The 40,452-nt window shown below is 58.9% G+C and carries 35 protein-coding genes (1 of these 35 cut by a window edge); 12 read left to right on the forward strand and 23 right to left on the reverse strand.

Features of this window, described 5'->3' with window-relative positions; genetic code table 11:
• The 3 genes in view from ACI5FR_RS26385 to ACI5FR_RS26395 are tightly spaced (at most 15 nt apart) and all read right to left on the reverse strand, a layout consistent with a single transcriptional unit that may run on beyond the window.
• Positions 1 to 697, reverse strand: the 5' portion of a protein-coding gene (locus ACI5FR_RS26385; RefSeq protein WP_405460023.1) for an extracellular solute-binding protein. It extends 656 nt beyond the left edge of the window; only the first 697 of its 1,353 coding nucleotides appear in the window; its start codon is at positions 695 to 697; the stop codon falls past the left edge of the window.
• Positions 698 to 712: 15 nt separating this feature from the next.
• Positions 713 to 2,251 (reverse strand): ABC transporter substrate-binding protein, encoded by a 1,539-nt coding sequence (locus ACI5FR_RS26390; protein ID WP_405460025.1) that lies wholly within the window; start codon positions 2,249 to 2,251, stop codon positions 713 to 715.
• Entirely contained in the window at positions 2,248 to 2,844 is a 597-nt protein-coding gene (locus ACI5FR_RS26395) for an RNA polymerase sigma factor (RefSeq protein ID WP_405460027.1), read from the reverse strand. Before ACI5FR_RS26395 ends, ACI5FR_RS26390 begins: the two co-directional genes overlap by 4 nt.
• Positions 2,845 to 2,990: 146 nt before the next feature.
• On the opposite strand from ACI5FR_RS26395, the gene ACI5FR_RS26400 reads away from it, so the two are divergent.
• Positions 2,991 to 3,965, forward strand: a complete 975-nt coding sequence (locus tag ACI5FR_RS26400; RefSeq protein WP_405460030.1) for an MraY family glycosyltransferase — start codon at positions 2,991 to 2,993, stop codon at positions 3,963 to 3,965.
• A gap of 367 nt (positions 3,966 to 4,332) precedes the next feature.
• On the opposite strand, the gene ACI5FR_RS26405 is transcribed toward ACI5FR_RS26400, so the two are convergent.
• The 3 genes from ACI5FR_RS26405 to ACI5FR_RS26415 all read right to left on the reverse strand — a co-directional run bounded on the left by ACI5FR_RS26405 (position 4,333) and on the right by ACI5FR_RS26415 (position 10,191).
• Positions 4,333 to 7,722, reverse strand: a complete 3,390-nt coding sequence (locus ACI5FR_RS26405; RefSeq protein WP_405460033.1) for an AAA family ATPase — start codon at positions 7,720 to 7,722, stop codon at positions 4,333 to 4,335.
• 34 nt (positions 7,723 to 7,756) lie between these two features.
• Positions 7,757 to 9,055: a metallophosphoesterase family protein gene (locus ACI5FR_RS26410; protein WP_405460035.1), complete on the reverse strand. Its 1,299-nt coding sequence runs from the start codon at positions 9,053 to 9,055 to the stop codon at positions 7,757 to 7,759.
• A 77-nt stretch (positions 9,056 to 9,132) separates the two neighbouring features.
• Entirely contained in the window at positions 9,133 to 10,191 is a 1,059-nt protein-coding gene (locus tag ACI5FR_RS26415; protein ID WP_405460037.1) for a MerR family transcriptional regulator, read from the reverse strand.
• A gap of 109 nt (positions 10,192 to 10,300) precedes the next feature.
• Between ACI5FR_RS26415 and ACI5FR_RS26420 the strand changes: the two genes are divergently transcribed.
• Positions 10,301 to 10,942, forward strand: a complete 642-nt coding sequence (locus ACI5FR_RS26420; protein ID WP_405460038.1) for an MOSC domain-containing protein — start codon at positions 10,301 to 10,303, stop codon at positions 10,940 to 10,942.
• Positions 10,943 to 11,015: 73 nt separating this feature from the next.
• Here ACI5FR_RS26420 and ACI5FR_RS26425 read toward each other — a convergent pair whose 3' ends face one another.
• A complete protein-coding gene (locus ACI5FR_RS26425) occupies positions 11,016 to 12,161 on the reverse strand; it encodes a glycosyltransferase family 4 protein (protein WP_405460039.1) in 1,146 nt (381 codons plus the stop codon).
• A 95-nt stretch (positions 12,162 to 12,256) separates the two neighbouring features.
• On the opposite strand from ACI5FR_RS26425, the gene ACI5FR_RS26430 reads away from it, so the two are divergent.
• Positions 12,257 to 13,432: a GGDEF domain-containing protein gene (locus ACI5FR_RS26430; protein ID WP_405460042.1), complete on the forward strand. Its 1,176-nt coding sequence runs from the start codon at positions 12,257 to 12,259 to the stop codon at positions 13,430 to 13,432.
• Between the two features lie 7 nt (positions 13,433 to 13,439).
• On the forward strand, positions 13,440 to 13,892 hold the full coding sequence (locus ACI5FR_RS26435; RefSeq protein WP_405460045.1) for a GNAT family N-acetyltransferase: 453 nt from the start codon (positions 13,440 to 13,442) through the stop codon (positions 13,890 to 13,892).
• Between the two features lie 8 nt (positions 13,893 to 13,900).
• On the opposite strand, the gene ACI5FR_RS26440 is transcribed toward ACI5FR_RS26435, so the two are convergent.
• Positions 13,901 to 14,746, reverse strand: a complete 846-nt coding sequence (locus tag ACI5FR_RS26440) for a helix-turn-helix transcriptional regulator (RefSeq protein ID WP_405460046.1) — start codon at positions 14,744 to 14,746, stop codon at positions 13,901 to 13,903.
• A 130-nt stretch (positions 14,747 to 14,876) separates the two neighbouring features.
• Between ACI5FR_RS26440 and ACI5FR_RS26445 the strand changes: the two genes are divergently transcribed.
• Positions 14,877 to 15,887 carry a Gfo/Idh/MocA family protein gene (locus ACI5FR_RS26445; protein ID WP_405460048.1) on the forward strand — a complete coding sequence of 337 codons (1,011 nt, stop codon included), beginning with the start codon at positions 14,877 to 14,879 and terminating at the stop codon, positions 15,885 to 15,887.
• A gap of 2 nt (positions 15,888 to 15,889) precedes the next feature.
• A complete protein-coding gene (locus ACI5FR_RS26450; RefSeq protein ID WP_405460050.1) occupies positions 15,890 to 16,822 on the forward strand; it encodes an aldo/keto reductase in 933 nt (310 codons plus the stop codon).
• A 238-nt stretch (positions 16,823 to 17,060) separates the two neighbouring features.
• Here the strand turns inward: ACI5FR_RS26450 and queC are convergent, their stop codons facing one another.
• Genes queC through ACI5FR_RS26465 form a run of 3 tightly spaced genes read right to left on the reverse strand, consistent with a single transcriptional unit; the run spans position 17,061 to position 18,452 of the window.
• A complete protein-coding gene (queC, locus tag ACI5FR_RS26455; RefSeq protein ID WP_405460052.1) occupies positions 17,061 to 17,768 on the reverse strand; it encodes a 7-cyano-7-deazaguanine synthase QueC in 708 nt (235 codons plus the stop codon).
• Positions 17,769 to 17,803: 35 nt separating this feature from the next.
• On the reverse strand, positions 17,804 to 18,205 hold the full coding sequence (locus ACI5FR_RS26460; protein WP_405460054.1) for a PIN domain-containing protein: 402 nt from the start codon (positions 18,203 to 18,205) through the stop codon (positions 17,804 to 17,806).
• Positions 18,189 to 18,452, reverse strand: coding sequence for a ribbon-helix-helix domain-containing protein (locus ACI5FR_RS26465; RefSeq protein ID WP_405460056.1), 264 nt, complete (start codon positions 18,450 to 18,452; stop codon positions 18,189 to 18,191). Before ACI5FR_RS26465 ends, ACI5FR_RS26460 begins: the two co-directional genes overlap by 17 nt.
• 149 nt (positions 18,453 to 18,601) lie before the next feature.
• Between ACI5FR_RS26465 and ACI5FR_RS26470 the strand changes: the two genes are divergently transcribed.
• Positions 18,602 to 20,050, forward strand: coding sequence for an RsmB/NOP family class I SAM-dependent RNA methyltransferase (locus tag ACI5FR_RS26470; protein ID WP_405460058.1), 1,449 nt, complete (start codon positions 18,602 to 18,604; stop codon positions 20,048 to 20,050).
• A 34-nt stretch (positions 20,051 to 20,084) separates the two neighbouring features.
• Here ACI5FR_RS26470 and ACI5FR_RS26475 read toward each other — a convergent pair whose 3' ends face one another.
• On the reverse strand, positions 20,085 to 21,068 hold the full coding sequence (locus ACI5FR_RS26475) for a C45 family autoproteolytic acyltransferase/hydrolase (RefSeq protein ID WP_405460060.1): 984 nt from the start codon (positions 21,066 to 21,068) through the stop codon (positions 20,085 to 20,087).
• Positions 21,069 to 21,224: 156 nt separating this feature from the next.
• Here ACI5FR_RS26475 and ACI5FR_RS26480 point away from each other — a divergent pair, with 156 nt between their 5' ends.
• Both ACI5FR_RS26480 and ACI5FR_RS26485 read left to right on the forward strand, forming a co-directional pair.
• Positions 21,225 to 22,082, forward strand: coding sequence for a creatininase family protein (locus tag ACI5FR_RS26480; RefSeq protein ID WP_405460062.1), 858 nt, complete (start codon positions 21,225 to 21,227; stop codon positions 22,080 to 22,082).
• Entirely contained in the window at positions 22,061 to 23,281 is a 1,221-nt protein-coding gene (locus ACI5FR_RS26485; RefSeq protein ID WP_405460064.1) for an acyltransferase domain-containing protein, read from the forward strand. Before ACI5FR_RS26480 ends, ACI5FR_RS26485 begins: the two co-directional genes overlap by 22 nt.
• 70 nt (positions 23,282 to 23,351) lie before the next feature.
• On the opposite strand, the gene ACI5FR_RS26490 is transcribed toward ACI5FR_RS26485, so the two are convergent.
• Positions 23,352 to 24,149 carry a helix-turn-helix domain-containing protein gene (locus ACI5FR_RS26490; RefSeq protein WP_405460065.1) on the reverse strand — a complete coding sequence of 266 codons (798 nt, stop codon included), beginning with the start codon at positions 24,147 to 24,149 and terminating at the stop codon, positions 23,352 to 23,354.
• Positions 24,150 to 24,668: 519 nt separating this feature from the next.
• Between ACI5FR_RS26490 and ACI5FR_RS26495 the strand changes: the two genes are divergently transcribed.
• On the forward strand, positions 24,669 to 25,202 hold the full coding sequence (locus ACI5FR_RS26495) for a 2'-5' RNA ligase family protein (RefSeq protein ID WP_405460067.1): 534 nt from the start codon (positions 24,669 to 24,671) through the stop codon (positions 25,200 to 25,202).
• Positions 25,203 to 25,239: 37 nt separating this feature from the next.
• Here ACI5FR_RS26495 and ACI5FR_RS26500 read toward each other — a convergent pair whose 3' ends face one another.
• The 4 genes from ACI5FR_RS26500 to ACI5FR_RS26515 all read right to left on the reverse strand — a co-directional run bounded on the left by ACI5FR_RS26500 (position 25,240) and on the right by ACI5FR_RS26515 (position 29,909).
• Positions 25,240 to 26,358, reverse strand: coding sequence for a hypothetical protein (locus ACI5FR_RS26500; RefSeq protein WP_405460069.1), 1,119 nt, complete (start codon positions 26,356 to 26,358; stop codon positions 25,240 to 25,242).
• Positions 26,359 to 26,759: 401 nt separating this feature from the next.
• Positions 26,760 to 27,554 carry a Cof-type HAD-IIB family hydrolase gene (locus tag ACI5FR_RS26505; protein WP_405460071.1) on the reverse strand — a complete coding sequence of 265 codons (795 nt, stop codon included), beginning with the start codon at positions 27,552 to 27,554 and terminating at the stop codon, positions 26,760 to 26,762.
• A 12-nt stretch (positions 27,555 to 27,566) separates the two neighbouring features.
• Complete coding sequence (locus ACI5FR_RS26510) at positions 27,567 to 28,328, reverse strand: pseudouridine synthase (protein ID WP_405460072.1); 762 nt, start codon at positions 28,326 to 28,328, stop codon at positions 27,567 to 27,569.
• Positions 28,329 to 29,909, reverse strand: coding sequence for an RsmB/NOP family class I SAM-dependent RNA methyltransferase (locus ACI5FR_RS26515; RefSeq protein WP_405460075.1), 1,581 nt, complete (start codon positions 29,907 to 29,909; stop codon positions 28,329 to 28,331).
• A 151-nt stretch (positions 29,910 to 30,060) separates the two neighbouring features.
• Here ACI5FR_RS26515 and ACI5FR_RS26520 point away from each other — a divergent pair, with 151 nt between their 5' ends.
• Positions 30,061 to 30,603: a thioredoxin family protein gene (locus ACI5FR_RS26520; RefSeq protein ID WP_405460076.1), complete on the forward strand. Its 543-nt coding sequence runs from the start codon at positions 30,061 to 30,063 to the stop codon at positions 30,601 to 30,603.
• Between the two features lie 192 nt (positions 30,604 to 30,795).
• Here the strand turns inward: ACI5FR_RS26520 and ACI5FR_RS26525 are convergent, their stop codons facing one another.
• The 3 genes from ACI5FR_RS26525 to ACI5FR_RS26535 all read right to left on the reverse strand — a co-directional run bounded on the left by ACI5FR_RS26525 (position 30,796) and on the right by ACI5FR_RS26535 (position 33,243).
• Complete coding sequence (locus tag ACI5FR_RS26525) at positions 30,796 to 31,212, reverse strand: DUF309 domain-containing protein (protein ID WP_405460091.1); 417 nt, start codon at positions 31,210 to 31,212, stop codon at positions 30,796 to 30,798.
• 27 nt (positions 31,213 to 31,239) lie between these two features.
• Complete coding sequence (yjbM, locus tag ACI5FR_RS26530; protein ID WP_405460078.1) at positions 31,240 to 32,040, reverse strand: GTP diphosphokinase; 801 nt, start codon at positions 32,038 to 32,040, stop codon at positions 31,240 to 31,242.
• A gap of 105 nt (positions 32,041 to 32,145) precedes the next feature.
• Positions 32,146 to 33,243 (reverse strand): quinone-dependent dihydroorotate dehydrogenase, encoded by a 1,098-nt coding sequence (locus tag ACI5FR_RS26535; protein WP_405460080.1) that lies wholly within the window; start codon positions 33,241 to 33,243, stop codon positions 32,146 to 32,148.
• A gap of 190 nt (positions 33,244 to 33,433) precedes the next feature.
• Between ACI5FR_RS26535 and ACI5FR_RS26540 the strand changes: the two genes are divergently transcribed.
• Positions 33,434 to 33,571, forward strand: a complete 138-nt coding sequence (locus ACI5FR_RS26540; RefSeq protein WP_405460082.1) for a hypothetical protein — start codon at positions 33,434 to 33,436, stop codon at positions 33,569 to 33,571.
• Between the two features lie 75 nt (positions 33,572 to 33,646).
• Here ACI5FR_RS26540 and ACI5FR_RS26545 read toward each other — a convergent pair whose 3' ends face one another.
• The 3 genes from ACI5FR_RS26545 to ACI5FR_RS26555 all read right to left on the reverse strand — a co-directional run.
• Entirely contained in the window at positions 33,647 to 35,230 is a 1,584-nt protein-coding gene (locus tag ACI5FR_RS26545; RefSeq protein ID WP_405460084.1) for a L,D-transpeptidase, read from the reverse strand.
• A gap of 153 nt (positions 35,231 to 35,383) precedes the next feature.
• Positions 35,384 to 36,922 carry a hypothetical protein gene (locus ACI5FR_RS26550; protein ID WP_405460085.1) on the reverse strand — a complete coding sequence of 513 codons (1,539 nt, stop codon included), beginning with the start codon at positions 36,920 to 36,922 and terminating at the stop codon, positions 35,384 to 35,386.
• Positions 36,919 to 40,452: hypothetical protein (locus ACI5FR_RS26555; RefSeq protein WP_405460086.1), on the reverse strand; the 3,534-nt coding region annotated here is incomplete at its 5' end. The genes ACI5FR_RS26550 and ACI5FR_RS26555, both read right to left, overlap by 4 nt.

The following is a 40,452-nucleotide window of genomic DNA, read 5'->3' on the forward strand; positions in this document are numbered from 1 at the left end:
TCGTCTGACCGTCCGCGCTGACATACGTCAGGCCGTTCGTCGCCGCTATGTCATTCACCCAATCGAAAGCGGTCCGGTATTTCTCGTGTATCCCATAGATTCGCTCGTCCACGTTTGGGTTTACCGGGAACCGGCGGGCCAGCAGCATCGTCTCCTCCCAAGTCATTTTGTCGTGCGGGTAGGGGATCTGGTACCGGTCGAATAAATCTTTGTTGTAATACAGCGCGGTGCTCGTGAACTGCGGAGCCAGTCCCAGCAGCTTGTTCTGTCCTTTGCTCTTCAGCAGATCGATCGCGGCCGGAGATATTTCATCGAGATCGAAACGACTTTTCTTAACGAAGGGAGTCAAATCCACCAGCTTGTTCGCCGCGGCGAGTTTTTCGTAATCCCAAACGTTCGTGAGCAGCAGGTCCGGCTTCAGCTCGTCGATCATTTTGGAGTAGACGTCAAGGATTGGGACACCCGGCTGGTACAGCGTGTTCATAGGAATAACCTCGACTTCCACGTCCGGAAACTTGACCGCGAAATAGTCGCCGTAAACCGACTGAAAATTTTGTTCGTCATAGTAAGGGATGCGGAGCGGCTTCTTAGTCTCCTCTGAAGGCGCTTGGCTGCAGCCGGCGCCCAGCAGAAGCAGGAGAGCGAGTGCGGCCCGAACCGGGGTGAACGGATCGATTCGACGGGATTGTATCGGCATGCGGCTCCCTCCTCTCTACTGGTTCTTGTTCTGCCAATTCGACCGGTCCAGCGCCTCCTGGCCTTTGGACTGGATCGCGTCGATCGTGGCGTTCATGGACTGCGTCCCTTGCGCGAACCGCTTCAGCTCGCCATTCACGATTCCATTCAGCTCTTGCGCGAATGCCGCAGGCAGAGTGGAGGGCCCGAGGAGAGCGGACATTTTCGGTTTGAGCGCGGTGAACGCCTCCATCCGCACGTCCTCCGGCTTCGTCTGAACCCGCTGTAACGAGCTCGGCGTTGAGCTGCCGAAAGCGGCAGCCGTATTTTTCCTCGCGATCGGTTCGCTGTGGATGAGCTTGATCAGCTCCCACGCGTCTCTAGGGTTCGAGGATTTCGCACTCACGACATACACCCCATCGACCCGATAGGACGAACCGTCTTCCGGATGCTGCGGATCAACCGGCTCCGTCACGAGGTCCCAGGTGAAATTGGCCAAGTTGAACCTCTTCTTCGCCTCCTGCAAGTCCCGAACCGTCATTTCATTCGCCAGCAGCATCGCCGCGTTCCCTAAGAAAAATTCGTTGCGCTTGTACCACTCTATATTGTTGCTGGACAACCCCGCCAAACTTTGCTGGGTCTGGTTCAGCCACCCCCGCGACAGTCCGTCGCCGATCGTCGCCCAGATATCTCGGAAAGCAGGAGCATTCGCGAGCAGCGTCTTGCCCTCCGCATCGACCAACTGAATCCGCTTGGTCAGAGCGATCTGTTGGGCCAAATTGTAAGCATCGTTGAAAGTGGGAACGAAGCCGTATACCCGCTGGTCGGATCTCGCATCGGCCGGGAACCGAGCCGCGAGCCGCAGGACATCGTCCCAGCTCATATGATCGGTCGGCAGCGGCACTCCGTAGCGGTCGAATAAATCTTTGTTGTAGTAGATCGCCTGCGAGTACATCGTCGGATACAGCCCGTACAGCTTGCCGCCCCCGGCCTCGCGCAGCAGGTCGATCACCCCCGGCCGGAAAGCCGCCAAGTCATAGCGTTCCTTCTGAATGAATGTCTCGAGCGGATACAGCTTGCCGTCGGCCGCCATCTCCTTGTAGATCGACAAGGGCACGTACAGCACGTCAAGCTGTTCCTTTTCCATCAAGTCATAATACGCTTTCTTCAGATCGGACTGCTGGGACAGGCCCAGGCTCATCGTTTCCACGGCGGCGATCTGCATGTTCGGATACTTGATCAGGAACGCATTGCCGTATTGCCTCATAAAGGTGTCCCGGTGAAACGTTAATAGTTTGAGCGTACGCTCCGTAGTCGTATCGATCGTCTCCGTCAGGACGGGCTCCTCTTGCTTCAGCCAGCGCAACAGCGGCTCCCGCTGCACGAACAGCAACGCGAAGACTGCGATTGCCGCCAGAGCGGCGAACCACAAGCGAGGCCTTCTTCCGTGCGATTGTTCTTCCATCGCGATTCGCGCCTCCACTTTACGTCTTAACGAGCCCGGAATCCCGTTCGGATGAAGGGGGAAGCTCCGCAGCTCTTTTTCCCAATTCCTTGTGCCTCTCGCACGGTTCATCGGCTGTTCCTCCCTCCCGGATCCGTCGTGCCCGGTCTTGAACCGGCCAACCCCTCGATGTCCGCATTCTTCATAGCCAGATGGACTTTTTGGCGGGCGCGGTGGAGCCTGGACTTGATCGTGCTAAGCGGCAGCTGCAGCAGATCCGCGATCTCCGGCATCGACAGCTGATGGTGGGCATGCAGCACGAGCACTTCGCGCAATTTATCCGGAAGGTCGAGCACCGTTTTCCAAATTTCTCCATGATCCATACGGCTGATCACTTCTTTTTCCGGAGATGGCACCGTTTCTCTTCTCACAACCGCTGCCACCAGCAGCACTTTGCGCTTCCAGGCCGATTTCCAATGGTCCTTGACGACGTTCCTCGTAATCGTGAGCAGCCACGTTTTGACCGACGACTCTCCGCGATAGGAATACAGATTCCGATACACTTTCACAAACACGTCCTGGAACACGTCATCCGCTATGTCGAACCGTTCGGTCAGGAAGAAGGCATAGTTCCATACATCCCGTCCGAACGCGGTCATGAGGTCCTGCAGAACCGCATCCTTGTCCGTCGTGTCGGATAACGCGCTTAAATATTCGAAGCCCACGTGGTTCACCTCAGCTTATTAGACGACGCTGCTCCCAATTCGTTCCATCGTACCGGGAAAATTCTAGCAAAATGCTCTACCAATCGACAAGGATTGGATTTACGCTTATACTAGATTTGGAAAACTATCATACCAAGGCTGGAGATGTGATTCCGATTTTATACGCCCTTTCCTTTTTAGTGTCGTTTCTCATCGTCTATTTCTTGATTCCTCCGCTTGCGAAGCTTGCGTTCCGCCTCGATTTCGTGGACAAGCCCAGACAAGGCGTGGAACGTAAAATACACCGCGCGCCCATTCCTCTGACCGCCAGCTATGCGATCTACGCGGGATTCGGGGCGGCCTACTTGCTCTTCACCGGCGCCTTCACTTGGCAAACGGCGGCGATTCTGGCCGGGGGCCTGCTGCTGCTCGTGATCGGGACGATTGACGATTGGTACAAAACGCAGGGGCGGGACTTCCCCGCCCTGCCCAAAATGATCGTGCAAGTGTCGGCCGCCGTACTCGTCTACGCTTCCGGCATTACGTTCGAAGGGTTTTACAATCCGCTCAGCGGCGAGTTCGTCGGTCTGCCGGTCGTGCTGGAGTTCCTGCTCACGATCCTGTGGATTTTCGGGGTTACTACGGTGATTAACTTCTCCGACGGGATGGACGGCTTGGCCGGCGGGTTGTCGGCGATCTCCGCGGTGACGCTGTTCGTCGTGGCGCTGGCGAAGGGTCAAGGCAATTCGGCGATCATGGCGATCATCCTGGTCGGCGTGGCGGTGGCTTACCTGCGCTACAACAAGCCTCCGGCCAAAATCTTCATGGGCGACGCCGGCGCGACGTTCCTCGGCTTCATCCTCGCGGTGATCGCGCTGGACGGGGCATTCAAGCAAGCGACCGTACTATCGCTGTTCATCCCGATCCTGGCGCTCGGCGTACCGATCTTCGACAATTTGTTCGTCGTGGCGAGAAGGTTCATGCAGGGCAAGCCGATCTACCAAGCCGACGCGAGCCAAGCGCACTACCGGCTGCTGCGGATGGGACTGAACCCGAAGCAGGTCGTCGCCGTGCTCTGCCTCGTGAGCGTGTGCTTCAGTTTGTCTTCGATCATTCTGCTGCTGCTGCAGGATAAGTTTTAGGGGTTGTGATGGGGAAGGTCGCGTAGGCGGCCTTTTTTTTGTTGGGTTGGTGCGCTGGGAGTTGGGGGACGGGCGCCACTCCTGAACCCGAGTGCGTGCGATCGTCAGCGGTAGTGATGGGGTGGGGGGAGTTGTTAGCCAAAGTTTACAATTTGTAAGGCCAAGATTACTCTTTTCCGTCGATTTCTCGGGAATCGAGCATTTAGTAAACCCATCTTTCGCTAATAGCAAGGCGCGCCTTATTATTAAGCCAAGATGGGTTTACTATAAGGGGAAATTGAGGGGAAGCGGCTGATACTTGTATATCCCGGTTTACTATCTGTAAAGTTTGATTAACTACGGTCTGCGAGCCAGGATACGTTGTTGGCTATACGTCGACCACTTGCAGGTCTTGAATTTCTTCCCGGGCCGCTTCCACAATGTGCGGATGACACGTGAAGTACAGTACTTGGTGCTCAGCCGAGACGTCCTTCATGAGGCGGAACACTTGCCGAAGCCGCCGAGGGTCGAAATTGACGAACACATCGTCCATGATGAGCGGCAGCGCGGCGGTCTCCCGGTAGGCGGAAGCGAAGGCGAGCCGCATCGCCAGGTATAGCTGCTCCGCCGTTCCACGGCTGAGGGAGGAAGAATCCAGCGTGCGTCCGTTCCGGTCGGACACGTATAGCCGCTTCTCCCCCATCGGGGCCGTGACCCGGGTATACGCTCCCCCCGTCACCCGCTCGAAGTAGGAGGAAGCGAGCTGCAGCACTTCCGGCTGCCGCTCGGTCTCGTAGCGCTCGCGTGCGGTGCGGAACAGTGCGGATGCCAACGCCAGCGTGGCCCAGCGCCGCGCCTGGCGCTGCACCTCGGCCGCGGACGATTGAACGCGAAGCAGGCGGTCGGCGTGCTCCTCGCCGGACTCCAGCTTTTCCATCTCGCCCAGCAGCCTGCCCCTACGGTCATGCAGCCGCTTTATCTCCTCTTCCAGCTGCTTCGCGGCAGATTCGTGTCGGTTGGATTCTTCTTCCAGCAGGTCGGACACCCCTGTCTGCAGCGTCTGTCCGGCCTCCTCCAGCCGTGTATTCCCGACAATTGCGGTTAAGATCGAGCGGTGCTCGCGCTGTTCGATCAGCAGCGCATCCCGCTCCTCCTGCTGCTTCACGTGCAGCAGGAATTGGTCCAGCGTCTCCGCCTGCGCCTGGCGCCACAGCTCGGCAATCCGCGATGCCTCGCGGTCGCGATCGTGGGCGGCGACACTAATGTCGCTCTCGAGTGCGGTCCATTCCCGCTCCGCCTGTTGGCGGCGCTGCTCCAGCAAGCGCTCTTCGTCGGCGGCGGCTTGCAGCTGCTTCAGCGACAGCAGCCAGTCGGATTGCGGCTGCAAGGGCGTATGCCCCAGCTGGTCATGCAACTGTGTCGCTTGCTCCTCGAAAGTCTGCATCGAGGACTGTAAATTAGCCTCCTGGTGGACGGCCAGTGCGAGCCGTTTGTGCAGCTCCGTGCCCTGCTCGATTGCACGGAACACTTCCTCGGCACCTTCCGGCGACAGTCCGGCCGGCAGGCCAAGCTGCTCCAACCAGCGGTCTCCTTCCTCGTCGACCACAGCGAGTTGATCCTCCGCCGCCTGCCATCGCGAATAGGCGGCCTCTCTCTGCTTCTTCTCGCTCTCCCACGTGCCACGGGCCTCCTCGCAAGATTGTTCGAGGTGGGCGAGCTCCTGCGCGGCGGTGAGCCATAGATCGGCTTCCCGCTCCAGCTGCTCGAGCCCCTCTTCGTCCAAGGTGGAAGACGCGTCGGGGTGGAACCCGTGCTGCGGAGCGTGAGCGTTACCTGGCGCCGACGGCGCGGTTGCGGCAGCCTCCCGCAGCCCCGCTGCCGCGGGGGCGGCCAGCAGCGCGGCGAGCCGCCGGCCGAGCCGGCCGCTCAGCTCCGCGCCGGCGCGCTCGAGCTGCTGCCGCTCGTGCGCGGCGGCAGCGGCGGCTTGCGCGGCCGCGCCGGAGGCGGCCGCTTCGCGGCGAGCGCGCGCGGCGGCGTAGCCCGCCGCCAGCGCCAGCGCCGCGAGGCCGCCGGCGGCGAGCGCCCGCGCGTCCGCCGCCCACAGCGCGGCAGGCGCCGTCGCGGCCAGCGCCGCGAGCCCCCACGCGGCGGCGCGCCAGGCGCCCGCGCCCGCGAGCGGCGCTCGCCCGCGGCGCGACGCGGGGCGCGACCGCTCGGCGCTGCGGCCCGGGCGCTCGGCGCCGCCAGGCGCGCTCGCGAGGGCGCGACCGCCGCTCGGCGCGTCGGCACCGCCGCCGCCAAGCGCGGGCTCGGCGCCGAGCCGCCGCCAGGCGTCGCGCAGCCGCGCCCACTCGGCGTGCTCGCGGCGCAGCTGCTGCAGCTGGTAGCGCAGCTCCGCCGCCGGCTGCTCGCGCCACGCCGCGAAGCGCCGCTCCGCCTCCTCGCGCTTCCGCGCGAGGCGGGCGTCCAGCGCCACCTGCTCGCGATGCGCAGCCGCTTCCCGGCGATCCGCCGCATCCAGCTCCGCCTGCAGCACCTCCCGCCTTCGGAGAAGCTGCAGGCGCTCGGCGGACCAGCCGCGCAACCGCTCCTTGGCCGCGACCGTGACCAGCACGGCGACAAGTCTCGCCGTGTCCCAGTCCGGCCCGAGCTGGGCGAGCTGCCGGGCGAATTGCTGCTCCAGCTGCTCCCGCTCCGCTCGGAGACGACTAACGGCAGCTTGCTGATCGCGATAGACGCCGGCCCGCTCCAGCAGCTCGTCCAGCAGCGGCTTCGCCTCCAAAAGCGCGCTATCCACCTGCAGATCCTCCCGAAGCTCGCGCTCCAGCTCCAGGCGTCGAGCCTCGAGCTTGCCGAGCAGGCCGACGCGCAGCTCCAGCTCGGAGGCCGCCCGCTCGTACCGGCTCCCCGCCTCTACAGGAAACGACTCCCGCTCCGGCAGCTCCGCCAGCCGCTCGCCAATGCGCTCCAGCCGGCGGAACGGCTCCTCGGCCTGAAGCAGCCGACGCGTCCACGCGGCAGCCTCCCGCGCAAGGCGCAGCTCCTCTTCGATCGCGGCCAGCCTCGCGTTCACCTCCGACAGCTCGTCGGCCAACCGGTTGTAGCCGGCGAGCTGCTCCCGGCTGCGCCGCAAGCCGGCCTCTTCATCCTCCCAGGCGCGGATCGCGTGCGCCAGCTCCTGGTTCTTGCCCCGCGGCCGGTACAGCCGCTCGGCTTCCTGGGCGAGCCGCCGCTCCACCGCGAGGACGGAACGGCCGCTCGTGCCCCAACCGGCGCTGTACAAGTAGCCGGACAGCTCGTCCGCCTGCAGCGTGCCGAGCTCCTGCAGCTCGGTCAGGCTGAACGCAAACAGGCTGCGGAACAGGTCGGCCGACAAGCCGCCCAGCAGCTCGTTCAGCCACGCCTCCGCCGCACCGGAGACGGCAAGGGCGCCGTCCTCCGGGCCGAGAAGGCGGACGCTCCCGGACGAAGCGCCGGACCGGCCGCGTCCGCCTTCGGCGCTGCCCGTGAAGCGGCGCTCGATGCGCACGGCCCTGCCCTGGCCGTCCGTCAGCGTCAACGCGCCGCCGTGCGCCCCGCCATGAAGCGGCTCGTGCCGCTCGGCTGCGCCGCTGCGCCCCGGCAAGCCGAACAGCATGGCGCGAAGAAAAGCCAGCAGCGTACTTTTGCCCGCTTCATTCGGCCCGTAGAAAAGCGTCATCGGCCCCTTCAGCTCATAACCCGCCGCATTCAATTTACCGAATCCCTCTATGTAAATCTCTCGCACTTCCGTCTTCATAAAGCTTTCCTCACTTCCGCCGAACTGTGCTTCCTCACGCGTCCCATCCCTCTTCCTCGGCGAGCAAGCCGAGGGCGAGCTGCTCGGCGGCGCGGAGCCAGTCGGCCCGCTCGTCCGCCAGCAGCTCGGCGAGCAGCCGCCCGGCCTTCGGATGGGCGAGCAGCGGCTCCAGCGACCGGGCGCAAAACGCCTCCAGCTCCCGCCCGTCCGCGAGGAGCCCGTCGGCGCTGCGCAGCAGGTCGCTCAAAAATCCGTCCTGCGCGAGTAGCAGCTCGCGGTCGAGCGCGAGGCCCGTCTGCAGCTGGACGGATTCGAGCCACGTCCATCCGGCCGCCGCATCGAGCTCGGCCCGGCGCGACGCCTCTTCCCGCAGCTCGCCCACCAGCTCCTGCAGCGAACTGCCGCTCTGAAGCACCCTGTGCAACGGCCCCCGGCCGACCAGCTGAAGACGGACGACAGCAGGTCGACCGTCCGCCAGAACCGCTGCCGAATCCAGTACGCGCTCCATCTCATCGCGCAGCTCTTGCTCGCTCGTCAACCCGTCTATGGAGACGGGTTCGACAATCCAGCGTACGGCGTCCGTCGGACGGAAGCTCAGGGACGTCGTCCCCGAATCCGATACGTCGACGACATAGCACCCTTTGGGCCCGGTCTCGCGAATGCTCCTGCCCTGAATGTTGCCGGGATACACGACCCAGGGCTCCGAGCGGAGCGTACGCCGGCTATGGATGTGCCCGAGCGCCCAATAATCGAGCCCGCTCCCGGTCAACTGCTGAAGCGTGCACGGCGCGTAATTGTCGTGTCCGGCATCGCCGTCGACATTCCCATGCAGCAGGCCGATCTGGTACTGACCCCCATTCGAGCCCCGCGTATAGCGGGCCGCGAGATTGTCCCGCACCGAGGCGTTCGGATAGGACATGCCCTGGATGCCGGCCAGCGCCCGTCCGTGCCGGTCTACCGCCTCGATCAGCTCCGGTGCGACCGAGGAGAAAAAATGAACCGAATCCGGCCAAGTGAGCCTTGCCTTCCTCCCGTCGTCCGGGTCGTGGTTGCCGTGAACGACGTAGAGCGGGATGCCCCTCTCCGCCAGACGCTCGGCCCCTTGCTGAAACCGCAGCTGCGCCCTTAAGGACCGGTCCGCGCCATCGTAGATGTCGCCGGCCAACACGACGAAATCGACCCGCTCCTCGATCGCAGTGGTCACTAAGTTCCGGAACGCCTGGAAGGTCGATTCCCGAATAACCTCCCGAATCGGCTCCGGCAGGGAGGACAACCCCTTGAACGGGCTGTCCAGATGCAAATCGGCCGCATGAAGAAATCGAAAAGCCCGCATGAAGTTCCCCCTCCCCGATCCCTTGTCCTTTTCCCCTTCATTGTATATCGCTTCGGCGATACGCACAAGCGTTCGCCTCAGGATCGCTTCACCGCCACGATGAGCTGCAGCAGCTCGTCGCCGAAAGCCTGCGCATAGGCGACATACCCATTCCCACGGAACCAGTCCAGTACGGCCGACTGGTACGCATATGTCCGGCTCTCCGCGGCACGCAACCGCGCCTCATCCCCTCGCCTCCGCCAGCGGTCGACGCACTCCGCACGGTGGCTTTCATCCCGGAATATAATGTCCGCGATGCACACTCTCCCATGGGGACGGAGGACGCGCGACATTTCTTGCAGCGCCAGCGGCCGCTGCTCGTCATTCAAGTGCTGCAGCGCGAAGCTGGAGACGACCCAATCGAAGGCAGCGTCAAAATAAGGCACCGCCATCATATTGCCCAGCTTCGTCTCGACAGCGGGATACTTCGCCTTGCAACGCTTCAGCATTTCCCCCGATTGGTCGACCGCGCACACATGAGCCCCTTTCGTCACCAGCCGACCCGCCAAATTGCCTGTCCCCGCCCCAAGGTCGAGTCCTCGTTCTCCAGGAGCCGCCTGAATCGCCGTCACTACATCTCCCAATACTTCCTCATACTGCTCCCCGCTTACCGGGTACCCTTCCTTGGAGAACAGCCGCTCATCGAACTTATCGGCCAAGCGATCGAAGTTCCAGCGGTCCGTCCATGTCCCGCGCGCCGCCTTCAATCGTTTCTCCCGCTCCGCCAATTGGATCAGGTCATCCAGGTCAAGCCCATCTCCCCGGCTGGATTGCTCCAGGAGTGCGTCCAGCCCGCTCAGCAGCTGTTTCAGCTCTGTCCACCTCTGGAACAGGCAGCTCCGCTGTGTATTCAAATAAGCCGCAATTTCATCCGCCGCCCCTTCGTCCAGCTCCTCCAGCAGCCGTTTGATCTCCTCAACCGGAATGTCGAGCTCGCGCAAAGCCCCGATCGTCTGCAGTCTCCATGCATCCGCCTCCGTATAGGACCGGTATTGGTTGAACGGTTGCCTATGCGGCTTAAGCAGTCCTTTTTCCTCATAAAATCGGATCGCCCTAGGCGTCATATTCAACCGATCCGCTATTTGCTGAATCGTCATCAAGCCGCATCCCTCCGGCTTTTATTATAAACGTTGACGCGAAGGGAAGGTATATAGGAAACTGGTGTATAATGGCTTCAGAATACAAAGACAACCAGGGAGGCTCGGGATGACGATCCAAATCGTTTCCATGCAGGTAGGCAAGCCTCAAGTCATGGCGTACAAGTCGGAGCGCATCATGACGGGCATTTTCAAAACGAAAGTAACTACCCCCGCACTGGACTTGACCTTAACCGGGTTCATCGGGGACGGGCAGGCGGATCTGAAGCACCATGGCGGTCCGGATAAAGCGATCTGTGTGTACGCGGAAGAACATTACCCACATTGGGAGCAGGAGCTCGGCGTTCTGCTGCCCTGCGGCGCATTCGGGGAAAATTTGACGATACGGGGACTGACGGAAGAAGAAGTATGTATCGGCGACGTGTTCGCCATCGGCGAGGTTCGGCTGCAAGTATCTCAGCCCCGGCAGCCCTGCCATAAGCTGGCCAAGCGCCACAACCGTCCGGATCTCGTTCTGCTCGTGCAGCAGACCGGATTTACCGGCTTTTACTTCCGGGTGCTCGAGCCCGGCCTGTTCGACAGCCGCCTCCCCTTCACGCTGGTGGAACGACATCCAGCCGGGATGACCGTCTCTCAAGCGAACCGGATCTATTACAGCAAAGGGGATCTCGTCGGCATCCGCACCCTTCACGCCATTCCGGAGCTGTCTGCCAGCTGGAAAGCCACTTTGGAGTCGAGGCTCGAAGTATGAGCCCGGCCGAGTAACCAAAAGGGCAAGCGCCGCCAAAGCGACTCTCGCCCTCTCCGTTTGTCGTGCCGCCTTCTTAAGACTCGCTTGCCAGCTGCTGAAATCCTTTCGACTCGTACACTTCCTTCAGTTGGCCGATAACCCGCTGCAGCGAGTACGTCTGTTTGGCCTTCATCCAGCCGGAGCGCGCCAGCTGGTACCGGTAAGTCGGATCGGCCATCACGAGCTCGAGCGCTTCGCTCAGCCGAATGGGATCGTTCGGCGGGACGAGCAACCCGTTGCGGCCATGCTCGATCTGTTCGGCGATCCCGCCGACGTCCGTCCCGACGAGCGCCAGGCAGCATAACGCTGCCTCCGCGAATACGGATCCGAATGCTTCCGCCCGGGAAGGGAGGACGAAGATGTCGAAGAACGGCATGAACTCCTCCGGGTGCAGCATATACCCATAGAAAATAATTTCCTCGTATATATTCAAATCGATCGCCATCTGCTCGAGCTCTTCCCGGATCGGACCGTCTCCGATCAAGTGAAGGACGAACGGCAGTCCCCGGCGCTTCAGCTCGGCGCAAGCCTGGAGCAGCGTGTCGATCCCTTTGGCCGGAACGAGCCGGCAGACGGTGATCAGCTGCGGGACGGCGTTCTCATGGGAGATCGGCCGGAACCGGCGTTCGTCGAAGCCGTTCGGGATAACCTTGATCCGTTCGCTATGCTTCATATAGGCGCCTACATAGCTTTTGAACGACCGCGATACGGTCAAGATCCCGTCCAGCTTATGCTCCAGCTCGCCGTACAGGGAGGTGAGGAAACGGTGCTCTGGCCCTCCCTCTGCGATTTTCCCGTTCAAGATCAACTCGCGCTCATAGCTGGAATGGATGGTCATCAAAACCGGAGTTTCCGGGAACAGCTGCTTCATCACCAGCGCCGCGATCGGATGATGGGCGTGGATGAGGTCGTAGCTTTTGCGGACGCGCATCCGGGTCCACCAGACGTAGTCTTTGAACGTTTGGATGTATTTGTCCACGATGGCGTTGCCGGCGAACGGCGTCCAATCGAAAGTGTCGAATTGGACCGGCTCCGTGCCCTTGGTCCGCACCCGCTTCGGAATGGAGAACAACTCCATCTCCCAGCCTATCTCTACGAAATGCTCGCAAATGTAAGGCACCATCGAGGAAACCCCGCCCGGCTGCTCCGGAGGGAAAAACAAAGCTTGCAAGATGTTCATGTGCATCGCTCCCGTTCTCGTAGTCTGCGCTGTGCGATCGGAATCTGCTATAATACGAATACAGTCCAGTCCAAACCAACGCCGGAGGCATGCTCTTGAACTTATCGGAACTGTTCGTAGGAACGTATGCGCAGGTCTACTCCTTATCCTGCATGCTGTTGATTCTCGTCATGATGTTCATGATGTCGTTAAGGCTGCTGTGGGATCGCAAACGAAAAGCTTACATGACGCTAACGGTCTCCCTCGTCGTCATCATGGTGCAGCATGTGCTGCTGATCGTGCTGGCGGTCCATCGGGAGCCTGCCGTTTCCTGGATCGGCTCGGCCGAGCAGCTGCTCAAGGTCGTGTCCTTCCTTATGCTCAACCGCGCTATTTATCAATTATATAATTCCACGAGAGCACGCGATACCCTTTATTTTTATTCGCTGCTGCTCGTCACTTTGCTCTTCGCCGCCGGGCAATTTCAGATTCCGAACTGGCTCGAGGGCACCGAGAAGCAAATCCGGCTGCTGCAGCATTTGGGGCTCGAGATTTATCTGTTCGTGCTCATTCTGCTGAGCCTGCTCATCTTGCCCCCGCGGATCGGTCAGGCGGTCAAGTTCCAGGCGGCGACGATCGCCTATTTGCTCTGTCATATCGCTTCGATTGTGAATCGCTATCTGATGGACGAGCCGCTCCTCTTTTTTAATCTGGTCGAATATTACGTGCCGCTCTTCTATTACTTTATTTTGTTCCTGTTCCTGTTCGACCGAATTGTCGAGCTCATGCACACGATCTACCGTTCTTCCATTACGGACGGCTTGACCGGTCTCTACAACCGCAAATTCCTCATCAAACGGATCTCCCAGTATACGGCGCGCGAGCTGCCGGTGTCCGTGCTGTTCTTCGATATCGACAATTTCAAAAAGCTGAACGACACCCGAGGCCACCAAGCCGGGGACGACGCCCTGAGACGCGTGGCCCAAGTGCTGCTAGAGGAGACGGAACAGATCGGCATCGTAGGCCGGTACGGCGGTGAAGAGATGGTCGTGCTCCTTACCGATTCGAAGGTGAAGGCCGGCGATCTGGCCGAGCATCTCCGGCAGCGGATCGAACAATCGGTCGGGGTGACGGTCAGTGTCGGCTACAGCAAGTTCCGCGGAGGCCAGACGACGGAGGATCTGCTGCGCGAGGCGGATACGGCGATGTACTCGGCCAAGACGACGGGCAAGAACAAAGTGGTGAAATATACGAAAAGCTTGACTAAAAATCAAAAAGGGTTGGAGGCATGATCTTTAGATGAACGATGTGGTTATTAGAGCCGTTAACAAGGAAGATATTCCTCAGCTTTTAGAGTTAATGATCGAATACATTGTAGATTTTTATCAAAAACCGAAACCAGCTGAAGAATCTCTCAACGGTTTGATCGAACATTTATTAGATTACCCTTCAAGCGGGATGCAATTTTGTGCGGAAAAGAATGGAAAGCTTCTCGGCTTTGCGACTTTGTATTTTACATTTAGCACCCTTCAAGTCAAACGGGCAGCCATACTAAACGATTTGTACGTTTCGTCCGAAGCCAGGGGACAAAAATTGGGCGAGAAATTGTTTCAGGCTTGCTTAGGCTTCATAAGAGAGAACCATTTTGCTTATATGACGTGGGAAACGGCGAAGGACAATATTGTGGCCCAGTCTTTGTATAAGAAAATGGGCGGTCATCAATCCCAATGGGTAACCTATGAGATTAGTTAGAAGGATAATCATCCCAACCGGTTCCAGAACAACGTCCGGAATTCGAGCGGGGTCATCCCCTCATGCTCTTGGAATTTGCGGTGGAAATAACTGATCGTGGCATACCCCGCCTGCTCCGCAACCCGGCTGACCGGCCAATCGGCTTTCTCCAGCAGCAGCTGCTTCGCCATCTGCATGCGGCATGTCGTCATGAAGGTCGAGGGCGTCATTTGGGTCGCTTTTTTGAACAGCTTGCAAAAATAGTACGGGCTCACTTGCGCCTCCGCTGCCCACTCCTCCAGGATGAACGGCTCGGCCGCCCGGCGGCGCATCAACGGCAGTATCTGATGGATGCGCTCCAGCGCCTCCGCACTCTTGCTCGCCGTGAGCGGGATCGATTGGTTGATGAACTCCGCCAGCACCCAGTAGACCAAGCCCGACAATCGCGTGACATGCGTAAAGTTGTGCGCCAGGCACTCCTGCATCAGCTCCTCGTGCGCCTCCTCCCAAGGCTTCACCTGCTTCAGCGTCCATAGCGGCGATACGTGAAACCCCCTCTCCGTCAGGAAGGCATGCAGCTCTGGTCCGTAGAAGTGAACCCACCGCACGCTCCACGGCTCCTCCCGGCTGCTGTAATATTTTTGCTCCCGGTTCGGATAGTAGAGGAACGCGTCCCCCCGCTGAAGCGTATGCACCTTCCCCCCGTACTCCAAAAAACCTTTGCCGCTCATGATGACGTGAATGCTATACGTTTGCCAAGTCCCTTCCGGCCGCTCCACCACATGATCCGGCTCCTCCCAATACCAGCCCACCGATTCCGGCAGCATCAAGTAGGGATGTCCGCTCCACGTCGGCAGCATCACATGCTGTCTCATTCACCCAACTCCAATGACAATATCGTGTTATCCAGACCAATAAAGTATTATTTTCATTTTAATATCGACAATCTATAATGGCAATATAGTCCTATCACAATACCAAATAATAAGAAGAGGTGAACCACGCTTGACACAAGAGAAGAAGCTCCGCTGGGGTATCGTCGGCTGCGCCGGCATCGCGATTCGGTCCGTTATTCCGGGTATTCAGAAATCGCTTACAGGCGAAGTCGCCGCGATCGCGAGCCGCGATGAGGAGAAATCGAAGGCAACGGCCGAGAAGCTTGGCATACCGGTCGCGTACGGCAGCTATGAAGCACTGCTTGCCGACGACTCGATCGATGCCGTCTACATTCCGCTGCCGAATCATTTGCACAAGGAATGGACCATCCGCGCCGCCGAGGCGGGCAAGCATGTGTTGTGCGAGAAGCCTTTCGCTCTGACTGCGGGCGAGGCCGAAGAGATGGTCGAGGCGGCTGCCAAAGCCGGCGTCCATCTGGCCGAAGCGTTCATGTACCGGCATCATCCCCGGTATGACCGGATCCGCGAGATTCTTGCATCTGGTGAGATCGGCACGATTCGCGGCATCCACGGGACATTCACGTTCAATTCCTCGGGCGCCTCGGAGAACGTGCGGTTCCACAAACAATGGGGCGGCGGCGCCCTGTACGACATCGGCGTCTACCCGATCTCGGCGGCGCGCTTCATCCTGGGCCGGGAGCCGGAAGCCGCCACGGTGCAGGCCATGTTCTCTCCGCGTCACGGCGACGTCGACATGATGGCCTCCGGCTTGGTGGAGTTCCCGGACAGCGTCGGGCTGACGTTCGACTGTGCGATGTGGGCTGCCTTCCGCAACACGCTGGAGATTCTCGGTACGGACGGCCGTATTTACTTGCCTTCCGCTTACATCCAACCGCCGGACCAGCCTTCCGTGTTCCAAGTGTTCACGAAAGACGGGCAGCGCGAGGAAACGCTGGAACCGGTCAATCATTACTCTTTGCAAGCGGACGATTTTGCCCGCACGGCCTGGGGCGAACAGCCAGCCCGCTTCGAGCCCGTCGATGCGGTTCACAATATGAGAATTTTGGACGCCTGCCTGCTGTCGGCTGAACAGCGGATTCGCGTCTCGATGGAGGGATAATCGTGAAATCATTCGCCATACCAGGGGTGAAGCTTCCGGTCACCCAGCTTATTATGGGCACGGACTACTACTCGCCCGACATTCAGGATCGCGTGAACGAGCTGCTCGACGCTTACGTCGGTATCGGCGGGAACACGCTCGATACCGGGCACATCTACGGCGGCGGCAAGAGCGAGCGCGCCATCGGCAATTGGATGGCCGCCCGCGGCAACCGCAGCGACATTCTCGTGCTCACGAAGGGCGCGCATCATAATGCAGCCGGTCCCCGCGTGAACAAGGCGGCGATCGATCAAGACTTGAGCGAGAGCCTCGAGCGGCTGCAGACGGACTACATCGACCTGTACGCGCTGCATCGGGACGACCCGGCCGTCGAGGTCGGCCCGATCGTAGAGGCGCTGAATGCGCACATCGAGGCCGGCCGGGTCCGCGCGATCGGCGGCTCGAACTGGAGCCATCAGCGGCTGCAGGAGGCGAACGACTACGCGGCGAAGCACGGCCTCGTCGGGTTCACCTTCAGCAGCCCGAACTTGAGCTTGGCCAAGGCGAAGGAGCCGTTCTGGGCCGGCTGCATCTCGGCGGATGCCGAGACTTGCGCCTGGCACGAGAAGACGCAGCTGCCGCTCTTGTCCTGGTCCTCGCAGGCGCGCGGCTTCTTCACCGGCCGGTTCACACCGGAAGACCGCTCGAACGCGGACCTCGTTCGCGTCTTCTACAGCGATGCCAACTGGGAGCGGTACCGCCGGGCGGAGCAGCTTGGCAAAGAGAAGGGCTTGACAACGATCCAGATCGCGCTCGCCTACGTGCTGAACCAGCCGTTCCCTTCGGCGGCCTTGATCGGCCCGCAGAACCAGCAGGAGATGGACTCGTGCCGGGAGGGCGCCTCCGTCCGGCTGACGCCGGAAGAGATGGCTTGGCTCGACTTGTCGGCCGAGTAATCGCTGCTGGCGGCCACCTGTATCTGCAGTTGGCTGCCAGCCGCAAAACAAATCCCCCAACCGCAAGCCTGTCTTGCCGGTTGGGGGATTTCCTTTTGTTTTGGGGGCCCGCGGGCGCCAGATAGTCGGCGGAACCGACTAATTCGGCGCGTGACCTGTGCGCTTGGCGGGAGTTAAGTGGTTTTTCACGCTAACTCCGGCCGCTCCCCGCCCGCCGCTGCGTCAACAAATTGACGGCTCAGCGCCCGACGTAGGGGATCGGATCCGTCAGACCCGCTTCGGCAAAGCCCTTGAGCCGCAGCCGGCAGCTGTCGCAATCGCCGCAAGCTTCGGCTTGTCCATTGTAGCAGGACGTTGTCAACTGGTACGGCACGCCCAATCGAGTCCCCTCCCGGATAATCTCCGCTTTGGACATTGAGATGAGGGGGGTCTCGATGGTGATGCCCCGCCCCTCCACGCCAACCTTGGTCGCGAGGGCGATCACTTCCTCGACCTTGGCGATAAACTCCGGCCGGCAGTCGGGATACCCGCTATAATCCAACGCGTTCACGCCTATATAGATCGCCTCCGCCCCCGTCACCTCGGCGAAAGAAGTCGCGATGGACAAAAACAGCAGGTTTCGTCCCGGCACATAGGTAACGGGAATGTCGCTTCCTGACTCCTCGTCGCCGCTTTTCGCCCCTTCATGGGCTTTCGGCACCGCGATGGAATCATCGGTCAGCGCACTCCCGCCGAACTCCCGCAAAAACCCAAGCTGCACGACCCGGTGCCGATGCTGGACCCTGTAATACTCCGCTACTTGACGGGCGTTATCCAGCTCGATCCGATGGCGCTGACCATAGTCGAACGTAATCGGATACAGCTCGTACCCCGCTTCCCTTGCAATTCCCATACACGTGGTGCTGTCGAGCCCCCCGCTTAAGATCACGACTGCTTTTGGACTCATCATAACCATCCCCTACTGGATGAACTAACTTCAAATTACTGCAATGGATTTTCGAACGTAACCCCTTCAATTACTTGTCCGGTCGGTCCGTCCTCAGATAAAATTACCGGAATCCGGTTCGTCAGAGCCACAGCCCAAATCTGTGCATCCCAAAAACTCATTCGATGCTCCTGAACAGCCCTAACGGCATGCTCCACTTCCTGGGTGTGTACAGGAACAATCGTAAGCAGCTGGCTGTAGATGGAGATAACACGCTGCAGCCACTGCAGATCACATCCCTTTCTAATCATAACGGAGGAAAATTCAGACAAATTCTGGGTGGATAAGCAAGCTTGATTGCGGTATTCATGTAAGACGTGAATGGCGCGGGTCTGCTTGACTTTATCTCCGGAGTCCCAAGCATATACTAAAATTTTCGTGTCAATTAGAACGCTCATGAGGGCCTCCGTATTTCTCAGTCCGCTCGGCATATTGCTCGTCTCTGTTCCATTTCAGATCCATGGGCGGAGCTTTTTTCATCTCGCTTAGCAGTTCCTCCCACAGCTCATCCTTCTTGACGGATTCCGTAATGTATTGCTCCAGACCTTCGCGGATCACTTCGGATTGCGGCACTCCTCTTTGTCTCGAAATTTCGTTCAAGCGACGGTTCATCTCTTCGGAAAGGTAGATTTGCTTCCGGATCATAAACATCACCTTCCATAAGTAATGTATACATTATACATATACATCAAATTCACGTCAAGGCTCAGCAGTCCGATCCGACTTTGTGCCACCAGGAGGCTGCGGTATAATGAAAGCACAAGAGCTCGTTATTGGAAAGGATACAGCCCCTTATGCCCTCTTCTCATAATCCCGACACCGTTACAATAAAACTGCCCGAGGCTTTCGTGACGCGGATGAGCGCTCAGCTGGGCGACGAGATCAATGAATTCCTGCACAGCTATGAAGCTCCTAGGACACAAGGCATGCGTCTCAATCCGCTGAAAATGCAGCCTCCTCAAAAGGAGCATCCCGTCTTCGGGGAACTGGAACGCCGATTCGGGCTGGAGCCGGTACCTTGGTGCCCGACAGGTTACTACTATAAAGACGACGCTCGGCCGGGCAAACTTCCTTATCACAGCGCAGGCGTGTATTACATGCAAGAGCCTTCGGCGATGTCCTCGGCGGAGCTCCTCGCTCCGGTGCCCGGCGACATCGTGTTGGACTTGGCTGCCGCTCCCGGGGGCAAATCGACCCAGCTGGCCGGCATGCTTCAGGGACAAGGCTTGCTCCTCGCGAATGAAATTCATCCGGCCCGCGCGAAAATCTTGAGTGAGAACATCGAGCGGTCCGGCATCCGCAATGCGGTCGTGACGAGCTCTACCCCGGATCAATTGGCTGCCCGGTTCCCCTCGTTCTTCGATAAAATCATGCTGGATACCCCCTGCTCGGGCGAAGGCATGTTCCGCAAAGACGAAGAAGCGCGCGGCGAATGGTCCCCGGAGCATGTCGAGATGTGCGCGACCCGGCAGCTCGATATTCTGGATTCGGCCGCGGTCATGCTGAAGCCGGGCGGCCTGCTCGCCTATTCCACGTGTACGTTCAACCGCGAGGAAAATGAAGACGTGCTCGAGGCGTTCACCTCGAAGCATCCGGACTATGCCGTCCTGCGGACGGAGCGCATATGGCCGCACCGGCAGCGCGGCGAGGGGCACTTCGTCGCGCTGCTGCACAGGCAGGGCGACACCGCTGCAGCGGGCGCATCGCTCAGCGCGAGCGGACGCAGCCGCGACCGCGAGACGCCGGCGCCCAAGCGCCGTGGCGGCACCGACGCGGGCGAGGCTGCTGCAGCGGCCGCCATGCGCGAGACGCGCGCGTTCCTTGCGCAGGCGCTGCCCGGCCTGGCGCTCGGCCCGGGCGAGCCGGTGCTGTTCGGCGAGCAGCTGTATTGGCTGCCGCACGCCGAAGGCTGTCCGTTCCGCGCGGCCGCGCTTGACGGGCTCCGCGTGCTCCGGCCCGGCCTTCACCTCGCCGCGGTCAAGAAGGGCCGGGTCGAACCGGCCCACGCATTGGCGCTCGCCTGCGCGCCGCAGGACGTACCCGCGCAGGCACGCGCGAACTACCGCGCAGACGACGCCACCGTCGCGGCGTACTTGCGCGGAGAGGCGCTGCCTGCGGCAGACGGGCTCGCCGGCGGCTGGTGCGTCGTCGCCGTCGACGGCTTCCCGCTCGGCTGGGGCAAGGCGAGCGATGGCCAGATCAAAAACCACTACCCCAAAGGCCTCCGCTGGATGGGGCACTAAGGCTTGGCAACGCCAACCGCTGAAACGCATCCACCTAAAACGTCAGCACAAAGTCCTCATACCCGTGAACATCCGGGTACCCATCCGCGATCTTCATCATCAACTGTCTGGGGTAGGCGATGTAGCTGATCTGGGTGCTCTTGCGTCGGATCGGGCAAGCCCCGTCCGCATACCCCAGGACGCGCTCCAGGGACTGAGCCGATAACGCTCCATCGGTGCGCTCGGCAAGAAGCGCAGCCACCTGGCCAAACCGCTGCACCGGCTCGTCCTTCGGCTGCGCCAACTCCCTAAGCTCCGGGTGAGTAAACGTATTGCTGCAATAAGCAGCCCCATCGACCGGCCCGAGAACTCGGCTGGCTTGCGGAGCTTTCTCGATCACGCAGGTGTTGCCGCTGCGGTCGTTCAGGACAATATTGTCCCCGACTCGGATCGTAGGCGTCGCCACGATTCGCTCGACCGCTTCCGCCGTGGTGGAACACGACTGCAGCACCTGGCGGCGCAGAAACGAGACAGGCAGCCCATCATAATGCTTCGGCACATCTTTCAAAAACACGACCGAATGGCCCAAAGCCAATCCATGAGCGTTCAGACCGCCCAAAGGGGACACCGTCCCGGCGCACGCAATTTGATAAAAAGGGAGCCCTCGATCCGGCAGGACTCGGAATACCGCTAGAAAGCAAAAGCCCGGGTAGTCCAAATTTTTGCCTAGCAACGGGCCGTCCGCCGAATGCGAAAACGAGACCGTTGTACAATAGTGGAAGTACTTCAAATTCACATACAACAGCCGTCCATAATCCACTTGAGCCCCATCGGCAATTCCATTCAACTCCTCTACGAACTCCGGCGCATGCCGCTCGATGTAAGCGAGAGACTGATACAGCTCCGCACTTCGTTCCACCACCGCTCGGTCATAGTCCCGCGTTTCGTATTTCACTAACCCGTCGATCAACGCTCTCAGTTGCACCCCATGCTGATAGCCGATCTCGTAGGGCGTCCCGCCGACGTGTACAAGAATCATTCCCCGACTCCCCTTCCCGTCCATCCCGCTTGAGCCAAAACTTATACCCTACATCCTACCATATCCATTCAACCTGTGCCCTCCAACTTGCAGGGATTTCCCCAAACACGTGGAATGTGTATGATATTCCACCAGACGCTCAAGGAGGTTCTCTCTATGCTATGGGAGCAGTTAAGCGCCCCCGCGTTCAAGCGCGCCCGTGAACAAGCCGCAGGCGTGTGCATCCTGCCCTTCGGGGTGATGGAGTCGCACGGGCCGCATATGCCGATCGGCACCGATATGATCGTCGCCCGCACCATTGCGGCGGAGGCCGCCAAGCGGGAGCCGGCGGTCGTCTTCCCCGACTACTACATCGGACAGCTGGCCGGCGCCCAGCATATTCCCGGCAACATATGCGTCAAGCACGATGTCCTGCTCAGTACGCTCGACGAAGTGTGCCGGGAGATCGGACGCAACGGCTTTACGAAGATCGTCATTCTGAATGCGCACGGCGGGAATCCGTTCCTGATCAAATATTTCATCCAGAGCACCCAACAGCATCCGCGGGACTATGTCGTCTACTCCGTCGACATTCAGCATGAGTTCATGCCGGCGATCCGACAGCTCCTCGCCTCGGCGGACGACGAACTGACCGAGACGGATCGCCAAGTGATGGCCGACTTGATCGCCTCCGGCTACGATACCGACCACGCGGGATTCCTCGAGACCGCGCTCATGCTAGGGATCCATCCGGAGCTCGTCGACATGGAGCGGATCCACGACGAGGACTTCCGCGACCAGAAGCGCTTGTCCGCCCTCGGCCGCGAAGGCATCTATACGGCGGTCGGGTGGTACGCCGGATTCCCCAACAATTACGCCGGCAATCCGACCGGCGCCAGCGAGCGGATCGGGCGCGGCATGCTGCGCTACCTCATCGACTGCATGGCCCGCAAGCTGCAGGTAATCAAGCAAGACACCCATGCCGTTACTTTGCAAAAGGAGTATTACTCAAGATGGCAACCGAACCAATACTAGCAACCGTTGCGGAAGCACTGGAGCTGCCCGCGGTTCCCGACAGCTGGTCCGTCCACTGGGAAGCGGCAACCGCCTCTTACCCCGGCGCAGGCACAATCGAATTTCTTCAGCCCGGTTTCATCCGGTCTGCCGGCGCCTACGCTCGTTTGCCTCAGGACAAGCTGGACTGTATCGTGCAAACGGCCGACCTGATCGTAAATGACGAGAACTGGGCCCGGTTGGCCTGGTTGTGGCACTACATCTTGTTCGTCGCGCGTGTCAAGGGCGAACCCGTCGGGGCATGGCCAATGCCGGCGAATCGCGGTCCTCTGGCCGCGGGCTTATTCCCGGCCGTCGTCCTGTTGTCCGGCACTCCGAGGCTGCAGGCCCTTCATGCCGAACGAGGCATCCCGGAAGCGATCGTAGCCGACACGATGTGGGACGTGAACAACAGCATGAACATTTTCGAGCGGCGCAACGGAAGGCCGGGAATGGGCATGAGATATATGGGCTGGCTCATGAACCATTACCGTGCCGAGCTGTATCGGCTAGGCCGGCTGCAGTTCGGTATCCGCATGTTCGGTCAGCACGTGCATGTGTATCGCCATACGGGGGACGGCCGGATCACCGCTCTCTCTGCCCCGGGCCTGATCTATAGACGCGACGGACTGATCGACGGAACGAACAATCGGTTCGACCTTGACCACCGATGGACCGCCATCCTGCAGGAGCACGATGGGCGCATTACGGGCCACCCGATCTCAGAGGACGGATACGCTTCCCGAGAGACCGTCACCCTCGATCTTGCCGAATGGCAGTGCATCCTCACGCCGGGCGACCCTGTCTATGATGTGCATATCCCAGCGGACGGCCGGCTGACAGCGGACTTGTATGAAGCTTCGTACGTGCAAGCAAGCCCGTTCTACAGCACGCACTACCCGGAATTGAAGTTCAAGGCGTACGTTTGCTCCTCGTGGCTGCTGGATCCTCAGCTGCGAACGCTGCTTCCGCGTTCGGCCAATATTGTGCAATTTCAATCCCAGTTCCATCTGTATCCGATCGGAGGCGGGGATGACAGCTTCTACAATTTTTTGTTCGACTGCAACGTATGCCCCGTCGAGCAGCTTCCGGAGCAGTCGTCGATGCAAAGGACGGTCAAGGATTATATGTTGAGAGGCGGCCAGATGCGAGCGATGGGCGGCTTCAAGCTGTTGCCCTAATCCAAGCGCGAGTGGCCTCACGAATAACAACAGGACCCGCCGGCAGCCCAATGCCTCCGGGTCCATTCGCTTAGAGTTTATTTAACTTACGATACTGAGAAGGGCTGATTCCCTTCTTCTTTTGAAAAATCCGGCTCAAGTAGAAGCCGTTCTCGTACCCGCACTGCTGCGCGATATGCTCCAGACTGAGCGACGTCTCCGTGAGGAGATGGGTTGCCCGGCGCAGCCGGAGCTCGGTTACGAAGTGCTGCGGGGTTTGACCGCAAAAGGACCGGAACCGTCGCGTCAGCTGCACCGGCGTCAGCTCCAGTTCTTCGGCCAAGGCGCGCATGCTGAACGGGGAGTAGGCGAGATCCCGCATCCGGATCATCGCATGCTGCATGACCGGGTCGTCGGTCCGGTCCTGGGCGGGCGCGTACCGCCTCTCCTCCCGTTCCACCGCCAGTTGAAGCAGCAGGTCGTTCAGCAAATGCTGGGTGGCCGCGAACCCGATCGGGCCCGGAACTTTCCGGCTCAGCAAACGGAACGTCGACCACAACCGGTGCGTATCTTCGACTTCCACCTTGCACCCGCGGATGAAATCGCTCATTCCCGCTTCATGCTGCTCGAATGCTTCACTCCAGTTGAAATGAAAAAAATGGAACGACAGAGATTCGATCACTTCACGGCCGAAGCCTACTCCCGGTGGGCACACGACCAATTCTCCCGCAGCCGCCACGCCAGTCTGATCCCCGATCCGATAGCGGAACTTCCCCTCTTCTACTGCGAAGATCGTCCAACTCTCGTAGATGTCGCTATCGAGCATGAATTCCGCTTTGCGATGCCAATACACATGGGAGACGAGCTCCGCGAACCGTTCGAACGGCATGTCCATCGCTCCTAAGAACGCTTGTTGTCCTACCATTGTACCACAGACGACACGCGGTCTGGGTACCCCATCCCTCCTATCCCATTCACGCCCTTGGCCGCACTCGCGCTCGAGTTCTTCAACTACCAACCCTCCATCCGCTCCTTATAGCCACTATCCCTTTCGCTCAGAACAGTACAATTTTGCCAACCGGATCACTTTTATGCCATTTACTCTGATACCGCCGCACACGCAATCGCGACCTCCCTTTGCCCTGTAGCCAGCCGTCCAACCTTATTGCTCTCGTTCCTGAGTGAAAGGGATAGTGCCTATAAGGCTCGAAAAGTTGATACCGGAGTAAGGGACTCCCAATCTCACATCATCTGAAAGGAAATAAAGATCAGCTGTTGAATTTGAGAAGTTAAGCTATTTCACAGGTTGATTAGAAACGGATCAGCTGGTTGTTCTAACGCATTCGGCCCAAACAGGTCAATTTTGCCTTACAAGATGCATGGCAAAAAGGGGATTGGGGAGAAGAAAATGCAGTATTTTATTGGGATTGTACCTCCAAGGGATTATAGGGAGAAAATCATCAGCTTTCAAAGAAATTGGAAAAGCAATGGTGTCGTTAACGCGGTTGAACCTCACATCACTTTGAAAGCACAAGGAGGATTAACACCAGACTTACGATGGCTGGATGATTTAGAAAACCTGTGTAAGGATTTTTCTCCATTTCGGATTACACTGACTGAGCCTCGATTTTTCGGCGATTATGTAGTGTATTTAAGCATGAAATCTCAAGAGTTGTATCAACTTCATAAAAAAATAGTGCAGCTAATTAATCCACCAAAAGAACTTATCAAGAAATATTTCGAACTTGAAGATTTCGTACCCCATCTAACGCTCGGCAAGACCTATTTTGGTATGAGTCCAGAGGAACTTAAAGAAATGGCACGAGAAGCCCAGAGATTTTTAATGCCCTATCCAACATTTTTTGTAGAACAAATAAGAGTTTATCAAGAAATGGAACCTTTTATATACGTACCCTATTTAGATATATCTTTGAAAAAATAGAGGGAGCGCCATTGGCGCCCCCCGACCTGAACCCCGCTTAATGCAGTTGTTCCGTAGAGTAGACGATCTCATCGATCGGCCGATTGTTCAACAGCATCGTAAGATGGACCTGGTCGAAGTCCCCTTCCTTATCCAGCTCCTGCATGAGCAGCGCCCCGATCTCCTCCCGGTCCTCCGAGCACTCGGAATCCCGGAACTCGATGTAGCCGGACACCCCGTTCTCGCTGAGATCGATCGTGGCCGTGCCGACGGGGAATCCACCATGGCGCTGCTGATAAATATCGTACATTTTGGCATCCCCGTCATCCCGTGCCAGCACCACCGTGTAGTCGTGCTCGCCGGCCGGGTAGTAGTCCTCGCTGTCCATGTCGTCTGCATCGTCCATCATTTCTTCTTCCAGCAGTTCTTCGTCCGCCATGTCGTCGCCGAGCAAATCTTCGTGGGCCAGCTCGATCGTTTCGAGGATTACGCCCTGGTGCATCATATCGAGCTGTATCGTATCGATCTCGTCCTCGTCGAAGTCGGCGACAATCAGTTCGACAACAGGCTCAATTTCGTCCTCCAGCGGCTCGTAGTTCCAGATCACTTCCCCCGTTACATCGGTGCCTCGAATGCTCAGGAACGCCTCCGCAATCCAATCGCCGTCCCGGTCGTAAATATGATACTCCACCCGGTTCCGGCTCTCGCCTACGAGGACAAGCTCATAGTAGCTCGGATCGCGCAGCATCTGCACGGTGTCGAGATCATCCGGATCGACATCAACGAGGTCCGCATCGTCCTCCTCATAGTCGTTGAGACCTCCAATGGGCGCGGCCCAATCCGTCTCGCTCGCGCCGGAGCCGAGGAATTCCTGGACATCCCCCATCTCCGAATCCGAAGCGATAATGTGGTCGTACGGGCTATAAGTGACGACCACCTCGCAATCGTGCGCCTGTACCGCCGCCACCAGCTGCTCCACATACCCTTGCAGGAAATCGACCGTCTCTTGGCGTTCGCTGCCTGTAAGCGTATCGCGGTCCAATTGAATGGAACCGGCGACGCGATGCCCTTCCCGGAACAAGAGCGCCATCGTGCCGACGTAGCGGCCGTCAACCATAATGTCGCATATTTCCCCGCTTGACGTTTTCAAATCCGGTCTTAGTGTAACATGGGCCATTTTCCATTCACCTCCAGCTGCATCGTTCGTTAACATTATTGATTAATCGCCCAAAATCTATGCAGCAGGGTATTTGTCCAAACGGAATCCGGGAGGGCGTAATACTATGAGGTATACCGAGTGGCCAGACAAACTCCCTATAGCGACGCATAACCCCCATCGACAACGGCTGGGGGTCGACACAAGCGGATTGGCTTGTCTGGCATCGGATATTCCACATAACAGGGAGGAATTTTCAATGTCCGCTGGCGTACTTGGCACAACAATGGGTATAATCCTGGTCCTGTTCATCTTGCTGGTCATCGTTCTTCGTTCTTGGTGCTTCTGATAATCCGACCGGGACTATGTATCATGCCAAAAAGGATTGACGGCTTCGCCGTCAATCCTTTTTGGTTCTTGCGCTAGAGGCACAACCTCCGAAGCGAGCGGTATACGCCGCCTTCGTTGTTCGACACGGTGACTTCATCGGCCGCCTGCTTCACTTCCTCCGGCGAGTTGTCCATCGCGATACCCCAGCCGGCGAACTGCAGCATTTCGATATCGTTATAATAATTGCCCATGGCGAGCACTTGCTCGCGGGGAATCCCTAGCGACCCGCATAAGGCTCGGAGCGCATGGCCCTTCGAAGCCTCCGCATGCATGACGTCTATGAAAAAGTCGCCGCTACGCAGCACGCGAAGACGGCTGCCGGCTTGGGACCAATCGGCCTCCACTTGATCCACCCGCTCCTTGTCCGGCGAATACACGGTAAACTTGACCGCAAGCTCCTCCATCCGGCTGACGTCCGCTACCCGGAAGGGCGTCATTTGGAATTTCCGATACATCTCCTCCAAATGCTCCGACAAATCCGTATCGATATGCAGATGGAACGCGGTGGAATAGTCATAATGCACCCGATGCTCCCGGCAATACCGGATGAACGCTTCCAGCTCCGCCGCCTCGAACGGAACCTGGTGTACTAGAGAGCGGTCCTCCGTTCGGATCGTCGCAGCCCCGTTGTGCGTAATAACCGCACCTTGCAGTCCGAGCTCCTCCATCACCGGAATCGCATTGCCCGGCCCTCGGCCCGTACATAGCACGATTTGCGCTCCGGCTTGATTCACTTGCCGGATCGTCTCGATCGTCGGAGCGGTCAGCTCGTGATCGTCGGTTAGTAATGTCCCGTCTACATCGAGCGCGATAAGCTTGTATTTCAACCTCAATTCCTCCTAAACCGTTGCTACTTTGCCTTCTTGATGGGCTTGGAGCGCCTCCAGCTCCTCGTGGGTCAGCTCGCGCGACTCGCCCGGCTGCAGGTGATCGTCCAGCAGCAGCGGCCCCATCGACATCCGCTTCAAGTACAGCACTTTCTTCCCGACAGCCTCGAACATGCGCTTCACTTGGTGAAATTTGCCTTCCATGATCGTAAGCTCGATCTTCGAGACCGGTTTGGAGCCTTCTTCGGATCGGCTGAGCACGACAAGCTCAGCCGGCATCGTTACGTACCCGTCATCCAGGCGGACACCTCGTGCGAACGCCTCGGCATCTGCGGCATCCACCAGACCGAGCACTTCGGCAAAATACATCTTCGGCACATGCTTGCGGGGAGAGAGCAGATTGTGAGCCAACTTGCCGTCGTTCGTCAGCAGGAGCAAGCCTTCCGTATCCTTGTCCAGCCGGCCGACCGGGAACGGCTCGAACTGCCGATGGTCCGGCTCCAACAAATCGATCACGGTGCGGTCCCGGGTATCCTCTGTAGCGGAGATGACGCCGGCGGGCTTATTCAGCATAATATAGATGAATTCTTTGTAGACGACCCTCTCCCCATTCACCTCTATAAGATCCTCATAAGGGTTCACCTGTTGGCCGCTGTCCGACACCGTCCGTCCATTTACGGTGATCCCCTTCGCTTTCACGAGCCGGCGCAGCTCGCTGCGCGAGCCATACCCCATATGGCCGAGCACCTTGTCCAGTCGTTGCGTCGTTTTCATCTATGTCCACCTCCATCCTGCCGGGTATTCGTTCTTGACGAGTCCGTCCTGCCACTTCGCCCACCCTAGCGGATAGCCGTCCAGGCAGACGAGCGCATAGCCTTTGGCGGGAACGGAAGCGTCCGCGCGGAGCACATCCCCCTCAGGCAGGTGAAGCGTCTCGCCTTTGAGATAACGGATCGCATCCGGAGACTCCGCCCGGAGCTCGATGACGCGGATGGATTGCTCCCGCGTCAGTCCCATGGCGAGCGCTTGCGACGGCTCGAACCGGTCCTTGCGAATCGTGCCGAGGAACCAGCCGGGGCGCATCACCCGCAGCCCGGCCAAGTCCGGCACGTCGTCCGGCGCCTCGTACACATAGTCGCCGGAGAAAGCGAGCGATTCGGCCGCAGGGGCCGACAGCCGCAGCTGCTCCGCCCAGAAGCGGGCGACGACCGCGGCGCGGTCCGACGACGAAGCCGCCGCGGTGGCCGCCCGCTCGGGCCCGCCGGCCGCTCGCCGCAGCGGCTTGCCCGGCCGAGCGGCCGGCTCGCGCCGGGCGGTCGCGTGCACCGCTGCGGCGCGGGAGGCGCCGCCCGTGGGCACGCTGGCCGCGGCGTCGCGGGCTGCATGCGCGGCAGGCGCCGCCTCCGCTGGCGCACCGGTGCGGGCGTCGCGAGCGAGCACAGCCACGTAGTGGCCCTCGCCGCGCAGCTTGTGCGGCCACAGCCGGGCCGTACCGCGCGTCGCCTCGGCGGCTCCCGCCGAGACGGCGAGCGGCGGCAGCCAGCCCGGCCGGCCGGGCTCGATTCCGTGCCGCGTGTCGATCGGCACGACCCGGAACTGCGGATGCGCGTCCAAGAAGCCGGCGATCGTCGCTTCGTTCTCCTCCGCGGAGAACGTGCACGTCGAATAGACGAGCCGGCCGCCCGGCCTCAGCATCCGCGCCGCGCTGCGGAGGATGTCGGCCTGCATGGAGGCGTACTTCGCCACCTCCCCCAGGCTCCACGCCTTCACCATCTCCGGCTCCTTGCGGAACATGCCTTCTCCGGAGCACGGGGCGTCCACAAGAATTTTATCGAAGTAGCCGGTGAACCGATCCGCCAGCCGTTCCGGCGTCTCGTTGCAGACGACCGCGTTGCGGACGCCGAGCAGCTCTACGTTCTTCACCACCGCCTTGATCCGGTCGGGGTGAATGTCGTTAGCTACGACTACGCCTTGCCCCTGCAGCTTGCCGGCGATCTGCGTCGTCTTGCCGCCCGGGGCAGCGCACAGGTCGAGCACCCGGTCGCCGGGCTGCACGTCGAGACAGGCGACCGGCGCCATCGCGCTCGGCTCCTGGATGTAGTACAAGCCGGCGTGGTAGTAAGGATGCTTGCCCGGACGGTCGCCCTCGCGGAGGTAGTACCCTTCTTCCGCCCACGCTACCGGCTCGCATCCGAATGGAGAGACCGCCGCGAATTGTGCAGCGGTCAGCTTGAGCGGGTTCCGGCGCAGGCCACTCGTCCGCTCCGCCTCGTAGGAGGCCAGGAAGGCCGGGTATTCATCTTGCAAATAAGCTTGCATTTTATGTAAAAACGGATCGGGCAATAATAGGGGCATCGGGTGTACAGCCTGCACTTTCTCGGTCTCGTAGCCGCGAGTTCATGAAATCCTCATATTTTCCCGCCCATCGGAGCAGGAGATGACGCGCGCAGAGCCGAACTACTATACGGATGCGCTAAATTATTTTATACGATTATTGAGGTGCGGCATGAAAAAACTGCTTCTTTATCTAGGCATTATCGTGGGGCTGTTCGCCCTTCTGTTCATTGTAAACCAACAAAGCGAAAAGTCCAAGACCGAAGCCAGACTGTCGAACATCGACGAGGCTACGAAAGCGAAAGCCCAGCAGCTTTACGGGGTCGACGTCTCCAAGCTGAAGCCCGAGACCGTGCAGCAGCTGAACGATCCGAACTACCAGAACATTATCCAGCCCGACGCGCTGAAAACGAAAATCGACAGCAAGGAAGAGACGTTCGTCTACTTCTTCTCGACGACGTGCGTACACTGTCAGGCCACGACACCGGTGCTGAATCCGATCGCGAAGGAAGCCGGCATCGACCTCAAGCAGCTGAACCTGTGGGAGAACGAGAAAGAGTGGTCGACGTACAAAATCAGCGCTACGCCAACGCTCGTCGTCTTCCGCGACGGCAAGGAAGTGAGCCGGCTCGAGGGCGGCGTCTCGCATGACGGGCAACCGGGCCTGGCACCGGACAATTACAAGCAATTTTTCCAGACGAACAAGAAAAAGTAAAGGGCAAGAGAGCCGTGTGAGTCCCTAGCGTTCTAGCGGAGAGGTTCTCAAACGCGTCTCTTTTCCTTCCTTATAGCCACTATCCCCTTCGCTCAGATCGGACCTACCAAAGTAAATTACCGACATACCGCAAAAAGGCGCAGCCCCAACCGGGTCCGCGCCTTTTGTTGTGTCTTTTATACGGGAAGCTTCTCACTCCGGCTCATGCTTGATCGGCGGGAACTCCTTCAGCTCCTCCACCATCGCCTCTAACTCCGAGTGCACAATCTCGATGTTCAGGTCGTAGAACTCGAACGGTTCCTCTTCGATCCGCTCCAGCTTGGCCACATACTGCTTCGCATCGTTTACGAGCTTGCCCAGGTTGATGCCCATACTCATGCGCGGGTAATATTCCAGCTTCTCGATCCCTTGCTCGAACAGCTTGATCGCCCCGCCGACGTTGCCGTTCCGGTGATGGTACAACCCCACTGCGACTTGGAGCAGCCCTTGGTGAAGCGGGTTCCGGCCTTCCTCCATCCAGAGCTCCTCCATCACCTCATGGCACTCGAAGTAGTCCCGTTCCACGTTGAAATAGTACAAATATTCCACGTACAGCTGGTCATAGGCAATCACTTCGCGACCACTCCTTTTCCGGGGCTAGCTATTGCTCCGCTTGGCCCTCTGCAGCGCTTCCTGCAGCTCTTGGGACAGCTCCTTCAGCTGCCACATGTCTTCCGTCTCCCACAGCTCGTTGAACTTCAACTGGAACTGCGCCGCTTCCCGAATCCGATGGTAGTAATAGAGATCCTGAATCCCGTTCAGCACCCGAGACACGAGATGCGTCTTGTCCTCGAAATGCTGCTGCGCGGATATAATCTCGTCGCGGATGCTCGCCATCTCTTGATCGAGCTGGTAGGCGGCTTCGGCCGCATTTTGCAAGCGTACCTTGATGTCGCTCGGCAGATGCTCCTTGAACTTATAGTTGAGCGAATGCTCGATCGTCGCCCAGAAATTCATCGCCAGCGTGCGCATCTGGATCTCCGCCAAGACCGGCTTCAGGCCGAGCGACGTCTGCACCGGATATTCGATAATAATATGGTAGCTGCGGTAGCCGCTCTCTTTGTTGTTCGTAATATAATCTTTCTCGTAAACGACGACCATATCTTTTCTAGCGCGGATCAAGGCGGACAATCGGTGAATGTCTTGCACGAACTGACACATGATGCGAATGCCGGCGATGTCCTCGATACCGGTCTCCAATTTATCCATCGGCACGTTCAGCCGCTTCGCCTTCTCTAGAATGCTGGAAATGCGCTTAATGCGTCCGGTCACGAACTCGATCGGGGTGTACTCATCCCGGCTTTTGAACTCCGTCCGCAGCGTTTTGAATTTCACCTTCAGCTCTTCGACCGCTTGCTCATAAGGGAGCAGAAACCTCCCCCAATCCCTGCTGTCCATCGTGTTACCTCCACTTCTGTAAATCCCATGCCGGACACTGGCATGCCCCGAAACCGCGATGGCTCTCCGGGATCTCTTATTGCTAGTATAGCCATCTCGCGGCATTTAGTGATGGTCCGCTCCGACCGCTTGCGAAATTTGGGTGAAGCCGTCGCGCCTCAGCAGCTCCCTAAGACCTTCGTTCAACTCGCGAATCAGCCCGGGCCCCTTATAGATCAAAGCCGTGTACACCTCAACCAGATGGGCCCCGGCCCGTATTTTGTCATATGCGTCCTGAGGCGAAAAAATTCCCCCGCACCCGATGATCGGCAGCTTGCCCTGCGTGACCCGGTAGACACCGCGAATCACTTCCGTGGCGCGGGTTGTGAGCGGCCGGCCGCTGAGACCGCCTGTCTCACGGGCGTTCGGATGGGTCAAGCCCTCCCGCGAAATCGTCGTATTCGTCGCGATGATGCCCGATACGTTCCCCTGCACGAGCGTTTCTACCATATACTCCAGTTCTTCACCGGTTACGTCCGGGGCGATCTTGACGAACATCGGCTTGGGTGCACCGCCTGTACGGGCCTGCTGCCGTTCCATCTCCTGTTTGACCGCGGCGACCAGCCGCTGCAATTCCTCTCCGTGCTGCAGGTTGCGAAGCCCCGGCGTATTCGGGGAGCTGATGTTGACGACGAAGAAGTCCCCGAACGGATAAAGCGCCTGCACGCACTTGCGGTAATCGTCCTCGGCTTCCTCGTTCGGCGTATCCTTGTTCTTGCCGATGTTCACCGCGACCGGGATCGGATAGCGGCCTGCCTTGTGCAGATGGACGGCCATCTGTTCCATGCCGACATTGTTGAACCCCATCCGGTTCACGAGCGCTTCGTCCGCCGGGAGGCGGAACAGACGCGGCTTGTCGTTGCCCTTCTGCGGGCGGGGCGTTACGGTCCCGACCTCCATGAAGCCGAAGCCGAGCGCGGAGAAGCCTTGCACGGCGACCGCGTTCTTGTCGAGGCCGGCGGCCAGGCCGACCGGATTGCGAAAACTAAGTCCCGCGAGCTCGACGCGTAGCTCCGGGTAATCCGGTACGCCGTACATCCCTTTCAAGAGGGCCAGCGTGCCCGGGATGCCCGAAGCGTGTCCCAATCCGTCGACGGTCAAATGATGGGCCTTCTCGGCGTCCATGCGGAATAAAAGCGGCTTGGCAATGTTACGGTAAAGCATCGTCTATGTACACTCCGTTCTCTTTTCGACTCTATCGATCAGTTTAGCTTTTTCGCCGGCAAAAATAAAGTGTCGAATCCGGTCCCGGCTTTTGGAGAGCCTTTGAAAACCTTTTCATCCGGGCTAGGCGTCTGGTATAATGAGAGTATGTTTGGGCTTTTCATCTTATCAGGATGCGAGGTCGATGTCCATGAGCAAGCCGAAAAAGCTAAGCTATGCCCAACGTCGGCAGCAGGAAACGGTCAACAAGAAAGCGATCATCTGGGTGGCCGGTATTATCGCGGCGATCGTCATTCTGATGGCGGTGCTGCTGATTTGGAATCCGTAATGGGAATGAGAATGGCGTGCCGCTAGAGCAGATTGCTTAGACGGTCACGCCATTCTTATTTCCGGGCGGGCAGACTCAGTTCAACCATCGGTACACCTTCCCCGGATTCGTCTCCTTCGCTTGCGGCGGCGCCTGGAACGGCTTCTCCGCGCGCCGGATGTCTGCAGGCAGCAAGCCGCGGCCGATCGTCACCTTCGTCCCCTTCGGCACCATATCGAACAGTTCCTCGACGTCCCCCTTCAGCATGCGAATGCAGCCGAGCGACCGGTCCTCGCCGATGCTCGTCGGCTGATTCGTCCCGTGGATCGCATAGTTCGTGTCCGACAACGTCATCCCGCGGCTGCCGAACTCGCCGTTGTCCTTCCCGTTCGGGTTCCGCACTTTCTCGCTGATTGCGAATTCCCCTTCGGGTGTACGCGGTCCGCCGAGCCCCACCGGATAGGAGCGCAGGATGACGCTCCCGCTGACGATGGCGAGCCGGTGCGTCGCTTTGTCGACTACAATCTCTAGCGGATGTTGCAGCAGTCGGGTGGCTTCCCCGCCTGACTGCGGGGCGGGCGCTGCGTTCGGTGCCGACGGGGTAGCGCCGGTCGGTTGTGGAGGCGGGGCGGCTCCGCTGAGCCAGGCACCGGCGGTCTGCGCCATCTCGGCCGTCAAGCCCGGCAGCACGTTGTTCGGGTAGCTCCGGACGAGCGCCTCTGCGGATTCCGGCGGTTTGCCGTTCGTCCGGCTGTAGGCTTCCCAGGCGGACCTCACGATCAGCCGCTGCTCCTCGGCCGCCTTCCAGGCGTTGTATTGCGCTTGGACGGCGGAGGGGTCTCCCGGCTCGCAGACGCACTGCTCCTTGTCATACGCGGACAGCTTGTAAGCTCCGGCGGCTTCGGCGGTTTTCTCAACGCCGTACAGTACCTTGGCCGGCGATAGCCAGTCGAGCCAGCCGGCTTGGTTTTGGGTGGGCGCTGAGGCCGGCGTGCTGTTGTTAGCCGCGAGGGTCGTGTCCCGCAGCACGCTCGGCTGGACGAGCAGCGCCGTCTGGGTGCCGCTCAGCGCTTCGCGAATGAGCGGGGCCAGCATGCGGTCCGCGTCGCCGGGCGCGGCCTGCTGTTGTGCCGCCGCCGGGGCCAGGGCCGGCGCGGCGAAGTAGACCGCCATCGCGCGTGCGGCGGTGGCGTCTGGGGTGCCGCCGCCGCTGGGCGGGGCGGCGGGCGCTTGCTGCGCCGGGGCGAGGGCGCCCGGCGCGTCGGGTTCGGGCCCGCGCGCGTTAGGCGCCGGGCCGAGTACGAGCAGCAGGAGGACGAGCGCTAGCGCCGTCCTCCCGGCTCGCCGCGCGCCGCGGCGTGGGGCGGCGGCACGGCCTGGGCGGGCTCGCTCCGCGTGCGCCCGATCGGCCGTGCCGCTGCCCGCCCCCTCCGCCGCCGCGCGGGCTTCCGCCTCCTGCTGCGCTTTCAGAGCCTGCTGCGCCGCCACAATCTCCGGCGCCGGATTCGCCTCATAGGCCACGTACACCTCGCCGGCCTGGATGAAGCAATACTGGGCCTTCGCCTGCTCGCCCCGCTCCATATAGTCCCGGCCCAGCAAATACCAAGCCATTTTATTGTTAGGGTGCTTTTGCACATAATCTTTTAATGTGTCGCGCTGATTGTTAGGAGGGATGTTCATTTCGCTTCTCGTCCTCCCTTTCTCCCATCGCTCGATTTGCTGTGGTCTATCGTTGTTATCGGCTGGGAGGGAGTGGAAATGAAGAGGGCGATAGGCACAAAAAGCCTCTTCGCTCTCCCAATTGGGACGAACGAAGAGGCTTGATTCGTATCGCTATGCCGGTCCTGCGTAAGGCAGCAGAAGTCGCAGCAAGTAACGAACATCGTCTTTCACATCTTCCGGCTGTTCATCCTGGTCGATGTCGTAGGTGGAGATGCCCGGCTGAAGAGCAAGGCGCACGATGTCTTGCAAGCCGACAGGTTCTGCAGCCGGTGCCGTGCTCAGCTTTAAGAGCGTGACCGGCAACGTATTGTCGGCCGCGAGCGGCCCGGTCTGCACATAGCGCGGCGGGTGACCCAGGGATCCGGGATACATTAGGGCGGTCTTGACCTCATAGCTCATCTCTGGATCATAATTTAGGAACGTCACTTTCCCGTTCGCGTCGGTATAGCCGAACTGGGGAAAGTCCTCGTAATCGCCCCAAGCGTATACCCTGAGTCCCGAAACATTCAACGGGGTGCCCCCCGTCCCGCTCCCCGTTAATTGGACGTTCCACAAGCCTCGGATGTCGATCTCGCGGGTTGCAAACCAGCTCTCATCCGAATACCGGTCCCCACTGATGGTGATCGTATGGCTGCTGCCGTACAGGGATGGCACACCGTCGACGGAAACTTGCACTTGATGCTCCCAGTCCGGAAAGGCATACCATTCGACAATGTACTGTAACGGTTTGCGAATGAACATCAAATTGGGTGCGGGGAAGTCGACCATTCCGCTAACCTCTGACCTGAGCGTGCCGTCGAGCTTCACGATCTGGATCGCGCTCTCTTCCGACTCGCTGTCGTAGAATCTGGCCTCGATTAATCCAATCTGATCCGGCAGGGCTCCAATATAGAACGCATCCTCGTACTCGTATTCGCTCTCGCCGGATTCTCCGCTGCCCCGCACGACCGCATAGATGGGTGCGCTCGCGGAGATCGGCACATGCGAGAACACATAGTGCCCCGGGTATTCCAGCCATCCATCCTGATCCTGACCGCCGGAACCTTTGAGCTTGTTGCCCATCCTATCCGCTAACCAAATGTCCGCATACTCCCAACGCGGTTTGTGGATGAAAATATCGTATAAGCCTGCAGCCATACCATCGGTCAAATAATGGCCTCCTTGGTTTTGGTCGAACTGCTGCAGATCGAAAACGAAGCTGTTCACCGGTTTGGCCAGAATCACCGATCCCTCCATACCGGAAGGAAGTATGGAGATGTTCAAAGTATTGCCTTGGGCCCGGTCCAACTGAATTTGAGCCGTTCGACCGGAGATGTTGACCTTCTTGACGTTTCCGCCCTGATCGACCCACACTCGAGCCCCTTCCGGCACGGACTCGGCTCTCTCTTCGATCGTGAGTTCATACAGTGCGCCGCCGTCTTCCGGAATCACGAAACTCGCGGTTTCATAACATGTGGTGAAACCCGACGTGTGGCTGTATACCGCCGCATATACACTTGTTGATACGGTAGCACAGGAGTCCTGGGCCGAAGGCGGCGTCAGGGCTGCTTCTGCAGTCGAATCGTTGAAAGTTGGTCCCCCTGGGGCGAACCCCAGGACGAGCCATACTCCCAACGCGACCGCAAGTTTTGTAATCCAGGATCTAATCAAGAGATACCGCCTCCAAATACGATCAGAGAATCCGTTTTGATGTATTTGGGATCAGATGGGCTCTTGGTAGAATCCCCGACAATTTCGTTATTGCCGTTAACGACCAACACTTTGGTGATGCGGATCGTACCCTGCATGGTATCGGACACATAGAACGGAATCGAGAACAGCGTCCTGCCATTTGAGTCTATACTGGTTGGCGCCAATCCAGGACCTCCGTCGTTATATTGCGTCGCTACATAAATAAATTCGAATTTGCCAGAACTGGTCGAGTTCTGAGTATACGCGGATGCGGAGGATGCTGACAGAACATTCCCGTCCACTGCTGAATTTGCACGAATGGCCGGCTCATACTCCAGATGGACTTCGACCCCGTATACGCTCCGATTGCCCGTGAAATTGCTCATCCGTACTTCCAGCATGAATTGAGCCTGAGGTACAAGGGTCAAATTTCCGGAGTAACCCGGTACATACAAAGACACTTCAGGTGCCATAACCGTAACCGTTACTTGGGCCGGCAACGAGACATTGCCTGCTGTATCCTTGAATCGTACGTAAACGGTTTTGAGTCCTGCTCCTTCGGTCAATTGGTAGTTCGACTTGGTCGCGGAGTATGGTTCCCAAACACTGTAAGATCCTTCCGCTCCCGTATTGGAAAAGCTCATATGAGTCGCACCACCGCTCGACAATAAAAGGGTTACGGTATTGGTATTCACGTGCCCTTCTATTGCTTCCGCAATCCTTACGCTTCCGACTGGATCCACGGTAATCGGCGGCAGCGAAGCATACCCCATATTTCCAGCCCGATCCTCGGCCCTGGCGCTTAGATCCATGTGCTGCCCAGCCGTTTCAAACGTATAAGGGATCGTAACAAATCCCTGATCATTTGCGGCGTATCCGCTGGTCTGATCGACCCCAGCTTTGCGAATGAACACTTTTGCGTTAGGTTCCGTTTTTAAAATGATATTGATGTTCATGAAGTTAATGAACGTCTCATTGTTCGGATATACCAACTCTATCGACGGAGTAGTCGTATCCAACGTGATCTTCGGAACGGTCGCCGGCTGACTGCTATTTAGGTGAGAATCAGTTGCGAATAGCTTTAGGCTGTGTTCACCTTCGCCCGTAAGGGTAACGGTAAGATTCACAGTGCCGGATGAGTTCACTTCACCTCTAGCCAACTCTGAACTTCCCTCCATCACCCGAACAATAGCTCCCTCTTCAGATTGAACTTGAATGATCACATGGTTCGTGTTGGTGAAAGTCTCAGTGATCGGGCTCAACACGGCCACCATCGGAGCGATCGTATCCAGAATGACCGTCTTCTCGACCACTGTGCTAACATTACCTGCTGCATCCGTCGCGGTAATTCTGTACAAATTAGGGCCTTCTACCGCATTAGGATCGTGGACGAATATAGAAGTCCCGGATGGGGTGTGAGTATAAAACGGCACGGTTGACGATCCTCTGTACACTTTCACTTCCTGACCTGCTTCTACAGTCATGTTGATTTGATGAACCTCGTTTGTCTTGTTCCAGTAAGGAGGTGCATCCACCACCGGCGCGCTAGGTGCGATTGTATCCAGGATAACTGTCTTCTCGCTAGCTGCACTGACATTTTTTGCTTCGTCTATTGCGGTGACGCGGTAAGTGTTTACTCCCTCCTCCGCATCGGTAATCGTCACGGTGTGAACGGTCCCCTCCGAACTTTTCGAATAGAAAGGTGTTTCCGACATTCCTTTGTATACTTGGACGGTTGACCCCGCTTCAGCCATAATGGACAATACATGATTTGTGTCTGCTGCGTTCCAATACGCCGGCGCTGTTACTTCCGGCGCGTTCGGCGCACTCGTGTCCAGCTTCACTGTGACTTCCGCTGCTTCACTTACGTTCAACGCTGCGTCCGTCGCCGTTACACGATACACATTGTCTCCAATGACCGCATCCGCGATCGTTACCACCAACGGGGTCGTGCCTATCGTTTCGCTGTAGAATGGTGTGGCTTCGGTTCCCTTGTATATCTTCACCGTCGAGCCTGCTTCTGAGGTTATCGTCAGTTCCCTCTTCGTGCTCAGCGCGTTCCAATACGCCGGTGCTGTTACTTCAGGCGCGTTAGGCGCACTCGTGTCCAGCTTCACTGTGACTTCCGCTGCTTCACTTACGTTCAACGCTGCGTCCGTCGCCGTTACACGATACACATTGTCTCCTGTGACCGCATCGTCGATCGTCACCACCAACGGGATCGTGCCGATCGTTTCGCTGAAGAACGGCGTGGCTTCGGTTCCCTTGTACACCTTCACCGTCGAGCCTGCTTCTGCGGTTATCGTCAGTTCCCGCTTCGTGCTCAGCGCGTTCCAGTACGCCGGTGCTGTTACTTCCGGCTCGTTAGGCGCACTCGTGTCCAGCTTCACTGTGACTTCCGCTGCTTCACTTACGTTCAACGCTGCGTCCGTCGCCGTTACACGATACACATTGTCTCCTGTGACCGCATCCGCGATCGTCACCACCAACGGGATCGTGCCGATCGTTTCGCTGTAGAACGGCGTGACTTCGCTTCCCTTGTATACCTTCACCGTCGAGCCTGCTTCTGCGGTTATCGTCAGTTCCTGCTTCGTGCTCAGCGCGTTCCAGTACGCCGGTGCTGTTACTTCAGGCGCGTTTGGCGCACTCGTGTCCAGCTTCACTGTCACGCTCGTCGCTTCACTCACGTTCAGCGCTGCGTCCGTCGCCGTCACGCGATACACATTGTCTCCCGCCACCGCATCCGTGATCGTCACCACCAATGCGGTCGTGCCGATCGTTTCGCTATAGAACGGCGCAGCTTCGCTTCCCTTGTACACCTTCACCGTCGAGCCTGCTTCTGCGGTTATCGTCAGTTCCCGCTTCGTACTCAATGCGTTCCAGTACGCCGGTGCTGTTACTTCAGGCGCGTTTGGCGCACTCGTGTCCAGCTTCACTGTCACTTCCGCTGCTTCACTCACGTTCAACGCTGCGTCCGTCGCCGTCACGCGATACACATTGTCTCCCGCCACCGCATCCGTGATCGTCACCACCAATGCGGTCGTGCCGATCGTTTCGCTGTAGAATGGCGTGGCTTCGCTTCCCTTGTACACCTTCACCGTCGAGCCTGCTTCTGCGGTTATCCTCAGTTCCCGCTTCGTGCTCAGCGCGTTCCAGTACGCCGGTGCTGTTACTTCAGGCGCGTTTGGCGTACTCGTGTCCAGCTTCACTGTCACGCTCGTCGCTTCACTCACGTTCAGCGCCGCGTCCGTCGCCGTCACGCGGTACACATTGTCTCCTGTGACCGCATCCGCGATCGTCACCGCCAACGGGGTCGTGCCGATCGTTTCGCTGTAGAACGGCGTGGCTTCGGTTCCCTTGTATACCTTCACCGTCGAGCCTGCTTCTGCGGTTATCGTCAGTTCCCGCTTCGTGCTCAATGCGTTCCAGTACGCCGGCGCTGTTACTTCAGGCGCGTTTGGCGCACTCGTGTCCAGCTTCACTGTCACGCTCGTCGCTTCACTCACGTT

The organism is Paenibacillus sp. HJGM_3 (assembly GCF_045062745.1).
Lineage (GTDB): Bacteria > Bacillota > Bacilli > Paenibacillales > NBRC-103111 > Paenibacillus_AA.

Bases quoted from the DNA above. Each gene is read 5' to 3' on its own strand.
- ACI5FR_RS26425 (WP_405460039.1), bottom strand. From the start codon at position 12,161: ATGAACATCTTGCAAGCTTTGTTTTTCCCTCCGGAGCAGCCGGGCGGG.
- ACI5FR_RS26465 (WP_405460056.1), bottom strand. From the start codon at position 18,452: ATGATCCGGAAGCAAATCTACCTTTCCGAAGAGATGAACCGTCGCTTG.
- ACI5FR_RS26420 (WP_405460038.1), top strand. From the start codon at position 10,301: ATGACGATCCAAATCGTTTCCATGCAGGTAGGCAAGCCTCAAGTCATG.
- ACI5FR_RS26545 (WP_405460084.1), bottom strand. From the start codon at position 35,230: ATGAACATCCCTCCTAACAATCAGCGCGACACATTAAAAGATTATGTG.
- ACI5FR_RS26410 (WP_405460035.1), bottom strand. From the start codon at position 9,055: ATGCGGGCTTTTCGATTTCTTCATGCGGCCGATTTGCATCTGGACAGC.
- queC (WP_405460052.1), bottom strand. From the start codon at position 17,768: ATGAGTCCAAAAGCAGTCGTGATCTTAAGCGGGGGGCTCGACAGCACC.
- ACI5FR_RS26460 (WP_405460054.1), bottom strand. From the start codon at position 18,205: ATGAGCGTTCTAATTGACACGAAAATTTTAGTATATGCTTGGGACTCC.
- ACI5FR_RS26515 (WP_405460075.1), bottom strand. From the start codon at position 29,909: ATGCCCCTATTATTGCCCGATCCGTTTTTACATAAAATGCAAGCTTAT.
- ACI5FR_RS26510 (WP_405460072.1), bottom strand. From the start codon at position 28,328: ATGAAAACGACGCAACGACTGGACAAGGTGCTCGGCCATATGGGGTAT.
- ACI5FR_RS26535 (WP_405460080.1), bottom strand. From the start codon at position 33,243: ATGCTTTACCGTAACATTGCCAAGCCGCTTTTATTCCGCATGGACGCC.
- ACI5FR_RS26540 (WP_405460082.1), top strand. From the start codon at position 33,434: ATGAGCAAGCCGAAAAAGCTAAGCTATGCCCAACGTCGGCAGCAGGAA.
- ACI5FR_RS26435 (WP_405460045.1), top strand. From the start codon at position 13,440: ATGAACGATGTGGTTATTAGAGCCGTTAACAAGGAAGATATTCCTCAG.
- ACI5FR_RS26480 (WP_405460062.1), top strand. From the start codon at position 21,225: ATGCTATGGGAGCAGTTAAGCGCCCCCGCGTTCAAGCGCGCCCGTGAA.
- ACI5FR_RS26405 (WP_405460033.1), bottom strand. From the start codon at position 7,722: ATGAAGACGGAAGTGCGAGAGATTTACATAGAGGGATTCGGTAAATTG.
- ACI5FR_RS26475 (WP_405460060.1), bottom strand. From the start codon at position 21,068: ATGATTCTTGTACACGTCGGCGGGACGCCCTACGAGATCGGCTATCAG.
- ACI5FR_RS26520 (WP_405460076.1), top strand. From the start codon at position 30,061: ATGAAAAAACTGCTTCTTTATCTAGGCATTATCGTGGGGCTGTTCGCC.
- ACI5FR_RS26495 (WP_405460067.1), top strand. From the start codon at position 24,669: ATGCAGTATTTTATTGGGATTGTACCTCCAAGGGATTATAGGGAGAAA.
- ACI5FR_RS26415 (WP_405460037.1), bottom strand. From the start codon at position 10,191: ATGACGATTCAGCAAATAGCGGATCGGTTGAATATGACGCCTAGGGCG.
- ACI5FR_RS26485 (WP_405460064.1), top strand. From the start codon at position 22,061: ATGGCAACCGAACCAATACTAGCAACCGTTGCGGAAGCACTGGAGCTG.
- yjbM (WP_405460078.1), bottom strand. From the start codon at position 32,040: ATGGACAGCAGGGATTGGGGGAGGTTTCTGCTCCCTTATGAGCAAGCG.
- ACI5FR_RS26470 (WP_405460058.1), top strand. From the start codon at position 18,602: ATGCCCTCTTCTCATAATCCCGACACCGTTACAATAAAACTGCCCGAG.
- ACI5FR_RS26490 (WP_405460065.1), bottom strand. From the start codon at position 24,149: ATGCCGTTCGAACGGTTCGCGGAGCTCGTCTCCCATGTGTATTGGCAT.
- ACI5FR_RS26440 (WP_405460046.1), bottom strand. From the start codon at position 14,746: ATGAGACAGCATGTGATGCTGCCGACGTGGAGCGGACATCCCTACTTG.
- ACI5FR_RS26390 (WP_405460025.1), bottom strand. From the start codon at position 2,251: ATGAACCGTGCGAGAGGCACAAGGAATTGGGAAAAAGAGCTGCGGAGC.
- ACI5FR_RS26500 (WP_405460069.1), bottom strand. From the start codon at position 26,358: ATGGCCCATGTTACACTAAGACCGGATTTGAAAACGTCAAGCGGGGAA.